This window comes from Streptomyces sp. NBC_00210 (assembly GCF_045160975.1).
GTDB lineage: Bacteria > Actinomycetota > Actinomycetes > Streptomycetales > Streptomycetaceae > Streptomyces.
This window is the reverse complement of the sequence record NZ_CP108120.1, coordinates 395,905-453,575: the sequence shown is the minus strand read 5'-3', so window position 1 is coordinate 453,575 and position 57,671 is coordinate 395,905. Positions and strand designations below refer to the sequence as shown.

Below are 57,671 nucleotides of genomic sequence, written 5' to 3'. Positions count from 1 at the left end.
GTACAAAGGCCGTGGGGGAATGAGTCTGCGGCAACTTGACGTTCGGCGGGAAGCTCGCGGTGGCGTCACACTTCCGGGACGACTTCTTCGACTGCCTGCCCGTGCGCGGGGACACGCTGTTCGAGCTGACCGACGCGTTGCTGTGCGCGGACGGCCCGGTGACCACGCCGGTGGACCTCACACTGACGGCCGAGCACCGGCGCGGGCACGGCGCGGTGTACGACGCGCTCAACTGCGGGAACGTGGATGTGCCGCAGTTGCGGCAGGTGCTGGCCGGGCTGCCGCAGCCCGAGGCCGCCGACGGGCGTCTGGTCCTGGCGGTGGACGTCACCCACTGGCTTCGGCCGGACGCACCGACCAGCCCGGACCGCTTGTTCTGCCACGTCTACGGCCGCAGCGGCCGGTCCTCGGACCAGTTCGTGCCCGGCTGGCCCTAATCGTTCGTCGCTGTGCTGGAGTCGGGCCGGACCTCGTGGTGCCAGGTCCTGGACGCGCTGCGGCTGGGGCCGGCCGACGACGTCGCCGAGGTCACCGCTGCCCAGGTCCGCCGGGTGGTCGAAGACCTCATCGACATAAGCCGTTGGCAAGCGGGTGATCGCGACATCCTGGTCGTCTTCGATGCCGCCTACGACGCTCCGCGCATGGCCCATCTACTGGAAGGACTGCCGGTGGAAGTCCTGGGGCGGATGCGCACGGACCGAGTGATGCACAAGCCCGTCCCGGTCCCCTGGATCTCGCCGCCGCAAGGCGGGCGCCCGCCGAAGCACGGCAAGGAATTCCGCTTCGCCAAGCCCGACACCTGGGGCGAGCCTGATGCCGCGACGGTGCAGCTCACCGACCGCTACGGCACCGCACGCGCGATGGCCTGGGACCGCATCCATCCTCGTCTGACTACCCGCTCCGCGTGGATCGACCACACCGGCGAACTCCCCGTCATCGAAGGCACGTTGATCCGTCTGGAGGTCGACCGCCTGCCCGGCGGCCACGATCCACTCCCCGTCTGGGCTGTGGTCGTTGGCAACCGGTCTGTCGGACGAGGGCGTCGACCTGCGCTGGCAGGCGTTCCTGCGCAGATTCGACCTGGAACACACTTTCCGGATGATCAAGCAGACGCTGGGCTGGACCCGCCCAAAGCTCCGAACCCCCGAGGCGGCGGACCGCTGGACCTGGCTGGTCATCGCGGCCCACACCCAACTTCGCCTCGCCCGGCCGCTGGCCGCTGACCTCCGCCGCCCCTGGGCGAAGCCGGCCGAGCCCGGCCGACTCACCCCGCCCGTGTCCGCCGGGGGTTCAGGAACCTCCGCCCGAACTTGCCCTGCCCGGCCCGTGCACCGAAACCCAACCGGCCCGGTCCCGGCAGACCGCTCGGCTCGAAGAACCGTCACCCCGCCACCCACTACGACGTGGGCAAAACGGTCAGGCGGCCCGAGACCATCGCCGAACGTGACCGGGTCAGACCATAAAGAACAAGCTCAGTAGGTGTTTCTCTTCCTGCTCGTAGTGGTGTGCCTGGGGCGAAGTGGGCATACTGTCGCGCCGGGGCGCGACTACGAGCGGCTGATCCAGCACAGCGAGGCGCACATCGCCTGGTCCACGATCACCCTCATGACCAGACGCCTGACCAAGCCCGTCAAACAACGCACTGCCCTTCCCCCCGCCTCCACGTGAACCCGCGCCCCGGCCGGTGCGCATCCGCACCCGATCCGACAGGATCCGGCTGGCACCAGAACCGCTTCGCTGACCGTCACCCCGACGGCAGCCGGAGCAATCGTGCCCTTCGGATGATCCAAGGGCGACAGAATGGTGCGATGGACCATCACTTCCTTGGCATCCCAGAGTTGACCGGCGTTCCCCGTGTTGCAGTCGTCATTGACGTCATGCGCGCCTTCACCGTGGCTGCCTGGGCCTTCTCGCGTGGCGTCGAGAGGATCGTCCTGGCCTCAACGGAGAGTGAGGCACTTGCCTTGAAGGAGAGCCGCTCGGGTTGGCTGGCTTTGAAGGACGGAGCTCCAGCAGCGGGCTTCGACGCGGTGAACTCACCTGGCTTGCTCAGGTCATGCGATTTCGCTGGCCGCACGCTGGTGCAGAAGACGACGGCAGGAACCGTGGGCGCGCTGGCCGTCGCGAACGCACCGCTGGTCTTGTGCGCGAGCTTCGTGGTGGCCGGCCCGACCGCGCGGTTCCTGCAGACCAAGGATTCCGGTCCGGTGACGTTCGTTGTCACCGGCGAGGGAGGCCAGGCCGACGAGGACCTGGCCTGCGCTGAATACATTGGTCAATGTATGGCCGGAGGCGATGTCGAGGCGGCCCCGTATCTCCACCGCGCGAGGACTTCTCGTGCTGCGGCCGATCTTGCCGGTGGGCTGCGGAGCGGATACCACCCAGACGATGTCGATCTCTGCTTGGAAATCGACAGGTTCCCCTTTGCGATGATGGTTCGCCAGGAAGAGTCCCTAACGGTGCTCCGTCCCGTTGCGGTGCCTGACATCCCGTCCAGCATCCGCTGACCTGCTGGAACTTAGGACTTTCAGGCGGCAGGGCTCACCCGAGGGCAGGCTCTGCCGCCCGCGCCCGCGCCCGCGCCCGCGCCCGCGCCCGCGCCAGTCGCTAGGAGCCGATGCCGGTGTCGGTGTCGGTGTCGATGATGCTGCCCTGGCAATTGACCCAGCACCTCCCAAACCCATCAACATCACCCGCCCGTGGATCGAGGTGACTCCTGAATCCATCGCCGCACTCGCAGTACAGTTCATTCACAGCTTCTGAGCTTGTCGTTTAACCTCGTCTTCGTTGGGGGTGGGGATGGAGCAGGCGGTTTTCGAATCCGTCAGGTACTCCACTGCGTGCCAGGACTGCGGTGCGGAGCTGGAGTGCTGGGGGGTTCAGGCCCTGGTGGACGGTCGGTTGCGGTGGGACGTTGAGTCAACCTGTTCCGCCTGTGGATTTGCGGTAGCCGTGTGCGGTGGCGACCTGCCTGCCGAACGGCGGGATCAGATGCTCTCCGAGCATGGATCCGCGAGGCTGCAGGTGACCAGTCCGTCGGCGAAGAGTGTCGCCATCATGCGAGTGCTGCGGGCTGAGCTAGGCATTGACCTGATCAACGCCAAGGCTGTGCTGCGCCGTGTCTTGAACGGTAACTACTCAGGAACGCTTCCCGAGATGGAAAACCTGGCCCGCACGCTTCGGGACTCCGGCATCGCTGCTGTAGCTACTCGCCCTTAGGTGTCTGATCTGGCCGCTCCGTGACGGTTCGCCTGGGCTTGGTGCCCTTCTTGTGGTGGGCGGGGCGGCTGTAGGCCTCGCCGGTGGCGAGGACTCTGCCCCACGTCATGACGGGTGGCCGGGCGACGGTTCTTCGGGCCTGCTGGCTCAGGAGCAGTTACGTCACGTGGCTACAAGGCGTTGGACCAGCCGTGGCGAAGGTGCATCTCTGAGCAAGTGCTCCCCGAGTTGAGTACATCCGGGATCATGAAGCATGCTCCCGGATGACTGGCAACTCACCGAAGACGTCGACGACTTCCTCTCCCGAGCCGGAGACTTCCTGCGCTCGCGCCCCGCCCTGCACAACACGCCGCTGACGGACATCGAGAAACTGCGAACACGCGGGGCGGACGCACACAGTGCGCCGGCGCGGGCGAACGCGTGCAACCGGGCCGCCGTAGCCACCGTCTTCGGCCGACTGGAGGCAGGAGGCAAGGTCCGCGCTATCTTTTATCGCACTCCGCGCGGCTACCTAAGCCTCACCCCCCTCTCTGCCGAGCAGGCCGGCACCCTCGCCGCTCACCTGGCTGGCCTCGGCCACTCCCCCTCCGGCGTCATCGCGGACCACGACACCGCCACCGCTTTCGCCGAGACATGGCAGCGGCACACGGGCGCAGCGCCGGTGCCCTTCTGGCGGACGCATCTTTACCGTCTTGGCACGCTCACCCCACCGCAGCCGCGCCCAGAGGGCCGGGGCCGCGTCGCGGGCGAGAAGGACCATGAGCAAGTCGTGCGCTGGTGCCGTGAGTTCTGCATCGATGTCGGAGAGAACGTCTCCATAGAGGCCATCGACGCTGGCTCCTGGGCCGACACACGTTTCGCGGACAAGCACTCCACGTTCTGGGAGACCCCGTACGGCAATCCCGTCTCCATGGCGGGCTCGACTTCGATGATCGGCGGCATGGTCCGGGTCGACCCCGTCTACACCCCGGCCCACCTCCGGGGCCGCGGCTACGCGGGCGCCGTGACGGTCGAGGTGAGCAGGGCCGCGCTGGCCGCGGGCGCGACGGACGTCGTACTGTTCGCGGACCCTGCCAACCCCACCAGCAACGCCCTCTACCAGCGCATCGGATACGTCCACGTCGCCGACTTCACCGGGTACAGGTTCTCCTACGGCGCACCAGAAGCCGGCTAGGAACATGACCGACGCAAGACGCACCTGCCACCAGGAAGCTGATCCACCGACACCGCCCTACTGGTTAGGGCAGGGAGGAAGAGACACCTTCTCAGGGTTTCGCCCGGTCAGGTTGGTGGTGATCGGTGCGCGCCCAGGCTTCGGTCTCGTAGGGGCGCGGGTCCTCGGTCAGCTCCCAGGCGGCGCCGATCCGCTGCACGCGGTAACGGCCGGGCTCGTAGCGGGGCCAGCCGGGATCGCCGTCGGCGGCGAAGCGGACCCATGCCCGGTGCGTCCGGGCGGCGAGGCCGGCGGGCGGCTCGCTGGTGCCGAGCAGTGCTTGGGGGCCGTGCAGCGACGGCAGGTCGAGGCAGTCGAAGACGAACGGCAGCTCCATGGTGTGGCTCGCGCCGAGCTGTCCGTCGAGCGCGTTGGACCGCCAGCTGAACTCGTAGACGAATGTCGGTGCGTCCCCCGCTGTCGCGTGCGCGTCGGCCATCCGCCGGGTGCCGGTGCCGAAGAGCCCGTCACCGAGCACGGCGGCGCGCAGTTCCGCGGCGAATGCGGTCGGCCGCTGGGTCCGATACGCATGGATCAACTCGTCGGGGCAGGGGTGGAATCTCGCCGCGGTTGTCCGGACTTCGGCGTCGGTGCTGCCGGGCAGCACGCCGTTCGGGGCGAGATAGAGGCTGCCCTCGTCGAGGTTGGCGCCGATGAGCAGATCGACATCCGTCCCGCAGCCGGTGGCTACGGCGGCGGCCGGCTGTTGTTCGAGAACGAGGCTGAACGCCGTTATGCCGCCCAGCGGGTCGTGGTGACTCGGCGTGTGCAGGTCCAGGCCGCTCAGGTGTGGCACGAGGCCGACGAGTCGCTCGTCGGGGACGTCGGCCAGGGTGTGGGCGGTGGGTTCGAGTCCGAGATGCCGCCCGACCGCCGCGGTGACGATCCGCGCCTGTTCGGGGGTGAATGCGCCGGTGCCGCTGCCGCTTTGCATGATCGCCCGGCGGATGAGGCCGTGAGAGGCTGCGTCGGCGAAGATGCCGCCGACGATGATGGCTCCGGCGGACTGGCCGAACAGGGTCACGTTGGCCGGATCGCCGCCGAAGCGGGCGATGTTGTCCTGCAGCCAGCGCAGTGCGGCGAGGACGTCGAGCATCCCCCTGTTGTCGGGGGCGTCCGGTAGGTGCAGGAAGCCGGGGATGCCCAGGCGGTAGTTCAGGGTGACGAGGACGACGCCGTCGCGGGCGAAGGCGGTCCCGTCGTACAGGGGGGCGCTGGTCGAGCCGGCGACGAAGCCGCCGCCGTGGACGAACACCATGACGGGTGCCGGCGGTCCCTGCCGGTCCGGGGCCCAGATGTCGGCGGTGAGGTAGTCGGCACCGTACCGCCAGCCCGGCCCGAAGTACGGCGACATGTCCAAGGTGCCGAACGCGTCCCGTGTGGGCTGCGGCGCTGTCGGGCCGCGCCGGGCTGCGTCACGGACCTGTGTCCACCGCTGGTGCGGGCGGGGCGGGGCGAACCGCAGGTCCCCAACGGGCGCAGCGGCGTACGGCACACCGAAGAAGGCCGTTCCGTGGGTGGTGCGGCGACCGCGGACCGAGCCGGTGGTCGTGGTGACGATGACGGGATCGGCGGGAGCCAATGCTGTGTCCCTTCGTGTTGCGCGTCGCCCGGCCGGTCACCCGCTGCCCTTGGGTGGGCGCGGCAGCGGGCGACCGGTGAGGTTCTGCGGGCTGTGCCGGGGCTCTCAGTACCGGGGGAGCGGGGCCCACTGCTTGATGGCGAAACTGTCCGCGTCACGTGTGACTTCGAGCGCGCTGTGGCCGCTGAAGTGTGCAGGTAGTACGAGCGCGTTGGTGTCGGCGGCCCAGCCGAGCAGCTTGCGACGGGTCGCGCGGGCACCGGCCGGGTCCTCGCAGAAGCAGCTGTTGTGGTCGGGTTCCATGACCTGCAGTGGGGTGTGCAGCAGGTCGCCGGCGAACAAGGCCTGGTCGGAGCCGGAGTTGAGTTTGAGCACGCTGGATCCCGGGGTGTGGCCGGGGGCCGCTTCCAGGCACAGGTTCGCGTCGATGGTGTGGCTGCCCTCCCACAGCCGGACCTGGCCTGCTGCGTGCACTGGGACGATGCTGTCTTCGAAGACGTTCTCGTTGACGCCACCGGTGATGTTCGGGTTGTTCGCGGGGTTCCAGAACTCGAAGTCGGCCTTGGGCATCAGGTAGGTGGCGTTGGGGAACGTCGGGACCCAAGTGCCGTCGTCCAGGCGGGTGTTCCAGCCGACATGGTCCACGTGCAGATGGGTGTTCACCACCAGGTCGACGTCCTCCGGCCGCACCCCGGCCCGCTGCAGGTTACCGAGGTAGTCGAGAAGCAAGTGGTCCCACGCCGGGACAGCCGGGCGGGCCTTGTCGTTGCCGATCCCGGTGTCGACGAGGATGGTCCGGCCCTCGCTGCGCAGCAGCCACGTCTGCATCGCGACCTGGACGATGCCGTCGTCGGAGTTGAGGTGGTCCGGGACGAGTATGTCCTCGTGCCGCCGCCATGCCTGCTCGGGCGAGCCCGGGAAGAACTGCTGCGGGGTCATGCCGACGGGGCCGTGCATCTCCTCGATCCGGGTGACGGTGACGTCACCCAGCTTGATCTCGTTCGCGGTCTCGTTCATCGTGCGCTCCGTGTGGTTCGTCGATCAGCGGTTGTGCGGGACAGGGGCCAGCAGCAGATTGGGATCGGTGGCCGTGGTGTAGGCGGCGCTGGGCACGTAGGCGGTGCCGCGGCGCAGTGCGACCGAGGTCGGGTTCTGCAGACCGTCGGCGGCGGTCAGGACGGTGGACACGGTGCCGTTGCCCCGGATGCGTACGACCGTGTTGGGGGCGTTGAGGGCCGCAAGGATCTCGTCGCCGTTGCCGGTGAAGGCGAAGTCGTCGATGCCGGCGAGGTTCGTGGCCCTCGTCCGGACCGGGCCGGGCCGGTTACCCGGCCCGAACGGGATGCGCAGCACGGTGCCCTTGTCGAGATTGGTCACCCACAGTGCACAGTCGTGGATCTTCAGGCCGTTGGCTCCGAGGAAGCCGGTGGGAGCGAGTTCTGCCGCTGAGGACCAAGTGGCCGGCTCACCACCGGCGGCAGGGACCGTGAAGATCGTGCCGAGCACGGAGTCGGCGATGTAGAGCAGGCCCCTGCGCTCGTCCAGCGCCAGTCCGTTGGGCAGGCCGCCTGCGGGCAGCGCGGCGATGCGGTGCGGGGTGCCGCCTTGACGCAGTCGCCACAGGCCGGTCAGGTCTTCGGTGCCGCTCGCATACAGGAAGTACAGCGTCCCGTCATGGGCCCGGGCGATGCCGGTGGTGAGCGCGAAGCCGAGGACCGGGGTGTGCACTCCGCCGTCGGCCGGGGCCGGCATGGTGGCCAGGACCCGCGTCTTCCCCGCGGGGGTGACAGCCGCCACCTGCCGACTGGCCGCGAAGGTGACATACGCGGTGCCGTCGGGCTCCAGCGCGATGTTCTCTGGCATCTGGCCCTGCGCCAGGTCGAAATGCGCGGCAAACCGGGTCTTTGTCACCGATGCGGTGCCGGCCGACGCCGGGCCCGCCGTGAAGACGGCCAGGGTGACCATAGCGATTGCCGTGGCCGCGCCGGTGATTGTTGCCAGTCTCTCTTTCATGTTTCCTTCACGGCTTTAGGGCGTGCGGTATCCACACGCGAAATACGGGTGATCACAGTGAATTGAGCGAATTGATTCGCACGGGCAGAACGGTTTATGTGTGCCCGCGGCGGACTACGCCGGACTGCTGGAGTGCGCCAGAACGCCGCCCTGGTCGGTCCGCACACTGTGCATCAGCAGCGTCATGGCAGCCTGGGAGGGCGAACCGGGCTCGGTGGTCGCGACGACGATGTGCTGCCCGAGCTCGGTGTGCAGGGACTGCTGAGTGACTTCCATACTGCCCACCAGCGGATGCAGCATTTCGTAGACTGCGGCGCCGCCTGCCTTGACCCGGTGATCGGCCCACAGGGATGCGAATTCGGCACTCTTGACCGTCAACTCGCCGATCAGCGCGGCGAGAGCGGGGTCATCCGGGTGCTGGCCACGTGCGAGGCGCAAAGTGCCCACAACGGCTTTGGCCTTGGCCGGCCAGTCCGTGTAGAGGGCGCGGGTGTGGCCGTCCAGGAAGACCAGGCGGGCCATGTTCGGGCGGTCAGCCGGCCGGTCCGGGCTGCCCGGGTCGACATGCCCCGCAAACAGGGCGTGACCGGCACGGTTCCAGGCCAGAACGTCACTGCGCCGACCGAGAACCACAGTCGGCACATCCGCCAACGCGGCCATGAGTTGCACCACCGCCGGCGTCACCCGTTCCGGCACCGATCGGCGCACTCCGGAACGGCGCCGGGTGCCGGCGGCCAGGTCGTGCAGGTGCCGGCGCTCGGCCTCGTCCAGTCGCAGCGCCTGGGCGAGCGCGTCGAGGACCTCCGGGGAGGCGTTGGACGATTGCCCCTGTTCCAGCCGCGCGTAGTACGAGGCGCTCATCCCGGCCAGCAGGGCCAGTTCCTCGCGCCGCAGACCCGGCACACGGCGCCGGTCACCGTACGCCACCAGCCCCACGTCCTCGGGCAGCAACTGCGCGCGGCGTGTCCGCAGGAACTCACCGAGCGGTTGTCTTCCTTCCATGTGCCCGAGTATTGGCTCTCCGGCCCGACGCAACCACACCCTGCCAGGGATACCGTCCTCCTCGAAGCCCCTTCCGCCGGGCGAGTCGTCGGCTCGGGCAGTGCTCTCGGTGCGGGCCACCGGGGCGGGGCGCACTGCGGGTCCTTGACGACGATCTTCTGCGCGTCGTCCCCGCTTCCGTATACGTGGCACGCCAGCGCAGGGACCTTCATCAGGCGGGATTGACAAACCAAGCACCCGAGCGACGCGGGAAGGCCGGCGGAGATGCCCTGTCCAAGGCCACTGGAGGCATGGCATTTCCCGAGTTGGTCAGTGACTCGATTTGCGATCTTCGGTGGACTGTCCTTCGCTGGAGGTGACCGTTGATGCCCTGGAGCGAATCATCTGATCCCCGTCGTCACGCAAGCCCGTGAGCGGGTGGGCGCTCAGGATGAGGACGGCCGGGTGGGAGCCGGTCGCAAAGATGAGTGGTGGCTGTGCCTGGCAGCGGGGCGGCGATGATCGTCACCCATGTCGCCATCTCCGCCCCGGTTCGCCACCTGGTCTCCCCGGTACTGGCGGTTTCGGTCACCGCCGCGGGGGTGTGCCGCGGTGGGTGGTGCGCGCTCCGTGACCGGACGCCTCCTGGATCACCAGTCGGCCGACCACGCAGCGAAGGAGCCGCCTGGCCCATCTGGTGGCCGTTCCGGCCCCGCACCTCGTGGTCGGCACATGACGTGTGGAGGCGGACGATGGAACCGGACCGGCCAACGCCAAAGCAGTATGCGGCAGAAGACGAGGAGCGGTTTCAGCTGCTCGTGAAGAACTCCGCCGACATGGTCTTCCGCCGCACCATCGAGGGCGTCTACCTGGAGGTGTCCGCAGCGGGGCAGGTGTTGCTCGGCAGCCCGGTCGAGGAGATCGTGGGGACGTCGGTGGGCTCCTGGCTACACCCGGGCGATATGGAGGACTTCGAGTCCGCAGAGCGGGATCTGCGCCGTCTGGGCCGGGTGGTGGTCTGTCTGCGCCTGCGGCACGCCAACGGGCTCTGGGTGTGGACGGAGTTGACGAACTGGGTGGTCCGGGACGCCGGGGGTGAACCGCTCGAGGTGCGCGGGTTCATCCGTGAGGCGGAGGGGCAGCGGCGCCGCGAGGAGGCGCTGCGGCTCCTGCAGGAGCAGGCCCGTTCGGTCATCGAGACGGCCCGGGACGCGTTCGTGTCCATCGATGACCAGGGCGTGGTCCTGGACTGGAATCAGCGTGCCGAGGAGCTGTTCGGCTGGACCCGCCGGGAGGTGATGGGACGGCTGCTGGCCGAGACGATCATTCCTGAGCGATACCGCGCTGCACACACGGCTGGTCTGCAGCGGGTGCTGGACGGCGGGGAGCCTCATATGACGGGCCGTGAGATCGAGATCAGTGCTCTGCACCGCGACGGGCACGAAATCCCGGTCGAACTGGCAATCTGGCGGCTGCAGTCGGGGCAGGCGCGCTGCTTCAACGCCTTCATCCGGGACATCTCCGAGCGCAAGCAGGCCGAGGAAGCCGTGGCGGCAGCCCGTGACCAAGCGGTGGAGGTATCCCGGGCGAAGTCGCAGTTCGTTGCCTCCATGAGCCATGAGATCCGCACCCCGATGAACGGCGTCATCGGGCTGAGCGACCTGCTGCTGGCCACCGAACTGGACGCCGAGCAGCGCCGCTACGCGCAGGGCATCGAGGCCGCCGGCACGTCACTGCTGTCGCTGATCAACGACATCCTGGACTTCCCCAAGCTGGAGGCGGGCCAGCTCGAGCTGGACGAGGTCGCCTTCAGTCCCCAGCTGCTCGTGGAGGAGGTCGTCTCGCTCGTGGCGCAGACCACCCAGGCCGAGGGCCTGGAACTGCTCAGCGACTGCGACCCCGACCTGCCCGTGATGTTGCACGGGGATGCCGGACGGCTGCGGCAGGTCCTGGTCAACCTGGCCTCCAACGCCGTGAAGTTCACCGAAAGTGGCGAGGTCCTTGTACGCGCCCGCCCGGCCCCCGCACGGCCACCTGCGGAGCAGTCGCCGTGGCTGCACTTCGAGGTGGTGGACACCGGGATCGGCATCGCACCGGCTGACCAGGAGCGGATGTTCGACGCCTTCTCCCAGGCCGACGCCTCTACCACCCGCCGCTACGGAGGCACCGGCCTCGGCCTGGCCATCTGCCGCAGGCTCACCGACGCCATGGGCGGCTCCATCGGCGTCACCAGCCGGCTCGGCGAAGGCAGCACCTTCTGGTTCACCGTACCGATGCGCGCACCCGACACCACCGAGCAACCCCCGGCACAATCCCACCCCGCCACCCTTCGAGGGCTGCGGGTCCTGGCCGTCGACGACAACGAGACGAACCGGCTGATCCTCGATACGCAATTGCGCAGATGGCACATGCAGCCGACCACGGTCGAGGGCGGCCCCCAGGCCCTGGTGACCCTGCACGAGGCAGCGGCCGCAGGCCGCCCCTTCGACCTCGCTCTCCTCGACATGCACATGCCCGACATGGATGGTCTGGAACTCGCCCGCCGGATCACCTCCGACCAGGTCCTCGCCCGGGTACCGCTGCTTATGCTCTCCTCCGGAGTACCGCTGGCCACCGTTGAACTCAGCGCGGCCGGGATCGCGCGCAGCCTGCCCAAACCCGTCCAGCAGTCCCAACTCATGGACGCCCTGGTCGAGCTCACCGCCCAGTCACCGCCCGTGGCAGCTGCAGCGGCAGCGACACCTGCCCCCACCGCCTCCCAGCCTGCCCACCGCGGCCATCTACTGCTGGTAGAGGACAACGAGATCAACCAGATGGTGTCACAGGGCATTCTCATCCGCCTCGGCTACAACGCCGATATCGCCGTCGACGGCATCCAGGCGCTGCACATGACCGAGGAACACACCTACCAAGCCGTGCTGATGGACTGCCGGATGCCCCGGATGGACGGCTATGCCGCCACCCGAGAGCTGCGCCGCCGGGAAGAGGGCAGCGGCAGCCGCCTTCCGGTCATCGCGATGACCGCCAGCACCCTGCCCGAAGACCGGGAACGCTGCTTGGCTGCGGGCATGGACGACTCCGTTTCCAAACCCGTCGCCGCCGCCGACCTGGAACGAGCCCTGACCCGCTGGGTCCGCCCTACCCACCTGCCGGCGGAGGACGACTGCCTGCGAGTCTCCATCGAGCAACGGCTGGACGAACTGCGAGGCGCCGACGCCCCGGCCGAGCGAGAACTGGTCGACCGGCTGGTGGACCACTTCCTGCGGCGGGCCCCCGACATGACAAGCGCGCTCTTTCACGCGATGGACCGCCACGACGCCCCGGAGATCGCAGAGCAGGCGCACAGCCTCAAAGGCGCTGCTGGCAACATGGGAGCCGAAAGCCTCGCGGCCTGCTGCGAGGAGCTCGAACAGCGTGCGAAGGCGGGAGAGCCGGCCCCGCTGGCCGAGGCCGCCCCCCGTCTCCAGCGCGAACTCGACGGGACTTGTCGCACCTTGGAGAACCTCCGATCCGGCCATCCCGGGCAGCGGCCGCAGTAGGTGCCGCGCGGCAGGTCGTTGGCGGCGCAGGCTCGAAGCCCGTCGCGGTCCAGCGAGAAGTAAGGCAACTGGAGGGGGCGTCTACAACCGGCTGCGGATGTGGGCCGCCGACGGCACGTGGGAGCGGGTGTTCACCGCGCTGATGGCCCAGGCCGAAGCGATACCGGTGGGAAGGAACGCTGCTCGCTCTTCGGTTCGGGCGCCTGTACCGCTATCCCGCCCTCGCGCGCCTGGTCACCTCGCCCTCCTTGAAGGTGAGTGTCTTCAGCTGTGCCATCGTCGGGGGTGTTGCGGCCACTTGGGTTGATGCGGTTGCCCGTGGGCTTCCCTCCGTTGGCCGCGCATCCTGTTTGGTGGAACACCCGGACGTGATGAGCGCCCCCGCAATCAGCGTGATGGTTGTCGGCCACGGCGCACAGACGTACATGTGTCGAGCGCTACCGGATGAACCGGGGGAGCCATTTCGCCTTGTAGCCGGGGTGCCAGGCGTACTCGGCGGCCAGCTGCCGCACCGCGAAGCCGAGTCCGACGGCACGGCCGGAGGCGAAATCGTCGTCCGGCCGGTCGCCGTCCCGGTCCGCCACCTCCACGTACTCGCCGAGCAGGACGCGATTGGTCTCGATGCGGGCCAGCGTACGAGCCGGATCCTGCAGCGCGATGTGCCGGTCGTAGCCGGCTCCTCGCACCGTGAACGCGACACCGGACGTCCTGTCGTGGACCTCTCCGGGCACATCCGCCGGGCACCTCCAGCTCGCGCCGCCGGCGTTCCATGCGACCTGCTCCTCCTCGGCAAGCCGCGCTTCGACGAAGGCCACCATGTCTGCGTTGCCGGCCATGCGAAGGCGCTTCCTCTCGTGACGTGCTGTGCGGTGACTGCGAAGTCATTCTGGAGCACCTCGGACCTCGTGATCCAGCCCGCAGCCGCTCCCCGCCGCCGACGCGCGGCCGACCACGAGGCCGACAGACCTGCGGCACTGCCCGCTGGGGGCTGGCGACCGGGGTGCGGCTCCTGCAGGAACTCATCGAGGCCGAGGCCACCGCCCGCATCGGCGCTGAGCGCGGCGAGCACACCGACACCCGCACCACCTTGCGCAACGGCCACCGCGACAAGACGCTCACCACAAGGCGCGCGTGAACCACCAGATCGTCTCCCGGGCCGTGGTCGTCGCCGCCGGGATCACCGAGGACGGCGGCCGCGAGGTGCAGGGGCTGGTCTTCATCGACATCCGCCTCGTTCTGAAGCCTGCGTTGTGCCGTGGGCCGAGGGGGTTCGGCTTGCGAGGTGGCGAGGGCGCGTTGGATGTCGCCGAAGTGCGCTCGTGGCACCACGAACCGTGGGTATGGGTGGATCTCACGAGCGACTGGACAGAGCTCCACGGGAGCTCATCGCTAGCGTCAGCCAATTCACGACCGTCACAGGTTCATGATGGGGATCTGCGCGTCCTTCGCCCCGAGCCGGGCGACGAGACGTTCCGGGTCCGGGAACACGCCCTCGTACGCGGCCAGGGCACCGGCCCGGTCGCCCTGCTGGATACGCAGCACGCCGAGGACCGTGCTGCCAAGGGAGCCGACCGCGTGAGGAGCCTGGGTCCCGGCCAGCTCGACGGCCTCGGCGTGGTGGCGCATAGCCTCGTCGTGCAGACCGGCGCAGCCCGCGGCGAGCGCGAGATTCGCCAGCAGCATCACGCGCAGTCCTCCGTCGGTCTCGGTCTGGAGCTGATGACGGATCAGTTCCATGCTGTCGGCATATCGCTTGGTGCGGAACGCCATGGCCCATCCGGTGCGGTCGCTGAGCTGGATCTGGTCGATCACCCGCTGGCCTTTGTTCCAGGTGCCGACATAGCCGAGCTTGAAGTCCCGCCACTTCGTGGCGTCCAGAGCCGGCAGCAGGGGATGGATGTCGGTGGCGCACTGCGCTGGTGAGGGCGTGCAGAACAGGAAGACGGCGTGGTTGTCTCCCACGACCACGGTGGCGTCGATCACGCCCCAGTTGTCCATATGGGCGTCGCCGTGAAGGATGTCCTTGGAATGCAGCTGGGCGAGACGTTCCCCCAGCTGCATGTAGAAGGCGACCACCCGCAGCCCGCCCTTGCCCTCGTAGAAGCTGATCTCCGGTTCCGGATCGGGGGCGCTGAGCCACAGCTCACGGAAAGCCCGGTAGTGCGTCCGCAGAGCTTCGGATTCGTAGGGGAAGGGCTCGGGCGGCAGTGGGTCGGCCGTGGCACTCAGGAAACGGATGCTCTCCTTAGGGCCGGCAACCAGCGGATACTGCTGGAATGCGGTGCCGTTGAGGCAGGAGAGCGGGACCACGGCGCATTCGCCGATCGACTCCGCGACATCGCGGGGCCATGACCAACGACTCGAGGTGCGTTCACCGCTGGGCGGATGCGTGATAAGCGCCATCTCGCCACGGGCGATCAGCTCTCGCGCCAGGTGTAATTCATTGCCGTCAAATTCGACCATGTCCACCATGTCCACCACGCAAGCATAGAATCACGCCGTGACCGACACACGGGAAAACCGCGGGCTGGTGACGCAGAGTCTGGTGCGCAACGCCGGTGCTGCGCTGAGGAGTTCGGGAACGCTGAGTCTCAGGTCCCTCATGGACCTCTGCACGCTGGGCGAGGCGCTGGTCCTGCTGGACCGGGTGGAGTCCCTGGACTCGGTGGACCGGCACAGCGGTCCGCTCACCGACCGCCTCGAACGGGAAGGACTGTACGGCACGTTACGCCCCACGCTCTCGGGCGGTGATCTGCGCAGACTGCTGCTGCGCATGCCCACCGAGCTGGCGTCCCGTACGATCCTGCCGGACGGGCATGACTCGGCCGCGCGTGTCGACGGGGATCCGCTCGCGGGCGGCGGCGACCCTCCCGCGAGCCTCGACGACCTGGTGGCGCAGGTCGACCGGCTCGTCGCGTTCCACAGCGCCGGTGAGGTCGGCAGCGAGCGCGCCTACCGCAGCAACGGATATCTGATCGTCGCCGCTGCCCACGGCCTGGACTACTTCCCCGACTTCGAACGCGGCACCTTCACCGCCGGCTGCCTCCAGAAGGTGTACCGCTCGCTTCCGATGCGGCTGTACGAGAAGGTCGCCGAATCCCTGGACGAGTCCCTGACCGGGGGTGACGTGGTCTCCGAGTGGGCCGCGATCTCCACGATCCCCATCCCCCCGGTGGGCGCACTGGTACTGGACCGCGCGGCTTCACCGGCCGAGGTGCCGGAGGCACTGCTGCGCGTGCGCGAGGACTTCGCCCGCTACCGTCGGTACTTTGCCGATTTCAAGGCCGAGTTGGCCGCGGCGGACACCATCAAAGAGCGCAACCGGCTCCGGACGACCTACCAGGTCCTCCTGGACGAGGCGAGCGGTCCGGGCGCCGAGGTCGTGTCCCTGGCCGGCATGCTCAATCTGACCCAGAGCGTGGTCACGGCGGCGGCGAGCCCGACATCGGTGACCAGTTACGGCGCCCTGCTGCTGACGCAGCCGATCGAGTGGATGCAGCGCTGGTGGCGCCGCAGACCGCTGTCCATCCTCTTCCGGATGGACGGCAAACTGCCGAGGCTCTCGGTCTACCGGGATCTGGTGGGCAAGTTGTGGGGCGAGCAGGCGGCGGAACTGGTGCTCGACGAGCTTGCGGAGCGGGCGCAGCGGCAGCGGTTGCTGCTGGCGGACGCCGGATGAGCGGATCGTGCGCGGCATCCCGCCCGTTCGCTCCCGGCGCGGACCGCGCCGCCGCCACTTCCGGAGGTTGCCGGTCCTCTCCTTCAGTTCGCGCTGCACCCGCGCTCCGTTGCAGGTGGCCGGCAGAGTGCTGATCCCGAAGGCGGCGCGGCTGCCCCGTTCTTGGACGGCGACCACGCCCGACTTCTCCGCTTCAGACGTGGCAGCGCACGTGGATCAGGAGGGTGTCGCCGGGGAGGCCCGCCAGATACCCGTCGATGCGCTCCTGGTCAGCCGGCAGTTCCGGCTCGTGCGGGCATTCGGCGGGGCTGTTGCAGGCGCCGTGGATTCCGGGGCCGCCGTCCTCGTACCACCAGCCGTCCAGGGTAAGGACATTGTGCTCAGGCAGGGCCGCGAACGTCCGTTGCTCCACGAACTCCTCCCGCGCGGCACACCCGACGTCGACGACAGGGTCGGTGAAGCCGAGAAACCAGTAGGAGTAGCGCTCGGTGGGAAGCGTCGCCAGATAGCTGTCGAAGGCCTGCACCAGAGGCTGGGCACGATAGTCGGCCGAGGCCTGGTCGATCGAGTACGTCCGGAAGTGGGCCACCTGGCGGTCGTAGTAGACCCGCCAGGGCTCGGCCGGCGGCAGTTCGGCCGCCAGCTCCTGCCACCGCTGCCACGCCGCCTCGGCCAGCTCCCGCGCCTCCTCACGCGAAGCGGAGAAGTCAAGGAGCTCGCGAGGCCCGCCCGCACACCAGCCGAAGTCATTGGGGACCGGCTCGTACGTCGCGTTCCACTGGGGCGGGACGTACTCGTGGAGCAGCCGCGGATCCTGCTCATGGCCGGGCACAACATTGAACCCGCCGCCGTTTACCTGGCCGCCGGTGATGTACCAGCTGTCCCAGATATCCAGCTCGTCGCCGCGCGTGTAGTCGATCTCGAAGGGCGCCATCGCCTCCGCGACCGCCGCTTCCAGCCTGTCGGCCGCCTGAGCCGGCAGACACACCGTGATCCTCATCCCCGCCATGGGGACATCAGATCATTCGTTGGCCGTCGCTGACGAGGGAGTTTCCCTGTTTCAGCCCTGACCCGAAACAAGTTGAGGATCCGGCGAGATCGCACCCCGACGATCTCGGCGTCGCCATTGTCAGGGCGACCGGTAGCGCGCCGACCTCCTCGAGCATCCTCGTGTTCGCGCCGGTTCCTGAGACCACGTCGCCGCCGGAACAGTCCCGGTCGGCAGGAGCGGTACCACATCGGCCGGATCGGCGGCCCAGTGCAGGAACGCCAGGTCCAGCCAGGACTGGGTCATCAGCGGGCCGACGCCGGGGTGGGGCGAGTCGGCGGTTATGGACTGCGGAACACAGGGTGTGTGTCTCACCTCGTCAGCATCGCAGAATCCGCCCGGCACCCCGGCGCCCCGGAGAGTCCGCCGTCGGCGTGGGAACGGCCTCCACCGTGCGGGGCGGGAGGGGGCCCGGTCGCATCTACTGCAGCGCGTGCACCGCCGCTCTGAAGAGCCCCGGCGCGCGGTGTGCCGCCGGAACGATCAGGCGGGCCGTCCCGGAGTGCCGGGCCGCTCGCACAAGGCCCGCGGTGAGCACCCGGTGACGTCTTGTCAGCCGGGCCCAGTGTGCGGGGTAGTCCTGCGGGCGGTCGGCCGCCAGGCATGTGATCGCCGCCGCGGCCGTCGCCATGGCCAGGGCGATGCCTTCGCCCGTCAGAGCGTCGACGTAGCCCGCCGCGTCACCGATCAGCAGGACTCGCCCGGCCCGTGGGCTCCGCACCCGTTGGCGCAGCGGCCCGGCACCGCGTACTGCACCCACCCCCCGGCCCCGGAGCAGCGCGGCGAGGGCGGGAAACGCCGTCAGGTGCTCGTCGTGCGAGCGCCTTTCGCCGCTGAGTACGGCGACCCCCACCAGGCAGTCCCCGACCGGCGTCACGTACGCCTCTCCGTGTCGCGACCAGTGGACTTCGACGAAGTCCGCCCATGGGGTGATTCGAAAGTGGCGGCGCACACCGTAGCGACGCAGCTCACCCCCGGGAAGGGCCAGGCCGAGCTCGCGGCGAAGCGGGGAGTGCAGGCCGTCGGCGGCAATGAGCCAACGCGCCGTCAGCCCCGCCGCGCTGACCCGCTCGTGGTCCTGGCGGATCTCCCGCACCTTGCCCGGCAGGAGCCGTACTCCGAGTTCCAGAGCCCGTTCGTGCAGGGCGGCATGCAGAGCGGTCCGCCGCACGCCGAGCCCCGCGCGGTCCCTGAATTCCGCCTCCGCAATACGCGTTCCCTCGATGTAGCGGATGCCGCGAAGGTCGTGGCCGGGCACCTCGACACCCAGCGAACGCAGCGCCGCCACACCGCTGGGCATGATGCCCTCACCGCAGGCCTTGTCCACGGGAGCGGCGCGGGGTTCGACGACGACGGCTTCCATTCCCGCCCGTGCGGCATGGATCGCCGCCGCCAGACCCGCCGGGCCGCCGCCCGCCACCAGGAGGTCGATCACGTGCGTGCCTCCGCTGCCGCCGCGGCGGTGAGCGCCTGGTCCTCGCACCGAATGCGTACAGCCATCAGCGTCGCGTTCAGCAGGGTGAAGAGGACGGCGGTCACCCACGCACCATGGCACAGTGGCAGCGCGAGGCCCTCCGCGGCGACCGCGACATAGTTGGGGTGGCGCAGCCACCTGTAGGGCCCGCCGGTGACCAGGGGCAGGCCCGGTAGGACGATGACGCGGGTGTTCCACCGGTGTCCGAGCGTACGGATGCACCACCAGCGCAGCGCCTGCGCGGCGGCGACGACGACCAGCATGGTCCATCCGAGCAGCGGCTGGAACGGGCGGCCGGCCAGCCAGACTTCGGCCAGGCAGCCCGCCAGCAGGGCGGTGTGCAGGGCGACCATCGCCGGGTAGTGTGCGCTGCCGCTCTCCCTGCCGCCGCGGGCCAGGCTCCAACGGGTGTTACGCAGCGCCACGGCGATTTCGGCGCAACGCTCACCCGCGACCGCCAGCACCAGCGTGGTGTACCAGATCACACGTCCTCCGATCTACCAGCGCAGCAGCACGAGTTCGCAGCAGAATCCGGGGCCCATGGCCATCAGCAGGCCGGGTGTTCCGGGTTCGGGCCGCCGCTGCTCCAGCGTGTCCCGAAGGACGTACAGGACGGAGGACGACGACAGGTTCCCCACCTCGGCGAGCGAGCGCCAGGTCACGTCGAGAGCGCCTTCGGGCAGCGAGAGGGCCTCGGCGACAGCCTCCAGCACCTTGGGGCCGCCGGGATGGCACACCCAGTGGGCCACATCCTTGGGCTTGAGGCCGTGCTCCTCCAGGAACCCGTGGACGTCGTCGGCGAGATACCGGCGGACGACGTCGGGGATGGCCGCGTCGAGCACCACCTTGAAGCCGGAGCTCCGGATGTCCCAGCCCATCACATGATCGGTGTCCGGGTACATACGGCTGCGGGTCGCCACCACTTCGGGTCCGGCCTTCGTCGCCCGTCGCTCGCCGACGGCGACCAGGGCGGCTGCGCCGTCGCCGAACAGCCCGGTCGCCACCAGGTTGGCGGGAGTCGCGTCATTGCGCTGGAAGGTGAGGGAGCAGAGTTCGACCGAGAGCAGTACGGCCACATGGTCGGGCCAGCCGAGCAGGTAGTCGTGCAGCCGAGCCAGGCCGGCGGCTCCCGCGACACAGCCGAGGCCGAATACGGGCAGTCGTTTCACGTCGGGTCTCAGGCCGAGCCGCCCGACGAGGCGGGCGTCGATGGAGGGGGCGGCCACTCCGGTGACGGAGGCGAACATCAGCAGATCCACATCGGCCGGCCGCAGCCCCGCGGTGCGTAGTGCACCGCGTACCGCCTCGGTGCCCAGATCGGTGGCCGCACGGATGAAGACGTCGTTGGCGGCGCCGAGGCCGTCGAGCTCGGGATACCGTTCCAGCGGCAGCACCGCGTGCCGTGTGCGCACCTGCGCGTTCTCGTGGATCCGGTCAAGGACACGGCGGTCGGCCCCCGGGGGCAGGCAGATGCGAGCCACCATGTCGGTGACCTCGCGTTGGGTGTGGCGATGCGCAGCGAGGGAGCCGTGAACAGCTGCGATCCGGGTCATCCCGGTGATCGCTTCGGAGGCGTCATGGCCCATCTGTGCCCGCGCGTAGGGACGAAACACCGCAAATAACCCGTGCGGCGGTCACACGCATCCGGTGCGGTCCGCCTACCCTCGCCCGGTGGGCACTACGGACCAGCACTTGTCCGCCGCGGCCGCCTGGTCGTTCCGCCGCGCGGTGGGGCTCGCTCTGTCGTGTCATCCGGGGCCGGTGATCGCCGTGACCGTCCTCGCTGTCGGACTGTCCGTCAGTGCAGGCCTCGGCAGCGCCCGTTGTGCGCTGCTGGGCTCGGCCGTGCTGGCCGGACAGCTCTCGGTGGGCTGGTGCAACGACGCCTTCGACGCCCGACGCGATGCCGCGGCCGGCCGCCGCGGCAAGCCGGTGGCCGACGGTGCGGTGAGCCGGAGCGCGGTGTGGGCGGCGGCGCACGCGGCACTCGCGCTGTGTGTGGCACTGTCGCTGGCCTGCGGTGTGCTCGCCGGCGTCGTGCACCTGGCTGCGGTGGCCTCGGCATGGCTGTACAACCTGAGGCTGAAGGCCACGGCGCTGTCCTGGCTTCCGTACGTGTTCGCATTCGGCAGCCTGCCCGCGGTCGTCGCCCTGAGTCTGCCGGGCCGTCCCTGGCCTGCGTGGTGGGCGATGACAGCCGGAGCACTGCTCGGCATCGCGGCCCACCTCGGCGACGTACTCCCGGACATCGGCGACGACCTGGAGAGCGGAGTACGGGGCCTGCCGCACCGGCTCGGCATCACTGGCACCCGGCTGCTGCTGCCGGTCCCGCTGGTGGCAGCATCGGCGGTACTGGTACTCGGACCTGCGTGGCCGGCCGGCACCTGGGGAGTGGCCACGCTCGCCGCGGCGCCCCTGGCAGGGATCGCCGGTCTCGCACTCGGCCGGTACTGGCGCAAGGCGGCGTTCGCCGGGACGGTCGCCGTCGCGACGTCGGATCTGGCACTGCTCCTGGTGCGTGGTACCGGCCTTGCGTGACCGGGCCCCTGCGCGGGCGACTCGCCGACCGTATCCACCCGCTCGACGGTGAGCGCGGTCGGGGCACGGGGGTGAGTACGCACCTGCGTGGACGCGCGCATTCAACGCCGGCGGCTCCGTACCGATCGCGATCAGCGGCCCCGAGCGCAGCCCTCGGGCTCACAGGAATGGTCCGGCATCAGAAGGGAAGAAGCTGCACAATTAGGGGCATACGGAGCGGCACGCCTCACCCGGGCCCTGTGCGCCTCCCGAAGGGCGGAACCCGGCCGTGCCAGCCAGAGGAGCTGCGTACGCATGAGCGACGGGCCGAGCGAATCGACAGTCCCATCGGGCGCCAACTGGCGCGACCTGCTGCGGACCACAAGGCGGGCCCGCAGGCTGGCACGGCATATGCGCAGGGAGGCGCGCCGTGCGATGCCTTGGTGGCGCCGGGCGCTCCCCACCTGGCGGATGATGCTCGGTGGTCTGCTCACCGTGCTCCTTGTGTGCATCACCGCCTTCACCGCCCTCTACGTGAGCGTCCAGGTCCCGGGCCCCAACGCCGCCGCCGTGAGCCAGAGCAACATCTACTACTACGCCGACGGCGCTGAATTGGGCCGTACCGGCGCGGTCAACCGCGCAGCGGTGCCCCTCTCCGAGATCTCGGTCGACGTGCAGCATGCTGTCGTCGCCGCCGAGGACCGGACCTTCTACTCCAACCAAGGGGTGGACGTCCGCGGCATCCTGCGCGGAGCCTGGCGCACCGTCACGGGCAAGGGCCTGCAGGGCGGCTCGACGATCACCCAGCAGTACGTGAGGAGCTACTACCTCACCCAAGAACAGACCCTCCGCCGGAAGGTGAGGGAGGCCGTGATCGCGATCAAGGTCAATGAGACGCAGAGCAAGGAAGCCATCATGGCCGGGTATCTGAACACCAGCTACTTCGGCCGCAATGCCTACGGCGTCCAGGCCGCCGCACAGGCGTACTACGGCGTCCGCGCCTCACAGTTGAACGTCCAGCAGAGCGCCTACCTCGCGGCCCTGCTCAAGGCTCCCAGCATTTACGACGTCTCCACAGCGACCGGGGCGAACAGCGCCGCGGCCGTCGCACGCTGGAACTACGTCCTGGACGGCATGGTCGAGCTCGGCTACCTCAGCAGCGGTGAGCGTGCCACGATGGCCTTCCCCACGCCCAGGGCACCCCGCCCCACCCCCGGGGTCAGCGGCCAAGCCGGGTACCTCATAGACATCGCCCGCCGCTACCTCGTCGACAGCAAGATCATGGATGACGCCACACTCGCCTCGGGTGGCTGGCACATAACGACCACTTTCGTAAAGAAGAATCAGGACGCCATGGTCGAGGCGGTGAAGAAGGGACTGCGGCAGCTGCCGGACACCGGCAAAGCCAAAGCCATCCGCGTCGGCGCCGCGTCCGTGGACCCTTCCACCGGAAAGATCCTCGCTGCCTACGGCGGGCCGGGCTACGCCACGCAGCCCTACAACGACGCCATCCGCCACGACCTCCAGGCGGGCTCCACGTTCAAGCCGTTCGCCCTCGCCGCCGTGTTGGAGCACCACGCCACCACCCAGGACGGCCGCACCATCACCCCCAACACCCGCTACGACGGCACCAGCCGCCGCTGCGTCCAGGGCCTGCCACGAGGTCTGCACTACTGCCCACCCAACGAGGACGATCGTGACTACGGCCGGATCAGCCTGCGCAGCGCGATGATGAAGTCCGTGAACGCGGTGTACGCGCAGGTGGGCGCCGACGCGGGTCTGGCCGGCGTCCGAAGGGCCGCCATCGCCGCGGGCCTCCCCTCCACCACCCCCGACATGAGCGCCAACCCCGCCCTGGCCCTCGGCGTGGCAGCCCCCAGCCCGCTCGACATGGCCGAGGCCTACGCGACCTTCGACAATCACGGCCGGCGCATCGCCACGTGGTCGGTGCAGAAGCTCATCCGGGACAATAAGTCGTACGACCTTCCAGGTCACAAGGACATCCGGGCATTCTCCCGGGCCACCGCCGACCAGGTGACTTCGGTCCTGAAGGGCGTCGTCAGTGCGGAGGGCACCGGCTACGTGGCCACCGGCCTGGGCCGACCCGCCGCAGGCAAGACCGGCACCACGGACAGCAACCGCTCCGCTTGGTTCGTCGGCTACACGCCCCAGCTGACCACCTCGGTGGCCATGTTCGCCGAGGATCCCAAGTCCCATGTCCGGCTCTCTCTCGGCACCGCCGCGGGCACCAGCCGCGTCAACGGCGGCTCGTACCCGACAAGGATCTGGACCGCCTACATGGCCGCGGCCTTGAAGAACCTGCCGGTGAAGGACTTCCAGCTGGTGGCACCGACCGAGACTGAGAGCCCCACCACCGAGCCCGGCACCACGCCCGCGCCGACCGGGACGCAGACTCCCAGGCCCACCCCGCCCGCGCCGACCGTGACGCAGACTCCCACGCCTTCGCCGGGTCCGAGTACGCCGACGGTGGTTCCGTCCACGCCGTCGCCGGGTCCCAGTACACCGACGGCGATTCCGTCCACGCCTCAACCCGGTCCGAGTGCTCCGACGGTGGTTCCGTCCACGCCTCCGCCGGGACCGACACAACAGCCCGACGAGACCAGCACCACTCCCTCGTCCCAGGAACCCTGACCAGATGCTCCAGGACCTCCCTGCCGCGCGGCAGATACCGTGCGTTCGTCGGCCACACGCCGGACCACTGCTGAGACGCCAGAGCCGACCTTCACTCCTGGGGCATGCGCAGCGCGTTCATCCAGAGCCGGGTGAGGGTCTCCACCAGTGCCTCAAAGGGCACAGGCTGGTCGGCGGCGAAGGTCACGTACGCCATGCGGCTCACCATGGCACTCAGAGCCCGGGCGGTGACCGCCGGGTCGAGCGCCGGATCGGCAACTCCGGCTTCCTGGAGGCGGGTGATCGCTGCGGCGCTGCGGTCGATGAACGCCTGCGACCGCTGCAACCGCAGCTGCAGGAATCGCCGGTCCACGGCGGCGGCCTGCTCCATGGCGGCCATCAGCGCCGCGTTGCGGCGGTACGACTCCAGGTAGGCGCGGTTGGCGTCCTCCACCCCGCGCCGCAGCTCCCTTCCGCTGCCGCTGCTGACTCCCGCGTGCAGCATCTCGTCCTGCAACTCCGCCAGGACGGCGGCGAAGACCTCGTCCTTGGAGGCGAAGTGCGTGTAGAAGCTCCCGGTGGCGACGCCGGCCTCGGCCGCGATGTCGACGATCCGGGCGTCCAGGTAGCCGTCGCGCTCGAAGATCCGCCGCGCCGCGGCGACCAGGGCATCCCTGGTGCGCATCCCGCGCCGGGTGCGCCGGGGGACTGAGGACTCGGACGATGCGTGATCAGGGGAGGGCATGAGGCGCATCCTAGCCGACTATTGAATCCGAATCCGGATTCAAGTACGTTCCGGACCCATGGACACCACTGCCACTTCCAAGGGCTGGAACCTGCTCGTCGCCCGCGATGACCTCTCGACCACAGAACTGACCGAGGCGCCCGTCCCGGAGGTCCGGGACGGCGAGGCGCTGCTGCGGGTCGACCGGGTCGGCCTCACCGCCAACAACGTCACCTACGCCGCGCTCGGCGACTCCTTCCGCTACTGGGAGTTCTTCCCGACCCGGCCGGGCTGGGGCATCGTCCCGCTCTGGGGCTTCGCAGAGGTCGTCGCATCGCGGGTCGACGGCGTCGAGCACGGCAGCCGCCTCTACGGCTATTTCCCGTCCGGCAGCCACCTGCTGGTGCGTCCCGGGCGGGTGAACGAGCGCGGCTTCCGGGAGGCGAGCCCCCACCGGGCGACGCTGCCCTCCCCGTACAACGCCTATGCCCTGACCTCGGGCGATCTCGCATACGAGGCGGACCGCGAGGACCTCCAGATCCTCTACCGCCCGCTGTTCTGGACCTCCTTCATGCTGGCCGACTGGCTCGTCGACAACGCCTGGCTGGGCGCCCGCACTGCCGTCCTGTCCTCCGCGTCGAGCAAGACCGCTTACGGCGCCGCTTACCTGCTCCAAGGGCGGGGCTGCGAGGTGGTGGGCCTGACGTCCCGGCGCAACCTCGCCTTCACCGAGAGCCTGGGCTGCTACGACCGGGTGCTGACGTACGAGGACGCCCCCCAACTCTCCCCGGCCGAACCCACCCTGTACGCCGACTTCGCCGGCGACGAGGCCCTGACCGCCACGCTGCGCGCCCACCTCGGCGACGCGCTGGTGCACCACGTGGTCGTCGGCGTCACCAACCAGCAGCCCGGGCCGGCCGGCACACTCGCCGAGACCGGACCGGCCATGTTCTTCGCACCCGACCAGATGCGCAAGCGCCTCGGCGAGTGGGGGCGCGAAGGGCTGAACCGGCGCTTCGCCGACGCATGGCAGCGGTTCGCCCCCGTGGTCGAGGGGTGGGTCGACGTCGTCCACGATCACGGCCCCGAGGCCCTGGAAAAGGTCTGGCACGAGGTCCAGTCGGGGCGGACCGCCCCGCGCACCGGCCATGTGCTTGTTCTCTGACCGGATCCGTCATTCGTTCCAGGACTCTCCGTGGTCCGGACAGTGTGACTATGACGGCTGGCGGCCTTACAGGAGCCTGCTGGGGGCTGTACTCGGTGCGGACGCGTAGCGAGAGTGCGATCCAACTGCGACAGCGCTTCCTGCGGTTGGCGAAATCCCCGCGTCGCCCGTCGCCCTTCATCCCTCATCCCTCATCCCTCACCCGTCACGCAGTCCGTGGACGGAGTCCGGCGAGGACCAGGTCCACGGCCTGCTCCGCCCATTCCGGCTGACCGCCACGGCCGGCCATGTAGTCGGCGTAGAACGGCCCGAGGAGCGCGGAGGTCGCCGCTTCAAGGTCGGCGTCGGCGCGGACCTGCCCGGCCTCCCGTGCCTGTTCGAGTGCCTCCCGCAGCAGGGCGCGGCGGGGGAGTACGGTGCGTTCGCGCAGCAGGGCGAGGAGTTCGGGGGTATGGGGCTCCTCGGCCAGGCACGTGCCGATGAGTGCCATACCGTTCACGCGCTCGACCGTGGTGGCGAAGTCCCTCAGGATGTCGACGAGGTCGGTGCGGATGTCGCCGGAGGCGGGCGGGGCGTCTGCCATGCGGAGGCCGGCGAGAGCCGCGGTCAGCAGGTCGGCCTTCGTCTTCCAGCGCAGGTGGATGGTGGACTTGCTGACACCGGCGGCGGTCGCCACCTGATCCAGCGTCATGCGGACGTATCCCTGGGCGGCCAGCAGTTCCAGGGCTGCCCGCAGGATCGCCTCGTCCTTCTCGGCCGACCGTGGCCTACCGGCTCCTTTGGTGGTCTTCGTGTCGCGCATGATCGAAGGGTAGGCGACCGGTACGGCACCGTTCCGTTCGCCCATACGCAGCTCTCGGCCGGCGGCCTGTGTCTTCATGGCGCTCGCCTGCTCAGCCCGGTCCCGTTCGTAGGACGTAGGACGTAGGGCGTTGGGCGGAGGCCGCGGCGGATACGGGGATGTGTGCCGCGGCGCCCGCTCCGTCTGCGGGGTCAGGCGCTTTTGTGAGCGCCCTGGATGTGGAAGTTGAATGCGGCGTTTCCGAGGGCGCCGTACAGCCGCAGCCAGATCGGCAGCAGCATTTCGGTGCCGCGGGCGGTCTCGATACCGCCGAGGTCGATGACGCTGCCGGCCGGCCAGCCGAAGGAGGCCAACAGCTCCGTTACGGCTTCCTTGGCGCCGGCATCTTCGCCTGAGACGAAGACGTTGTGCTCGCCGGGGACGGAGGCCGGGTTGACCATGATCGAGCAGTTCATGGTGTTGAGAGTCTTGACCACGCGGGCGTCGGGGAAGGCGCGCTGGACCTGCTCGCCGAGGCTGTCCGTGTTGACCGGGTTCAGGGTGGGCGGCATGCCCCGGGAGAAGTCCATCGGATTGGCGATGTCGACGACCACCTTGCCGGCCAGGTTCGCGGCGCCCGCGGCCCGCAGGGCGTCGAGCGCGCCGGCGCCTGATGTGGTGTTGAGGACCGTCTCGCCGAAAGCGGCGGCCTCGGCGAAGGTCTGAAGCCGCACGTCGCTGTGATCGGCGTGCCAGGCGGCGAACGGCGGGTTGCCCATACCGTCCGGTTCCGTGCGGGCGAGGGTCGCCTGCGGGTCGCGGGTCCCGATGACGACCTCATGGCCGAGGGAGACGAGCTTGGCGGTGAGAGTCCGGCCGACGATGCCGGTGCCGAGAACGGCGTAACGCATGACGTGAGGTCCCTTCCGGAAGGCTGGACGCAGAGCGTTCGTGCGGCCTGAGTAAAATCTAAACCGAGTCGTTCGGTATTTCAATCCGGTCCGTTGTCGAGCATGGATTGCAACGGCCTTGGTAACCGAGGGCTGCCGGGTGCAGCGCGTCGGCCCCGGTGCTCAGGCAAGCAGGCCGCGATCCTTTGGGCCGCGCTGCAGCTGCCGACCGAGCGGGGTTTCACCCGGATGCCGAGCTAGCCGAGGCAGACCCGGCCGGTCTGCGCTCCTGCGGGGACGACCCGCACCGGGGCCGGGGCCTTCATGCCCATCCGGCCCCACCCTCGGCACGACCTGCGCACGCCTGCCCGTGGCACGCTCGCAGACAGGCGGGCTGCGGTGGCACCGAACACAGAGCCGCTGCTCGGCCAGCGGCAGGACGAGCATCAACGCGCCGGGGGCGAAGGCTGCCAGTGGGACGGCCAGCACCCAGACCGGAGGCCTCGGAGGGTCGTCACTGTTGGGGACGGTCGCTGTCACTGTGGGCGCTGGTCGGCGGAGCCGAGCATGAACGCCGACGCCGGAGTGCCCAATTGGCGGCGGCGAAGACGAATGCGGCACCGAGTGCACCGAGAAACTCCGGCAGTGCGGCAGCGAGCACATGCATCACGTCACCGCCGTGGTGCGCCTGGCAGCGCCCGGGCGCTGCCAGCACAGCGAGATGTCTTGGTCGCTTGCCGCCGCCTGGCTGAGCACGGCAACCCAGAACAGCCGGGGCTCGATCCGAAGAACAGGTACGGCGGGCCGTCGGGCTCGCGGCCTGGTCTCGTCGGCGCAGGCTGTCGATCCCTCTGCTTGTCCCGGCGGCGTGTCACTGTCGCTTGCGGCCATGTTTCCTCCTGGAGTTCCCAGTCGCCCTGCCGGCCCGGTGAAGGCGTGCTGCTGCGAGTCGGCAGGGCGTTGCAATGTGGGTCTGGACGTACTTCAACTGTGGTTCTGCAAGTACGGCGGCCTCGTCCCTTTGTGCGGGACCGGGCTTGTGATGCCGTTGCCGCACTCAGGTCAGCCAGGCTCACCGCACTCGTACAACGGCAGCGATCCGAGGCCGGCCTTGGTGCGGTTCCCGTGTACGTCTTTCGCCATCGCGGACAGCTCCAGCTGCACTGTCTCCAAGGGTTTGGGGCCCGTCCGGTACGCCGGGACGTCGAATCGGACGCTGCCGCCGTCCAGGACCCCGTCGGTCGAGAAGTAGGTCCCGTCAGTGGGGTGCTTGATGGTCAGCGACACGTACGCGACCCCCGACGGATCCGACACGGCCACCCACACGCTGTAGGTCGCGGGCGTCCCCGGGCCGCAGGTTTGCATCAGCGAGCCGTGATTGTCCACGACCTGCTGCGCAACTGCGCTGGTGCTGATCTGAGCGAGGCTGACGCTGGGGCCGGTGCGGTCCTCTGGCGGGACGTCCGTGCCGCCGTTGTCTGTTCCGCCGTTGTCTGTTGCGCGGTTGTCGGTGCCGCCGTTGTCCGTGCCGCGGTTGTCGGTGCCGCGGTTGTCCGTGCCGCGGTTGGCGGTGCCGCCGTTGTCGGCGCTGTGGTTGTCCGTGCCAGCGTTGTCCGTCCCGCCGTTGTCCGTGCTGTGTTTGTCGGTGCTGTGGTTGTCCGTGCCGGCGTTGTCCGTGCCGCCGTTCCTCGTGCCGCCGCCCTCTTGCGGTTTCGGATCGTTGCCGGGCACCCCCTCGGTGCTGTCGCCCGGGTCGGTGGGGGTGCCTACGCCCGGCACCAGTCCCTGCCACGGCAGACCGATGTTCGGTTCGCCCTTGTCGACGACTACACCGATGAGGAGTCCGGCAACAACGCCCGCTCCGATCGTTTTGGCAACACGACGCGTCAGGCCAAGCGAAGTCCGCCCCGGACGCACGGGCGGGGAAACCGCGCCGAGCACGTCCTGGTGGACGGCCCGGGTCCGCACGCGGGCGCGGCCGGTCCCTGCATCGCCAGAGGTGTCCGGATTGTCGGCACCCCGGTCCTTCTGCCCTTCCGTCTTTGCCTGATTCTCCAGCCGCACCTCATCGCAGATGCTGCGCATCCGGTCGCGCAGCTCCGGAGACGGCAGCAGCGCCCCCAGCGCGGGCAGCTTCTGGCTCTTGCGCAGTTCTTCATGATGTTCTCTACACGCGTCCTCGCAGCCCCGGAGATGTAGCAGCACGTTCTCCACCACATCCGGCGTGACCGAGACCGCTGCCGCGTCCGGCTTTCCGGCGGGCTCGTCACCGCCGACACCTGCGCGCCTCCTGGGCTTGAAGATGGCCTGCAGCTCCGGGCACGTCTGGCGCTCCGGCTGCGACATGTGCAGCACTAGGACGTGTTTTAGAACTGGGCTCCTGGCCACGCCTCATGCCGTGATGCTCTCGGTGTGGGGCGTGGGGATCTCTCAGATGGCCAGTGGGCAGTGCTGGAACCGTTGTTGCCGGTCGCGGGGGTGGGCAGACCTTCAGCGTGTCGGCGGAGGTTGATCGACGGGATCCGGTGGCGGGTGCGGACCGGTGCCCCGTGGCGGGATCTGCCTGTGGAGTACGGGCCGTGGCAGACGGTCTATGGGCTCTTTCGCCGCTGGCAGCGCGATGGTGTCTGGTCGGTGGTACTGACCGGGTTGCAGGCTCGGGCCGATGCCGCCGGGCTGATCACGTGGGAAGTGAACGTCGACTCCACGATCTGCCGGGCTCATCAGCATGCGGCCGGTGCCCGCCGGGACGGGCAAGCCCAGAAGGAACCGCCGGGCGGGATGGGGGCCGAGCCCGACGACCACGGCCTGGGCCGGTCCCGGGGTGGCTGGACCACCAAGATTCATCTGGCCTGTGAACAGGGCCAGCGGCCGTTATCGCTTCTGGTCACCGCCGGGCAGCGCGGTGACAGCCCACAGTTCGTGGCTGTCCTGGAAGCCATCCGGGTACCTCGGCTGGGGCTCGGGCGTCCCCGCAGTCGGCCGCTGCGGGTGCGGGGCGACAAGGCCTATTCCTCGCGCACCAACCGTGCCTATCTCCGTCGGCGCGGGATCCGCTGCACCATCCCGGAACCGGCCGACCAGGCAGGCCACCGCAAGCGCCGTGGGACGAATGGCGGGCGTCCCCCGGTCTTCGATCACGAGGATTACAAGGCCCGGCACGCGGTCGAATGCGGTATCAACCGGCTCAAGCGCAATCGGGCGGTGGCCATGCGGTTCGACAAGCTCGCCGTTCGCTTCGAGGCCACCGTCCATGTCGCCGCCATCAACGAATGGCTGTGACCTGCCGACGGTGTCGGCCCCGCATGCCATGCTGAACGGCGGTCACAGCCCAGCATGTTGAGGGGAGACAGTCCGATGGGGGCTCGGTACTACTGCGGCGACAGCGAGAACGGCGACCACTTCGACGACCCGTCCGAAGACGCACTGTTCATGCTGATCGACGACCTCAACGACACGGACAACACCTTCGTCGTCATCCAGCCCGACGAGGACGACCCGGCCTGGTTCGCCTCGGTCGCCGTCCTGGACGAAGGCGGTTACGAGGTCGTCCGCCGTGACACCACCCACCGCGAGCACGAGGTCACCACCGAAACCAGCATCGGCCGGATCGCGAGCAACCTCACCATCTGGATGGCCGCCCGCGACCTCTCCGGACGGCCAAACAGGCAGATCAGCGAGTTCTAAAACACGCCCTAGTAGTGCGTCCTGTGCTCGCTGCCGCGCCCTCTGCTGTTTCTTGCGGTATGTGCTCGTGCTGATTCCCAGGGCCCGGGCTTGCTCCTCGGTGGATGCCCCCGTCCACACCCCGGTCAGCGTCTGCCACATGACGTCCTGGTCCGTCGGCTTCAGCGCTTCCAAGAGGTCGTCCCAGATCGTCACGGTGGCCAGATGCTCCTCGGCCTCCCGCGCTGACGCCAGCTCCCGGGGCCCTGGAAGCAGGCCGATCAGCTCTGGCTTCGACCCTGCTTCCAGCAGATTCCGGTGTTCCGTGGCTAAGCGGCGGTATTCCGACACGGCCCTGTTCTCGACGACCTTCTTCAGCCAGGGCTCCAGGCGCTCGATCGGCTTGTCGTACCGCGCCAGCGCGGAGAATGCCTGAGAGACGACATCCTCAGCCAGATCTGGCCATCGACGCAGCTTGCTGCGTGCCTGGGACAGCAGCCGGGGAGCGTACTGGTCCAGCAGGCTCTTCCCGGCCTCCCAGTCACCCATCCGAAAGCGCTCAATGACTTCGTGGTCGTTCTCCGCCACAGGTTCCCGCCTCTCCCGTCGCCGACGGTCCGTGCACGCCGCCCCTCGAGGCGTGCTCTCGGTGACTCCGTCGCGCGAGCCGCCCAAGTTGGGACACTTCGCACCTAGATTCTTTGCGGGAATCTCACCGTCCCGATCGCTGCCCCATCCCATCCTGTCGCTGCGACGCCTCGGCGACCCTCAATCCGCGGCGCGGACGAACTTCACTCATCGAGAAGCCCGGTCACGGTGTAGACGCATGGCATCAGCGACGGTCATCTCCGGCCTCGGGTTCGGGCTGGGTGGGCGTGATCTCCGGCTGAGCGGCTGCGGGAGGAGGCCGAGCGGGTGCAGGCCGCTCGCAGCGCCGGCCGGCTTAAGGCAGTTGGGCGGCGTCCGGCAAGGCGGCCGCTCAGGACCGTCAAGTCCGTCCCGTTCGACGTCGTTTGGGGGCACGCCCTGAAGGTCGCTCACCCGAAGAGGTGACCGAAACCTTATGGACCCAGCCCGAAAGGTTCACGGCCATCCCCTACTCCTCGGTAGACGGCGGGTTTGGCGCTCTGCTGGCATGGTCCTGCGCCTCAAGATCGCTGGAAATTGCTCCCCGCGTCACAGACCAGCCTTCGTGGCCGTGAACTCGTCCCCGGAACACCAGAAAAGAGAACCCGCCGTTGCCGCCGCTGCCGACCGTCGAAGAGCTGGTTGCCGAGTACGAGCAGGAGCGGCCGATGCGGCGGCTCTCGCCGATTGTCAGTGCCGTGGTGTCCGCGGTCTGCGCCGCGCTTTCGGTCTTCGCACTGTGCACGGTCTTCTTTCCGCTGGAAGAGGGTTCCCAGTACTACGTCACCGTCTTCCTCGCCGTGGCGCTGCCGCTCTGTTTCCTGACGCACCGCGCGGGCGTGCGCAGCGCGGCCTTCCGGCTGCCGTGGCGTCGCTCGACGGGGGCGGGTCCGGGCGACGGGCGGCACGGTACCGGTGTCGAAGAGCCCCGTGGCGACGATCCGGGGGTCGTCGACTGGGTGCTGGCCGCGGTCGCCGTGGTGGTCTGCGGGTATCCGCTCCTCGACTTCGACGGGTTCCTCGAGCGGCGGCAGCTTCCCACCGTTCTCGACACCGTCGTTGCACTGGTACTGCTCCTGCTGGTCCTCGAGGCGTGCCGGCGGACCACCGGGTGGGTGCTGCCGGCGTTCTGTGCGGGCTTCCTGCTCTACGCCTACTACGGGGGTCTGCTCCCGTACGAGTGGTCGCTGGCGCACGGGGGCCTCGACGTTGACGCGATCCTTGCCAACCTCTTCATGGGCGCCGACGGGTTCTACGGGATGCCGCTCAAGGTGGCGGCCGGTTACATCGTCTTGTTCACGCTCTACGGAACCGTGCTGGAGCTGTCGGGCGCCGGGAGGTTCTTCATCGACGTGTCCTTCGCCGCGTTCCGCGGGTCCCGCAGCGCACCTGGCCGGACCGTGACGGCCGCGGGCCTGCTGATGGGCACCGTCTCCGGTTCCGGCACCGCAACGGCGGTCAGCCTCGGCTCGGTGGCGTGGCCGTTGTTGCGCAGGGCCGGTTACTCGCCGGAGAAGGGCGGGGGAGTGCTCGCCGCCGCGGGGATCGGGGCGATCCTGTCGCCGCCCACCCTCGGGGCCGCCGCCTTCGTCATCGCCGAGTACCTACGGGAGAGCTACGTCACGGTGCTGATCTACGCCACCGTGCCGACGCTCCTGTACTACCTCGGCATTCTGCTGGCGATCGAGATCGACGCCCGCAAAAACCTCAACGAGACGGTGGAGGACGAGCGCCGATCGCCTTGGCGGCTGCTGGTGAGGTTCGGCTACCACTTCCTCTCGCTCTTTCTGATCGTCGGCTTCATGGCGGCGGACCTGCCACCCTTCAAGGCGGTGGTATACGCGACGGCGGTGCAGTTCGCGCTGTCGTTCCTCGACCCTGCCCACCGGTTGACCCCACGACGGCTGTACCAGGCGCTGGCGCAGGGCACGAGGTCGGTGCTGCCGGTGGTCGCCACGTGCGCTGCCGCGGGGATCATCGTCGCCGTCGTCACCGAGACCGGGCTCGGCCTGAACCTCGCGTCGATCATCGTGGACGCTGCGGGCGCCCTCGGCAGCGATCCGGTCGTGAAGCTCACGCTGACGGCGCTCTTTGCGGCTGTCTCGGTCTCGATCCTCGGACTTGCCGTGCCGGTGACCGCGTCGTTCATCATCTCCGCGGTGATCATCGCACCGGCGATGACCTCCCTCGGCGTCACTGCGCCAGAGGCGTACATGTTCATCTTCTACTACGCCGTGCTGTCCGAGGTGACCCCGCCCACGGCGTTGGCGGCCGCGGCGTCCGCGGCCGTCACCGGCGGCAGTCCGATGCGGACGATGAACGAGACCTGGAAGTATTCCCTGCCCGCGTTCTTGATCCCGTTCTCGTTCGTGCTCACCGACAATGGCGCGCATCTGCTGGGCCAGGGGTCTTTCGCGGACATCGCCTGGGTCACCTGCGTCTCCGCGCTCGCGGTCGCCGCGCTCGCGGCCGCCACCGGCGGCTGGATGCTCGGGCCGAGCACTCCGGTCGAACGTGGCCTCTGCGCCGTCGCGGCACTCCTTCTGCTGTACCTCGAGCCCGTCTCGCTGATCGCCGGCTCGGCGCTGTCGGCGGTCGCGCTCGGCACCCATGTGGTCCGCCGTCGCCTGGCAGCGCGAAGGCGCTGCGCCGCGGAGGCGGCCATTGCTGAAGTTCCTCTGATGAAAGGCAGCTCCACCCCATGAACATGCGTCCTCGTGCCCTGGGCCTTGCCGCCGCGGTTGCGGCCCTGGTCCTCACTGCCGCCGGTTGCGGCGGAAAGCAGCACGACCAGGCGGGCAAGGATGCCGGCGGCGGTCGGATCACGATCGCGACCGGCAATACCACCGGGGTCTACTACCAACTCGGGGGCGGTCTGGGCAAGTTGATCTCGGACAACATCGAGGGCTACCGTGCCACCGCAACCGCCACCGGCGGCTCCGTGCAGAACATCCAGGGCGTCGTCGCGGGCGACTACGACATCGGCTTCTCCCTCCTGGACACCGCCGGTGACGCGGTCCGCGGCGACGGTTCCTTCACCACGCGGCAGCCGGTGGAGGCGCTCGCCCGGCTCTACCCGAACTACACCCAGGTGGTCGTCCGGGCCGACTCCGGAATCAGGTCGCTGGCGGACATGAAGGGCAAGCGGATCTCCACCGGAGCGCCCGGCTCCGGCACCGAGGTCATTGCCAAGCGTCTCCTCGCCGCAGGCGGGCTCGACATGAACAAGGACGTACGGGCACAGCGCCTGCAACTGCCCGAGACCGTCGACGCCATGAAGGACGGCACGGTGGACGGCCTGTTCTGGTCGGGCGGCGTGCCCACCGCAGGAATCACTGACCTCACCACCACACTGGGCGACAAGGTGCGCTTCCTCGACATCACCCCGCAACTGCCGGCGCTGCGCAAGGAGTACGGCGACGTCTACCAGCGGGGCGCGATACCTGCCTCCGCCTACAAGCAGCCTGCCGACGTCCCGACCGTGGTCGTGCCCAACGTGCTGCTGGTGAAGAAGGGCTTCGACCCGGAACTGGCCAGGAAGATCATCAACGTGCTCCTCGACCACCAGCCGAATCTGGTGCAGGTGAACCCGGCCGCCAAGGAGATCAGCGCCGGCGACGCTCCCAAGACCACGCCGCTGCCCCTGAATCCGGGTGCCAAAGCCGCGCTGGCGAACCGCACCGTCAAGGCCTGAGCCCGGCGTCGGGTAAGTGCAGGGCGTCCGGCCGCCGACGCCCTGCACCACCGACATTGTGTCGTCTCTGCGGTGGAGGTGCCGGTTGCCGCCGGTGATGGGGTTGCTGGAGCAGCGGGAGTTGGCCGCCTGGCAGCGGGTGGAGTTGCTGCGGGATGAGGTGGCCCGGCTTCTTGCCGTGCTGGGGGTGCGGGGCTGTCTGGATCGCTCGCCGCTGCCCTGGCCGGTCTGGTGCGCCGCCCGGGCCGCCGCACAACAAGGCCTGACCCGGGGTCGGAATGCCTGCGCCGAGGACCGGATGCCCCGGCCCCCAGGGCACCCGAGTGGCCCGCGGCGCGTCGCGGTCCACCCGGGCCACCAGGCATAAAACGAGGGTGATCGTGTGCGCGTTGCCGGCCGTCGGGGGACGGGTGGAGTAGGCGAGGCGATGCGCCGTCGAAAGCGCGCCGCCCCGGTCCCGCCTGAGCCATCCGCCGGATTCAGTCGTCCTCCGGCATAGGTGCGGGCCGGCCCCCTTTCGTCCGTTCCGGTGTCCAGTAGTCCTGGACCTCTTGTGGACTCTGCCGCCCCTCGCTGCCGGTGGTTCTGGGGTCCGGCTGGTGCTCGCGGCCCCGGTCGGCCGTGGCGGTACGCCATGCGACTGTCGCCGCGACAGCGGCCAAAAGGACGCCCACGACTCCCCATCGGCGCGAGCTACTGTGACCCATGGGACCGCTCCTTGTCAGGAGGTCAGGTGACGCTGCCCTGGGCGTCGAACATGCCCTTGACCGCGTCGTCGAAGTAGGAACTCCGGTTCCAGCCGCCCGAGGAGATCGTACTCATCGCCCCGTTCACGTTCCCCAGGCCGTTGGCGTCGTTGAACTCCCGCAGCCACGGTCCGCCGCTGGATCCGGGGCCGAAGTCACACTGAAGTTCGATGCGCCCGTCGCTCACTCCGCGCGTGGTGCCCTGGCAGGCCCATTGGAGCTCGCCGTTGTCGCGGTTGCCCGGGTAGCCCATCACGGTCATCGCCTGGTTGCGCGAGTAGTTCCAGCTCAGGCCGTGACCGCCGGTGACGTTGACGATCTTGTTGCCGTTGAGGGGCCAGGTGGTCACCATGGCCACGTCCCGGCCGAGGTCGCTGCTGCTGATCCAGGAGTTGAAGGTGCGGAACTGTTTGGCGGCGTAGGTGCCGAACGGGCGGGCGCCCGAGCGGTAGCGCGGTACGTAGACCCAGTTGGTCATCCACGTGCCGCCGCTGCCGCCGTGGACGCAATGCCCTGCTGTGATGAGCATCTGTTTGGAGGCGCTGTTGAGAGCGCTGGCAGAACAGGCGTAGTTGAGTCCGTTGCTGGGATTGGTGAAGTACACCTTGCCCACCGCTGCGGATTCGTTGACCAGCGTCCGCTTGGCGTCCGACCGCGCTCGGGCCGGCGAGGTCGATCCCGGCCGGCCGGTGGGTCCGGCCTTGCCGCGGACTGCCTGCGGCGCATCCTTCACGTTGAGCGGGATGGCCTTGCTCATCCGCTCAGGCGTCCAGTAGCGGGACAGCGCGGCGGCTGCCGTCGAATCGACCGGCGTGCCGTTGGAGAGTCGTGCCGTGGGACTGGCGGTGGTCGCGGCCCCGGCGGGCACGGCGGCGGGTCCGGAACCGGAGTCGGCGGGTCCCGCCAAGGCGGGACCCGCCCCGGCCAACGCCAGTAACGCGGTGGTGGCCAGCGGCAGAAGCGCGTGTCTCAGGCTGCGCATAGGTGGTACCCCCAATGGTTGAATCGTGCGCACATTGCGGCAATTTCGCCCTCAATTGTGCGGAGCAGAGCGACCGTAGGTCCGGAAAGTGCCCGCGGGATAGTAAGAAATGAGCCCGTCCGCTCATTCGTATGGACAGCTGCGGATTTCGGACGGAGCGGATTCATCGGTTTCCCTTTGAATGCATGTGTGCTGGGCGTCGACGAGTGCACTTGCTACGGGCCCGGCCCCCTGTCTGCGCAATCACGCATAGCTTCCGGTTTTGCGGCAGCACACGGCGTACTTGGCCTGATCTGTTGCGTCAGCCTTTGGCAACCTGGGAAACGTCCACGAATGACCTGAAGAGTTAACAACCGCTGCCGCGGCGCTACTTGCCGTGCCCCTTGCCCTGCTAGTGCTGCGCCCCTGAAGGTTTACGGTGTCTGACGCACGGTAGCCGCGCCCGGCGCGACCGGTTCGGCGATCCCCTGGCCCCGCGAGCAGTCGGCCAGGGCGGTCTTTCCCGCGCCGCCGGGACCGTAGGCGGCTCGGCTACCTCCCGCTGCTGTGTTTCCTGGCGAATACCGGCGAGGGCATGTCCGGGCCGCGGATCATGCCGGACCGCGCGGCGGACCGAGGTGACCGAGGCGACAGAAGCGACGGGGGAGAGGCCGCGGCCGCCCCCGTTCAGCGCTCTGTCGTCCACCACCTGCTGGGCGGCACGACCTCGGATAGATTCCCTCGCGCGCTGCGGCGGTCGATGCCGCCTCCGCCGGATGGCGGTGTGGCCAGCGTGGTCCCGGCACGGTAGCCGGGCACCACGATCAGATCCTCGGGCCCGAGCTCTGGCCAGTCCCCACCCACTGGTCCGCTCGAGATGTGCGCGTTGCGTCCCTGCCACACGCTGTAAGCATGACCAACGATGCTCAAGAGGCGTTCCACTCCGCACCCATCGTCGTCCTCGGCGTCGTGCCGGGCGACCCTCCGTACCGCCTGGTGGAGATCAACGGGGAGGTTGCCGGGCCTGCCTACAACATGGTGGATGTGATCAGGCTTGCGCACCAGGCTGGGATGCCCCATCCCGACCTCGACGATCCCGCGGTCGTGAGATGGGTCGGCGGAGGCACGTACAAGTGGGTCCCCTGAGCGGCCGGGTTTCTGGCGTAACTGTGGGTGGAGTCGCAGGACGGCGTCCGGCACCGGCACACCTGAGATGGTTCTGTAGGTTCTCATCGCTCTCGCTGGGCTGCGAGCCAGGAGGAAGGCCACGAGAGGCGGCGGCTCAGTTCGGCCCGTGCGCACGGTGTGGGCATGCGGGCGCAGTTGGCCATGTCGCTCACGACTGGTTGCCAAGGTCTGTCCACGGATCTGTTGTTCATCGACAAGTCCGATTGAGTATCAAACGCCGTTGAGTATCAGCGGTACAGCGGTTAACGCCGAGAAGGATCTTGAGGACCTACCGTTGCCGTGCTCCGCAGCACCATGGGCACGGTGCCCGACCGGCCAGCGCGGGCTTCCGGAGACTGGCTGTTGTCGCCGCGGACCACCTGATGGACAGGAACGAGCCCGGAATGCGGGCGTCCGGCTCCCGGCCGGGATGGCCGTGGTTGCGGGGTGAGCGCTGCGGGGGATCATGCGGCGGGTACGGCCGGACATGATCTCCCGCAGCCCGTGCTCGTTCGGTGCGATGCTCGCCGGCCGGGGCGAGGAGTGACGGGCCGCGCCCCGGCCGGCGGGTTCCCGCGCTCTCGGCTACCAACTCACACCGGAAGCGCTGTCAGGGGCAGTTGACCATCGAGTCGCCGGCGTCGCGGTTGCAGCTGTCGAAGGCGAGACCGCCGTCGAGGCTGTCGTTGGCGTTGACCCCGTCGGTGGCGTTGAGGGTGTCGTTGCCTTCGTCGCCGCTCAGTGTGTCGTTGCCGCTTCCTCCGGCCAGGGTGTCGTTTCCGGTGTTCCCATTGAGCGTGTCGTTGCCCTCGTCCCCGTTGAGAGTGTCGTTTCCGGCGTTGCCGTTGATGGTGTCGTTTCCTCCCAGCCCGGAGATGGTGTCGTTCCCGGGCCCGCCGTTGATGGTGTCGTTGCCGGGAGTCGCTGTGGTGAGGCCGAAGGCGCCGGTCGGGTCGTCGCCGACGAGGTGATCTGCTCGGGGGCCACCGTTGAGCTGGTCCTTGCCGTCGCCTCCGTAGAGAGTGGCGGGAGCATCCAGATTCGGGGAGACCGTGATGTCGTCATCGGCGTCCCGGCCGTTGACCTGCACCGCTGTGGGGAGCGGGCACGCCGCGGTGTTCTGCGACCGTGTCTCGCAGGGGGCGAGGGCGCGCACCTCGTCCGCGTTGTCCGACACGAGGACGACGCTGCCCTGACGGCGGATGGTGATGTCATTGGCCACGCCCTGATCCGCTGTGACGAGCAGGGTGCCGCCGACCATCTCGACCACCGTGGCGCCCGCGGGGTGCCGGGGCTCGGCGGTGAGCGGGGCCGCCGAGGCCGAGGTGCCGGCCAGCGCAGCGCAGAGGAGCGCTCCGGCCGAAAGGATCACGCTGATACGTCGGGCTGTCATGGTTGTGCGTCTCCTTCGTCGTGTCGCTGGCACTGCCGGCCTGTTTCCGCGCCGTTCGCGCTCGCCGGTCACGGGCACTCTGTGACGCTGTCGCCGAGGTCGGCCGTGCAGCTGTCGACCTCTGTGCCCCCTTGGACGTAGTCGTTGCCGCTGACGTCGTCGATGGCGTTGATGCTGTCCCGGCCGGCGCCGCCCTCCACGAAGTCGTTGCCGGTGCCCGCGACCACCTGGTCGCCGCCGTTGCCGCCGCTCACCACGTCGTTCCCGGGGCCTGCGTTGATGACGTCGGAGCTGGCCCGGCCCTCGATCGAGTCGTTGCCGGCGCCGCCGAAGATCCGGTCCGGGCCGCTGGCGCCGTTGAGCGTGTCGTTGCCGCCTCCACCGGAGAGGAAGTCGGAGCCTTCATCGCCTTCCAGGGTGTCGTTGGCGCTGCCGCCCTGGAGGCTGTCGTCACCCGCGCCGCCGATGAGGGTTACCCCAGGACTTGCCAGGGACGAGGTGACGTTGTCGGCCTGATCACCGGCGTTGACGACGAGCTCGGTGAGGCTGCCGGCCCCCGGACAGACGGCCTCTGTGGCGCTGAGCGCCGTGCACCCGCCGAAAGCGACGATGGTGTCACCGGTGTCCCTTACCCGGATCGTGTCGCCGACCTGCCACACGGAGATGGTGTTGCCCAGGCCCACAGCGGCGGTGACGGTGACCGATGTGCCGTTCTTGCTCACCAGCGTGCCGGCCGCAGCGGAGCCGGTCGGCTGGGTAGCGGGGGTAGCACTCGCCGGGCCTGTGAGGCACAGCGTGAAGCCGAACACCGTTGTCAGGAGCGCAACGGTGCGATGAAGCGCCTTGTCCATGACCAGCCTCCTGTAAAGCGTGCGGGATCGTTACTCGGCTCGGAATTGCTTTCTTGGCCCGGTGGTGACATGGCGCAGCGGCACCACCCGCATTCATGGAACGGCGTTGTGCCGCATGGGTGCGTCGAGCCGTTCCACGGGCACGCGAATCGTTGCCTCGTCACCTTGGTACGGGACAGCGGAATTTTGCCCGCCGGAAACGGCCTCTTATGGTGTGCTCGCCTTCCCGGCGTTCATGACGGCAGTACGGCAATGCGTGGTGGCTCACAGCAGGACGGGGCGCGCATTGTCAAAACGTTGCCACACATCGGATGATGCGAGGCGCCCCTCGGCTGCCGGGCCTGAGTATGCCGTGTGGAGAACCTGTGGAGGAGAGTGTTTAGCGCCAATGAGTGGATAATTCCGCGAGTTTCTCACCTGCGGTGCAGGCCGTGCCGGCGGCACGAGTGCTGCGGAAAGGAACGCGTCCACGGTGGCGGAAACACCACTCATGGCTTCCGGAGTGCAGACATGAGCCACTTCCCAGCCGCGCACGAACGGCACGGGCTGCCGCAGAATCGTTCGCCGTCCTTGTGGTGCGGCCTTGTGACAGGCCGTGCCGACCTCGTTCGGCATGTTCCGTGTCACGGACGGGCCCCCTGCCGAGTCGACTGGCAGGGGGCGCTGTCCGGCCGACGTGCCTCCCGAGCTTGCCTACCGGAGTCGAGCGGGCCCGGCCCGGCGCTGTTGCCGGGCCCGGGGCGCCGGAACGGATGGTGTCGTGGGGGAGGGGGTCACGAGCCGGCGGAGTGTCCTTCGGTGGTGCCGGTCTGTCGGTAGCGGCAGGCGCCACGGTTGTTGGCTGCCCGGCATGCGTCGTCGATGGGCTCCTGCCTGCGCAGGTGGCGCTGGTACGCGGCGCGTGTTCCGCAGGGCGCCGGCTCCCTCGGGCGGCCGGGCCCGCGATCTGTTGTGTTGGGGTCGGGCGGGGGCAGCTGCTGCCTTTTCCGCTCGTGCTCGAGGGCGTGTCGCTGTGCGCCGGTGAGGGCGGCGATGATGCCCCGGCGGTCGCGCTTCGGCAGCCCTTCCTCGCGTCGCAGTACGGCGGCCCGGCAGTCGTCCAGCACCGGGCAGGCGGTGCAGATGGCCATGGCCATGACCAGGGTCCTGCGGGAGAACCAGAGCTCGCCGTCCTCGTCCCGGCAGGCGGCGCTCAGCTCCCATGTCCTGGTGGTCAGGTCCACTGCGTCGGATGAGGCGGGGCTTTTTGAGGGGCGCGCGTACCGCCGTGATCCGGGTGCGTTCGGCAGCCTCATCGGGCCCGGCCGATCCGGGCGTTTGTCGATGCGGGAGGATCCGCGGACGGCGCCGCGTTGCGGACTGGAGTCAGGGGGCCCACGAGCGTCGCGACGTTCGCGAGCGAGCACCGTTCGGGTCGGGCGCCCAGCGACATCAACGGCATCCCGTCGTGCGCACGGTATCCCTGGAAGTGCCAGATGTCGCCGTGGGCGTCGCGCTGGGGCAGTGCCAGGTCGAACACGTTCCGGCCGAGCCGAAACGGGCGCGTCACGGATGCGGTCGCCGCCTTGTGTCCCGCGATGGGAACCTCGTAGGCCACCACCGACAGCCGGGCCCCGCCCTGGTTGCCCTCCGCGGTGACGGCATACGGCATTGTGTGCCGGCCGTCGTCCGTGATCTGGAAGTACGCGCGCCATCGCGCCCACTGGGCCGGATCCGTGACGTGCAGCACGATGCGCACGCTGTCCCCCTCGGCGTGGACGCCCTGGAAGTCCGGGTGACGTCCGATCCGCCGCTCGATGGCCAAGGCGACATGCCCGGCCCGCCGGCACACGGCGTCCCAGGCAAGCGCTTGACGCTCCAGCTCCGTCGCTGCCACGACGTGGGCCGGGTTCCCGGTCACGCGGCCACCGTCACAACCGTCAAGCGCAGCCTCTGCATGGCCCGGAACGTGAGTGTCTTGACCGCCGCGACGGTCCGGCCCAGCTCATGGGCCGTTTCCTCGGTCGACAGTCCGTAGATGAAACGCAGCTCCACACAGTGCCGCTGATAGGGGTTGAGTGTGCGCAGGGCGGTGGTGACCGCCTCGTGGGCCTCGATCGCCTCCAGCTCCCGCAGGGTGGTGGATTCGACGCTCCGGTCGCCTTCCCCCGCGTCCCGGAATTCGGCGACCAACGTCTCCAGCCGGGTACGACTGTGTCGTGCGTCGTCGAGGTGCAGGTTCCTGGCGATGGTGAGCAGCCAGGCGGCGAACTCCGAGCCCTGCCATGCGAAGCTGTCGATGCGGCGCAGCGCACGGATGAAGACTTCCTGGGCGAGGTCCTCGGCCAGGTGCCGATTCTGTGTGCGGAAGAAGAGATAGCGGTACACGAGCCGGTGGTGTTCGCGGTACAGGGCGGCGAACGCCTCGCGATCACCGGCGCGGGCCCGCGTGACTAACGCGGGTTCCGGGCCTCCCGGCGGACCGATCGGGCAGTTGTCCTGTTCGAGCATGGCATGAACTCCTTTGGCCTCATGGAGTGGTGACGGTGGATGAGGGCTCGTCCGGTCGCCGCCCTCATATTCAATATTCATGTAGATGTAGATTTCGCAGCTGCAGGACATCGGCTGTCTGTGGTTCGCGGCGCCATCTGCATTCTTCATGTAGATGTAGATTGCGTCAAGGGGGGTCTGCGGGCGGGCGCGTGGGGATTCGCGGCGCGCGCCGGGATGCTCTCTGCCCCGCAACGGGAGACAGGGCCACTCGATCTGCAATCTACTTGCGCATGTAGATGCTGATGGCCGATCCTCTGACGTGTGACCAGCCACCAGAACCACCCCGCTGAACCCAGGCCCGGCGATGACGGCGTCCGTGAGGGGGAGGACCTGGCGGCTCTGCTCGAACGCCTGCTGGCGAAGGCCTCGGGGAAGACCCAGAAGGACTTGGCCTCGGAAGCCGGCATCTCGTACCCGACACTCAACGCGTGGATGAACCGCACCCGCGGAACCTCCCGTGTCGAGCCGGACAAGCTTCGGGCCATGGTCGACGTGTTCCGTCGCTGGGGTCTGAAGACCACGCCACGGGAGTTCTTCCAGGCTGTCGGCCGACCCGTGCCCGGTCCCAGCAGGGACGAGCGGGAGGCCAAGCTGCTGATGCTCTACCGGCAGCTTCCGGAGGCCCGTCAGCGCGCGCTGATCCAGGACGCCGAAGCGATGCTCCAGGTCAGCCGGATGACCTGACGCTGACGGGGGTTTCCCGGAAAACGAGGTGTCCCCACCCTTGAAGCAGGGGTCGTCAAGCGCCACTCAATATGCCAAACACCCCTACGGTATAAGTAGGCTGTACCATCAGTCACCCGCTGACCTCCCGGAGCGGATCACTTCATGACGTCGTGCATCCCTGGGGAGATACCTGTGTGCATCCGCATTGCTGTCGCCGACGATCTGCCCGAGATCTCCGTCTGGGATCCGGACGAAGTCACTATTCTCGTCGCCAGGGGCACCCAAGTGCACGCAGTGATCAGAGAGTTGCACGCCATCCTGACGATCGACCTGGGCGCCCCGGAGGCACCGGGCGGCGCCCTGCTCTGCTTCTGTGGTACACCCGTGCAACTACCGTACGAACTCGCCCCCTTGGCCGTCGACGCCGCTGAGGCGGGCTGACGCCGCCGCGGACAGGGAAGCGCTCGCGCGGAGTAGCAGGCCGACTGAGTCCTCATCGAGGCCGACAACGACGCCGGCTCCCCTCCCGCTCTCTTGGCAGAGGTCGATCGCGCAGTGCCGCGCCGTCGCCTGTCCAACCGAGCACCTGGCGCGTAACGGCTCGCGCTCCATCGAGGACGCGACTGTCCGATGCTCGACAGGCGACTCAGGGGCTTGTCGCTCCAAGCCCTTCTGCGGTTCCCGGAGCTCCACGAGCCCCGGGCGAATCTCTCGCAGCCGACCGAGCTCTTTCGCGATGGAGATGCAGCCCCTCCTGCCTCCGCTTCCGGCGTCGGCAGGTCCAGCCTGGGCCGGCGGGGCCCGCCAACCCGCTCGGCGGGTCCGGCAGGCCCCCAGGGCTCAACCCGCGTACGTGAATTCGTCGGCCGGGCCGGTAGGCGATGTGGTCACGCCGACCGTCACGGTGACGTCCACCGTCTTCGCCGGGTCGAGTGGCCGGGACGGCACCGTCGCCGTGATCACCGTCGAGGACGCGACGGTGACCGAGCTCGCGGCGGTGTCCTTGAACCGCACGGCCGCACCCTGGGCGAAGCCCGAGCCGTTGATGGTGACCTGAGTGCCGGCCTTCCCGCTGCGCGGGGATACTGCGCTGACCACCACGGGCGCGGGTCCATTGTCATAGGCGAACTGCCCCAGCGGAACGGCGGGCGACGTGCCGAGGCTGGTGGTGACACGGACGTCTACGATGCCGGTCCCGTCGGGCGCGATCGCGGTGATCCGCGTACCGGACGGGTCGACTTTGACGTCGGCGTCGGCGCACGGGATCGGGCCGAAGTCGACGACGCTGTCCGCGCCGAATCCGCTGCCGGTGAGGATGACCTGCGTACTGCCCTCGCCGGCCGTGGGTTTCACCGCGGTTACCACCGGCCCGGCAGGGACGACGGGTGCGCCCAGCAGGGTCAGGTACGTGGAGTTGGCGTGCTGGAACGCGACCTGGCCCAGGAAGTCGCCGGTGGTCTTGTTGACGAGCTCCTTGTCGTACGCCGAGTAGTCCGCGTTCACCGTCTTGGGGCTTGTGGCGCTGGGTTGGACGTAGACGTTGCCCTTCCGGAGCAGGTCGATCTCCGTCAGCAGAACCTTCACCTCTTCGCTGGCCGCCGGGCCCGGGCCCGGGTACCAGTTCTTGGCCACGGGCAGGTCGGACCAGGCCCGCGGGACCAGGTCGTACGCGTTGACGTGGCGCTCGTTCAGACTCCACGGCCGGGAGTCGACGTAATCGGCGAAGCTCTTCAGGCCGGCGGTGGGGGCGGCGAAGGTGAGGAGTGCGAACTGCGGCTTGTTCGCCGCCCAGGTCTGGGCCTGGAGGTACGTGGCCAGCATGGTGGCGATGCAGCCGCCGAGGCTGTGTCCGGTCACGTAGACCGTCGGCTGGGGCTTGGACGGTGCGGACGCGAGGAGGCCGGCGAGTGCTTGCGTGAGGGTCGCGCCCGAAGGGACGACGGCGTCCGGCCATCCGGGCTGGCCCTCCGGTGCCTGCTCGACGGGCATCCCTGTGATGCTGCGCGCGGTGGCGATCTGCGTGAACGCGGCCATGGCGCCGGCCGAGACGGCGACGTTCGCCATTCCGCCGGCGGTGAATGGCACCACCGTGCCGACGTCGAGGTCCTCCATGATGTCGGTCGGATTGTCGATCGTGCCGCGGATGGCCACGGCGAACTGGTTCGAGCCGTCGGAGTTCTTGGCGATGTACGCGAGGTTCGCGTTGTCCGGGCTGAGCGCCAGCCACATCAACTGCCACGTGCCGCGCGTGGCGAGCGCGGAGTTGTTCAGTTGGGCGGTGACGCCGCGCATGGCGCGCTGGGTCTGCTCTTGCAGGGTTTCACCCGATGGGCGCGGGGTCGCCGCCGTGGCGGCGATTGCGGCCAGGGTCATGGTGACCTGGGCGGGGGTGGGGTCCGACTGGGTCGCCGTCGTCATACGTGCTCCTTGCATGTCACCGGGGCGAAGTGGGTCGCGGCGGCCGCCGTACGGGCTTCCCGGGGCCCCGGCCTCCGGACCCGCGTCCCGGCGGGCGTGCGCCACTCAGACTGTCGCGTTGATCGTATTCATCCCGTTTCGCGGTGCTCGGCCGCCCGAGGCTTTGCGGCCATGCGGAGCCGCGGATTTCAGGCTCCTGGCCGAGTCCCGGGCCGGGCAGCGCCCCCGCCGACGGAGACCGGTCACCCTCCGGGCGGGGTGGTGACGGCCGGCGACGGCGTCCCCCTTCGTGGTGTAGCCGATCAAGCCGCGGGGTCGCGCGCTTGTGCCCGGAGCGCACAACGGTTGCTTGTAGCTGCTCCCTGAGCTGAGCAAGAGGCAGGCCACCGCGCCACTCCCTCTGGTGAACGGGCAGGACAACCCCGACGCACTCCCGCCCAGTGAGGGTGTGATGCTGCACTGGTGGCCGCCAGAGATCATGACGTGGCTGCAGATGCGTGGCTCCGTCCGCGGCGTAGGCAGTTCCTGTCGATTCGATCCGGCGGTCAGCAAGGACGCCCTGAGGAAGACGGGGCGGGAGGCGCCCTCCTGGCATGAAGATCAGAGCGACAAGAACCGTGTAACGGGCGACTGTTATGCACGGCTCGGTGAGGGCCGGAGAGTGAAACTCCCTCCGGCTGCTCGGCACACCCTTCTTACCGGCACGCCGCGACCCTGTGGGGTTCAGGGAAACCGAAGGTCTTTCAGCGCGAACCCGCGGGTCCACCGGTGTGCGTAAGGCCGATGCATCCATGGGTTCGGGTGAGACACTGGGATGCTGAGCGATCCGAAGGGCTTCGGTGGTGACGCCGGCCGGACGTCCTCGGTCCTCACCGTCGGCCGCCGAACTGCCAGTTGTGCACCTCAATGTCGGCGTACCGGTCCGGGGTCAGGATGGTGCGCGCCGTCTTCGAGTCCGGCGCCCGGACCAACGCCGCCGTGCCCAGCCAGGTGGCGGCGTTGTCGGACAGCAGCGGCCCGTAGGCGATCAGCTCGTCCCGGTCGGGCGGCACCGCGAGGTCGGCCGCCTGCCCCGTGCCGAGGCCGAGCACCAGGTACCGGTTGCCGCCGGTCCGGCCGCCGGGGAAGTCCCACATGGTGCGTCCCAGCGTGTTGCGCCACCGTCGCAGCAGCACGTCCCGGTAGACGCCGGCCTGGTAGTTCGGCTCGTCGAAGGCGAACGCGCGGGCGGCGGCAGGGTCGGGCAGATCGACGATGTGCACGCTTCCGGTGGGCGTGTCGCCGTCGCTGGCGAGCGTCGGGCCCCGGGCGATCATCTCCTTTGCATACCGGTCCATATAGGACCAATGCTCTTCCAGTATCTCGTCGCGCAGCGCTGCGGAGCCGGTCCGGTCGCGGTGGTAGCACAGGAACTCCATGCCCAAAGGATCTCTTCAAAGAGGTAACCAGGTCGAGCGGGTTTCACTGCGATGGCTGCTCGGCAGCCTGATGCAGAAGCACGCGTGCCGACTCCGCGTAGCGGATGGCCGTCTTCTCGTCGATGCCAACGTCCTCGTCGAGATGGTCTGTCGCGGCGCGCAGGTCATCGGCGAGGAGAGCGGGACCAGCCCGCCGACTGGCGGTTGTGTGAGTGCCTGTGCCGGCGGTGCCGCACGCTTGGCCTGCCGGTCGGCGACCACGACAGCGCGGGAACCGAGCTCGTCCAGTACGTCGGCCACCAGTTGGACGGGATCGGCGACGCCTTGCCGCCCCGGACCCGCAGGACACAGCGGACGAGGGCGATCGCGGGTGGCGCCCGGGACCTGTTGGCGGCTGGTTTCGTGACCCACCCCCTCCCCTCCTCACCGCTGGCCAGTGAGGGTCGTCGTCACAGTAGGTGCTGGTCGACCAACACAAAATTATGTGTCATGTGATATTGCACACTCAACTTCGTTGCCTCCATGCTGTGTCAACCTCCTGGCCGACCCAGCCGGGAGCCCCCCTCGCAGCGGAGGTTCGTAATGATCCCCAGGTTCAGACCCAGACGATGGGCCGTCGCGATTGGCGCGGCGGCCGCCCTCATATCGAGTGGGCTCGCGTCGACGGCGACAGCTGTCCCACAGTCCGCGGGCCCGAAATGTACGCTCAACGTCCCGGCCAGCCCCAGGTCGGAGACCCCGTCCAGTTGTGTCGCGGTCGATGTGAAGCTGGACAAGCTCCCGGCCAAGGGTGAGACGGCCGCCCTGCGGGTCAGCCTGCGTTCCCAGGTCGCAATTGCCCACGCCCGACTGGCAGTCCGTGTGCCCGACACCCTCCAGCTCATCACCGAGGGTTCCCCACTGAGCGCGCCCAAGCAGGTCGGCCCCTGGCTGGACGCCAAGGGCGTGGTGGCCCTCGACACGAACAAGCGGACCCTCACCCTGCACGTTCGCGCCACGGCGGAGGGGCCAGCCCAGATCGAGGCCAACCTCACCGACGTCGACTCGGCGTCGCCGGAACGGGAAGCCCACGGTTCGGTGCTGCTCACCGTCGGCACGAACAAACCGGGTGAAAGCGTCTCGCGGTCGGGGGTGGACATCACCTCGCTCCCGGGACGTTCGGGCGAGCGGCGCTCGACGTCGGCCTCGGTAAGCAAGAAGTTCGCGAAGGTTTCGCAGACCGGCGGAGGCACCGGCGTCGTTGCCCAGGTCGCCGGCCAGCAGGTCTGCATCAGCGGCGGCTTCAACTTCACCAACCAGGCGGGGACGTGGCTGGGCGGCCGCAACCTCACCGTGAAGCTGTGGGGGCGGACCACCGCGAATGCCGCGCAGCAGGTCTACGCCAGCGGCCTGACCGACAACTCCGGCGCCTACAACCTCTGCTTCACCCTGCCGGTCGACTCGATGTACCTGCTCTTCGTGGAGTTCCGGTCGGAGAGTGCGGCCTGGCAGGTGACCAACGGCAGCGGGTCGGTGTACTCGACGACCACGCCCGCGACCTACAACGTCTCCACCAACCAGAATTTCGGCTGGACGGCGCCGGCGGCAGCCCAGATGCGCGCCTGGCACACCTTCGACACCCTCAACCTGACCTGGTGGTGGCGCGGCTCCAACACGGGTTGCTGGACCTCCCACGAGACCAGCAACTGCAGCAAGATCACAGCCCAATGGTGGGCCGGCAACGCTGACGGCGGCTACTACGTCCCCGGGGCCAACGCAGCCGCCAGTTACATCAGACTGCGGGACAATGACCCCGACTCCGAGCACCTCGTGGTCCACGAATCCGGTCACGCGCTGATGCACCAGCTGTACAACTGGTGGTGGTCCAACGCGAACTGCGCCGGGCACCAGATCTGGACGGCTCTGTCCACCCAGTGCGCCTGGACCGAGGGGTTCGCCAACGCTGTCGCCGGCAGCGTCAAGGGCGACAACCAGTTCATCTGGCCCAACGGCTCCTCGGTCAGCATGATGAACTCCACCTGGTTCAACTCCGGCCAGCCGAACTCCAGCACCAACTGGCACAACGGTGACGCGGTGGAAGGCCGCGTGGCCGGCTCCCTGCTCGACCTGTGGAACAACGTCGACGGTGGAAAGGCGGCCACGATCAATCTGCTGCTGAATCACAGGGAGTCGAGCTTCGGCGAGTACTTCAAGAACGACCGCCCAAGCGCCGGGCTGGACACGTCGGACAATACCCGCAACTGGGTCTACTGGCACACCGTCGACTACCGGGCCAGCCTGCTGAACTCCAGCTTCGAGGCCAACACGTCAGGAGGCCAGACAGGCACGGCCGGTTGGAACTGGACGGCCACGATGGGTGGGTCGTTCGTCGGCAACTGGTCGACGTATCCGGCCAACACCGGCTCCAACTACGCCTGGTTCGGCGGCTATGCAGCGACCGAAACGCAGACGATGTCCCAGCAGGTCACCATCCCCAGCAACGTGAACCAGGCGTGGTTGGGGTACTACAGCCGCATCGGCACCTTCGAGACCGACCAGGTGGCGTATGACACGCTCAAGGTGCAGGTCGTCGACGGCGCCACCACCACCACGCTGGGAACCCTGTCCAACGTGAACGCCAACAGCAGCTACGTCTACCGCTCCTACGACCTCTCCGCCTACCGGGGACACACAGTGACGATCAAGCTGGTCAGCAACGAGGACGCCTCCCTCCGAACCGACTTCATCGTCGACGACGTCACGGTCAACACCGCCTGACAGGCAACGTCGGCGCCCGTGCGGAAAGGGGGAGGCAACCGAAGACGTGGGGCTCCGGGCGTGCAGCTCGGAGCCCCCACGGTGGCGGGAACGCTCAGTCGGGCACCCGCGGCGGGAACGGTTGGCGGTCTCATCGTTGCTGGCGCCCAAGATCGCGGCCTACCTGCCCGAACCTTCGGGAAGCAAGCCCGTTCGCTTCCTCCGAATGCCGACGACCGATCGACGGCGGGCATGCCAAGGGGATCGAGCTGCCGGGAGTGTTTCAGTTCCAGTCGAACAACTCGATGCACCCGCCCGTGTACCGGGCGGACAAGCGCGGCTCACGCAGGGCGGTGCACGGAACCAGGAAATTGCTTATTCATATTTATCGTGTCATAACGTGCTTATCGATGGTATATACGTTTTCCTCGTTACCGATCCCTTGATGTTGGACGCACGACGGAAGGCATGGTGGTTGGTGATGGGAAGGATTGCGGTCGCACCACTGGTCCTGGCAGCGATGAGCCTGGGCCTGGCATGCGAGCTGTCGGTCCCCGCAGAGGCAGCCCAGAGGCCAACGAGCGCCGCACCATCATGGGCTGCTGCCGCGCACACACGGCCGAACGTGCCCCGGACGACCGTCCGAGGGGCCGTCACGGCCAAGAATGGCCTGAGCATCCGTGCCCTGCCCACGACCCACTCCACCAAACTGGGCAGGTACTCCGCAGGCGCCGGGATCAGCATCTTGTGCAAGGCGTACGGCCAGGACGTGGGCGGAAACACCACCTGGTACAGACTCGCCAAGCGCTCCGGCTGGGTCGCCGCCCGCTATATCCACGTCACACGCCCCGTACCGCCATGCGACGAACCGGGGCCCACCGGCCCTACGGGTCCCACCGGGCACGGGCCCACCGGTCCTACGGGTCCCACCGGCCCTACGGGACCCACTGGCCCTACGGGACCCACCGGACCCTCCAACACCGCCAACATCACCGCGGTATACGGAGACCCCAGCACACTGGGGCCGGGAGAGACTACTGCTTTGGTCGCTGTCTGCCCGCCCGGTCAAAAAGCCATCGCCGGCGGCTGGCTAGCAGGCGACGAGATCATCCCCGTGAACAGTTACCGAAGCACAAGCTCCAACCCCGACGACAGTTGGACCGTCAACTTCCACAACGTCTCCAGCACGCAGGAATACTCCATCACCGCCATCGCCTACTGCACGCCTTGACCGCACAGGGGGACTGTAATTTGATCCGGCGGGGCCAGATCCGGGTGCGCCGCCGCGTGGGCCCGAGCGCCCACGGGTGGAGCACCGCCGCGTGGATCCTGCGGGGTGGACAGGCGCCGTGTCCGCATACCGCGCTCAAGGGCCAGGCTCGCTGGACCAGCCGCTGGAAGACCGCGCTGAACGCCTTCGACAGCATCTTCGACGGCCGCCTTTCAGCAGCCCGCCAGTAACCCGACCAACCTGGTTGCACCGTTCAATGGACAGATCCCACAGGGGACTACCAACTGGGGACCGTCAATGTGTCGGTGCAACTGAGGCTGGTTGTCGGGTCAGATGGCGGGGCTTGCGATGCGGGTGTAGGTCAGCCCGTTGCTGACACCGGCGGGAGTGGTGACCGTTACGGTGACGGCTCCCGCGGCGCCTGCAGGGGGGAGGGCAGTGACTTGGGTGGGGGAGAGCACGGTGAACGCTGCGGGGGTGCCGTCGAATTGGACGCTGCTGGTGGTGGTGAGGTTGGTTCCGGTCAGTGTGATCGCGCTGCCGCCACCGGTGGGTCCCTGGCTGGGAGTCAGGCTGGTGATGGTGGGGGCTTGGAGGTAGACGTAAGTGAGGGCGTTGCTTGTCCCGCCGGGGGTGGTGACCGTGACGGCTGCGGCACCGGCTGTGTGGGCGGGGGTCACGGCGGTGATCTGCGTAGGAGAGTTGACGGTGAACGATGTGGCCGCCGTCGCATCGAAACGCACGGCTGTCGCGTTGATGAATCCGCTGCCGGTCAGGATCACCGTGGTACCGCCGACTACCGTTCCGGAAGAGGGCGCGATGTCTGTCGCCGATGGCGGTGTGGTGTAGAAGAAGTAGGCGAGGGGATTGTCGGGGTTGCTGGTGCCGCCGGGGGCGGTGACCGTGACGGCTGCGGCACCGGCTGTGTGGGCGGGGGTCACGGCGGTGATCTGGGTGGGAGAGTTGACGGTGAATGATGTGGCCGCCGTCGCATCGAAACGCACCGCTGTTGCCCCCGACAGGCTGGTGCCGGTCAGGGACACCGTGGTACCGCCGGCGGTGGGGCCCTGACTGGGGGCCAGGCCGGTGACGGAAGGCGCCGCCACGTAGGAGAAGCTCAGGGCGTTGCTGGTGCCGCCGGGGGCGGTGACCGTTACGGCTGCGGCACCGGCGCTGTGGGCGGGGGTCACGGCGGTGATCTGCGTGGGAGAGTTGACGGTGAACGATGTGGCGGCCGTCGCATCGAAACGCACCGCTGTCGCGTTGCTGAATCCGCTGCCGGTGAGGATCACCGTGGTACCGCCGGCGGTGGAGCCCTGACTGGGGGCCAGGCCTGAGAGCACGGGGGCGGTCAGGTAGGTGTAGGTGACGGTCTGGGTGCTCGTGCCCTGGCTGGTGGTGACGGTGACATTGACTGCGCCGGTGCCGGGGGGAGTCACCGCGATGATCTGTGTGCTGCCGGTGACGGTGAAGGAGACGGCGGCGTTGGTGCCGAACCGGACGGCTGTCGCACCGCTGAAACCGGTACCGGACAGAGTGACGGTGGCCCCCCCCGGAAGAGGGTCCCTGGCTGGGACTGACAGAGGACAAGGTGGGGGCAGCCATGGTTGTACTCCTTCACGCATCACTGGGGGCAAAGCCGCACGGAGGCATAGATGGGCTGGGCGAGTTGGACGGTGCTTGAAGACAAGTTGGAGCTCGCGGCGGGCAAACCCAGTACGACGGGGTTGGGCATTCCGGCCGCTGCCATCAAGGGCGGAAGTGGATCGACACATGCCCGGCACGTCCTCCCTGCCGTGGCCGACGTTTGAGTCAGGCTGTCTGCGGAGTATGGGTCAGCGTCGAGCACGACCACCCCGCTCACCGAGCCCGCCGGCAGGTAGCGACTATTCAGATGCCGGTGAACGAGACTCGGGTGAAGACGGCTGCTGTGCGCCGAAGTTCACCGCTCTTGTTCCGCTCAAGTTGGTGCCGGTCAGTGTCACTGTCGTGCCGCCGTAATCGGTTCTTGGTTGGCGTCCCATAAGAGCCGGAGGCGACGCGGCTGCCGTGTTGGAGTTCTGGGCGGTGTTCATGACGCCTCTCTGCAAGAAGGGACGAACACAGTCGACAACTGCTGCGGCGGGCGGGGAGCGCCCGGGCGCGAGTGGATGCCTACGCCCGGGCTCTTTCAATGTCCGGCCCGTTGGTCAATCGGGTGCCGGGAGTGCCGACTCAGATGCCCGGAAGGGCTACGTAGGTGTAGCCACCGACCTCCGTCGCGCTGCCGCCGGTGGTGGTGACGACGACGTCGACTGCGCCTGCCGTGCCGGGCGGGGTGACTGCGGACACGGTGGTGCTGTTGACCACGGTGAACGGCGCAGTTTCGCCGTCGAAGGTGATCGACTCGGTGGTGGACAGGTTGGTGCCGGTGATTGTCACTGCGGTGCCGCCGGAGGTCGATCCGGAGTTTGGCGACAGCGTGGTGACCGTGGGTGGGTCCACGTAGGTGTAGGACAGGCCGTTGTTGGTGCCGCCGGCCGTGGTGACGCTCACGCCGACCGTTCCGGGCCCGGCCCCGGCCGGGACGGCAACGCTGAGCTGGCTGTCGGAGAGCACGGTCGGGGTCGCGGCGTTGGCCCCGAAGTTGACGGCAGTGGCGGTGGACAGCCCGGTACCGTTGATGGTGACTGTGTTCCCGCCCGCGGTGGCCCCGGAGGTGGCGCTCAGCGCGCTCTTGAACGGGGCGCCGATGTAGAAGAACGACAGCGGGTTGCTGGTGCCGCCCGATGTGGTCACGGTGACGTCGACCACGCCGGACCCGGACGGGGAGCCGACCGTGACCGACGTGGGCGTGTTGGCGGTGATGGTGGCCTGCTTGCTGCCGAATTTCACGGCACTGGCGTTGGCGAGGTTGGTGCCGGTGATGGTGACGGTGGTGCCGCCACCGGTGGATCCCTGGTTCGGGCTGATAGGCATGGGTGTACCTCCAGGAGAGGGCAACGCGTGCGATGGTGGGAGGAGTGTCCTGTCTCAGCGGCAGGGCATCGCCACTCCTCAGCAAGCGATGCACCCGCCGTGGACCTGGCACAGCACGGGGTGGGAAGCACAGTGGCGCGCATGCGCCCGGATCCTACGCAGCCGATCGACCACATCGACACGGTCAGGACATGCGCCCGGGCTTGGTCGCCCGCGACTGGGGCGCCCCTGGCTCAGGCCATCGGGATAGGGGTGAGGGGGGCAGGGAGACCGCTCGAGCGACGGCCAACTCCTGACCACGCTCCAGCGTGCCGCACCGGTGACTGGTCCTGTCATGTGTGATTGCCGCTCGCTCCAATCGCACTACGCGGCTTGGGCGAACGACGGACTGGCCATCGCCCGACCTCGAAGAGGAAGGACGAACCTGCGGCTCCGGTACACCTATTACCCCAGGTGAGTCACCTGCCACAACCCCCCTGACGCCGCATCACCCGAAGGGAGTACCTGCACATTCTTTCATTCCCGCCAGAGGTTTTCACGGCTCGATGGCGCAGTTCTGCGACTAGTCCCGACACGTCCTCTGAGTGAACTCCACCAACGCAGCGCCGCTTACATCCGTTTCGGGCTCGACCACCCTCTGCGCTACCGCTTGGTCGCGACCGGACCCGCGACCGCTGCAACTCAGCGCAGCACACCGTCGCCTGGTGTCCTCATGAATTCGTTTTCCGATCAAGTCGCATCAGCAGCCACAAAGGATTCTCTGACCCAAGGTGTGGCGAACGCCCGTCCAGGCGGGCGTGCATGGGCGAATCGGATACCGGATTGAGCTGGTTGGTGGGCGCGGGACAGGCTGGTTTTGGAGGCTCGGGGTGACGAACCTCAGGGCTTTTCAGGTCCTCCGCTCCGCTTGACGCCCTCCTGTTCGTTGGAGGAGGAAGACTGGTGCGGGGATTCGAAGAACGCGGCCTGGTTCTTGCCTGCGGTTTTGGCTCTGTAAAGGGCGGCGTCAGCGTCCCGCAGCGCTTCTGAAGGCGCGGTCGGCTCGGTGATGCGCCGTACTCCGATGCTTGTTGTCACGTTGACTGAATGGCTACGGGCGAGGGTGAATGGGTCTTTGAAGGAGTCGAGGATCCGCGTGGCGTAGTCGTGCAGTGTGCTCGCATCGACGTCTTCCACGAGGAGGGCGAATTCGTCTCCGCCGAGCCTGGCCACCATGTCCTGTTTGCGGACCCTGGCCGTCAGCCGCCGTGCGACGCCAACCAGCAGTTCGTCGCCGACCGGGTGCCCCAGCGTGTCGTTGACCTCCTTGAAGCCGTCGACATCGAGCATCAGCAGTCCGGTGGCGGAGATGGCGGAGCACCGGCCGAGAGTGAACTCCAGGCGATCGTTCAGCAGTGCTCGATTGGCCAGACCCGTCAGCGGGTCGTGGGTAGCCTGATAGCTCAGCTGTTCTTGGAGCTCTGCCTGCTCTTGCAGTGATGCTGCGAGGGCGTGGGCCTGCGTCCGTGCTTCGGTGGCCCTGCCTTGGGCGTACCGGGCCAGGAACGCGATGCGCAGCACCAGCAGCAGCGACAGGCTCGCCATCATGCCGACGATCACCGTGATGTTCACGGGCTGGTCCCGGATGCCACCGACATTGGCCAGCACGATCAATGGCCCCAGCAGGATGAGCGCGATCAGGATCGACATTCGCCGCCGGGACAGTCTTTCCTGGTCTTCCGCCAACTGTGTCGGCCGGGCAACGGACGAGTGTAGCGCCGCCACCCCCAGCAGGAGGGATGAGACCATCCACCCCACTTCGGACAGGTCCTCCGCGATCGCGGTCCCGGTCGTGGCCAGCGTTCCGTAGTAGAGGCCGTCGGCAGCGAGCAGGACCAGCAGCCAACCGATGACCAGAACAAACGACGGTGTGCGCGTGCCAGTGGTGAGCATCAGCCGCGCGGCAATGGACAACAGCACCAGGTCGGTGACGGGATAGGCGATGGTCACCGCGAGCGGCCATGCGGACAGCTCGCTGCGCAGGTAGGGCGCGATGATGAACGCCCATGACAGCGTGCCGGCCCCCAACGTGACGATTCCCGCGTCCAGCAGCCCTGCCCAGTGCAGGCGGCCTGTCTGCTGCCTGGCCAGCGTCACCAGGCCGGCCGTGAAGAACAGGTAGGTGCCCAGGTAGAGCATGTCGGCCACGCCTGGGAACGGAACCTCGACGCCGCGGACCTGGTAGAGACCCCAGATCGTGTCCGCCGCCGCGAACGGTGCCATGCCCGCGGCCAGTAGGTACCAGGGAAGGACCGATGGAGGCTTGTTCCTGGTCACTCCCACAGCGATCGCGAAGACGACCGAGGCAGAGATCATCGCGCCCAGCATGTATCGCCATGAGGAGGAGGTGACCAGATAGGTGACGATCACCGCGGTCCCTACTGCCGCATACGCCCAGGCCGCCGCGTCGTGGCGAGAGGGCAGCCGGACCTGACCCTTGCCCACAGGCCCTCCTTCCCTGCCCGCACGCACGCGCCCGGGCGGGCAGCGGGCCCCACCAGCTCGCCCGTTCCAGGGAGTGGTCCTGGCGACTATGAGCGGAGCCAGATCACCAGCGCTGCGACGGCGACCGTGCCGACACAGCGGGTCGAGATGCCTTGTCGGCGGACTTGGCGATGGTCCTGAGCAGAGCCTCCCGTGCTCCGCAGAAGTCCGTGTGCGCGGTCGAAGGTGGCTTCCCGCCGGCAGCTACTCGCTTGCTCGCCGGTGCGGTCATCCCCGCCTCCTCCTTGGGGCCAGTCATCGGCCCGCGGCGCCGCACAGCGCCCCTTTGACCACGCGAAGGCGACCGGCGATCGCTAACTCGGAGACCTGAGCCAGGGTTCCGAAAGGTCGAAGTAGGTGACGTCCTGCATGAGGGACATCATTTGCTCGAACTCTTCCTTCATCTCGGCCGGTGGTTCCTTCTGCTCGCCCTCACGGGCGGCCTTCTCCGAGGTGAAGTAGACCGCTTCGGTGAACCCACCGTCGCCGTGCAGCCCCACGGTGCCGCCGATCAGGTCCGGCCGGAACGCGGCAAGACGTTCGTCGTCGGTCGCGTCGTACATCTCACGGAAGCGAGCGGGGTCGGAGATCCGCCCCTGCATGATCTGGACGAAGCCCGCGTCGTCCG

At 68.5% G+C, this 57,671-nt stretch carries 45 protein-coding genes and 3 pseudogenes (1 of these 48 running past the window's edge); 18 read left to right on the top strand and 30 right to left on the bottom strand.

The genetic code is table 11. From position 1 onward, the window contains the following. Window positions 1-19 precede the first annotated feature (19 nt). The 4 genes and pseudogenes from OG729_RS02325 (at window position 20) to OG729_RS02310 (ending at window position 4,393) form a co-directional block, all read left to right on the top strand. Window positions 20-1,463: pseudogene (locus OG729_RS02325) on the top strand (NF041680 family putative transposase). Window positions 1,464-1,479: 16 nt separating this feature from the next. Next, window positions 1,480-1,668 (top strand): hypothetical protein, encoded by a 189-nt coding sequence (locus OG729_RS02320; RefSeq protein WP_405811460.1) that lies wholly within the window; start codon window positions 1,480-1,482, stop codon window positions 1,666-1,668. 140 nt (window positions 1,669-1,808) lie between these two features. After that, entirely contained in the window at window positions 1,809-2,507 is a 699-nt protein-coding gene (locus tag OG729_RS02315) for a 2-phosphosulfolactate phosphatase (RefSeq protein ID WP_405803936.1), read from the top strand. Window positions 2,508-3,472: 965 nt separating this feature from the next. Beyond that, a complete protein-coding gene (locus OG729_RS02310; protein WP_360882975.1) occupies window positions 3,473-4,393 on the top strand; it encodes a GNAT family N-acetyltransferase in 921 nt (306 codons plus the stop codon). 91 nt (window positions 4,394-4,484) lie between these two features. Here OG729_RS02310 and OG729_RS02305 read toward each other — a convergent pair whose 3' ends face one another. From OG729_RS02305 to OG729_RS02290, 4 genes are all read right to left on the bottom strand, one after another. Then, window positions 4,485-6,014: a carboxylesterase/lipase family protein gene (locus OG729_RS02305; RefSeq protein ID WP_405803934.1), complete on the bottom strand. Its 1,530-nt coding sequence runs from the start codon at window positions 6,012-6,014 to the stop codon at window positions 4,485-4,487. A 105-nt stretch (window positions 6,015-6,119) separates the two neighbouring features. Then, window positions 6,120-7,031: an MBL fold metallo-hydrolase gene (locus tag OG729_RS02300; protein WP_405803932.1), complete on the bottom strand. Its 912-nt coding sequence runs from the start codon at window positions 7,029-7,031 to the stop codon at window positions 6,120-6,122. A gap of 24 nt (window positions 7,032-7,055) precedes the next feature. Beyond that, complete coding sequence (locus OG729_RS02295; RefSeq protein ID WP_405803931.1) at window positions 7,056-8,027, bottom strand: hypothetical protein; 972 nt, start codon at window positions 8,025-8,027, stop codon at window positions 7,056-7,058. A 114-nt stretch (window positions 8,028-8,141) separates the two neighbouring features. Continuing rightward, on the bottom strand, window positions 8,142-9,029 hold the full coding sequence (locus OG729_RS02290) for a helix-turn-helix transcriptional regulator (protein ID WP_405803930.1): 888 nt from the start codon (window positions 9,027-9,029) through the stop codon (window positions 8,142-8,144). 731 nt (window positions 9,030-9,760) lie between these two features. On the opposite strand from OG729_RS02290, the gene OG729_RS02285 reads away from it, so the two are divergent. After that, on the top strand, window positions 9,761-12,547 hold the full coding sequence (locus OG729_RS02285) for a response regulator (RefSeq protein WP_405803928.1): 2,787 nt from the start codon (window positions 9,761-9,763) through the stop codon (window positions 12,545-12,547). Window positions 12,548-12,984: 437 nt separating this feature from the next. Here the strand turns inward: OG729_RS02285 and OG729_RS02280 are convergent, their stop codons facing one another. Continuing rightward, the gene (locus OG729_RS02280) at window positions 12,985-13,383 is read right to left on the bottom strand and encodes a DUF6221 family protein (protein WP_405803926.1); all 399 of its coding nucleotides are present in this window, start codon (window positions 13,381-13,383) and stop codon (window positions 12,985-12,987) included. Window positions 13,384-13,547: 164 nt separating this feature from the next. Here OG729_RS02280 and OG729_RS02275 point away from each other — a divergent pair, with 164 nt between their 5' ends. After that, window positions 13,548-13,682: a transposase gene (locus tag OG729_RS02275; RefSeq protein ID WP_405803925.1), complete on the top strand. Its 135-nt coding sequence runs from the start codon at window positions 13,548-13,550 to the stop codon at window positions 13,680-13,682. Between the two features lie 278 nt (window positions 13,683-13,960). On the opposite strand, the gene OG729_RS02270 is transcribed toward OG729_RS02275, so the two are convergent. Further along, window positions 13,961-15,025 (bottom strand): hypothetical protein, encoded by a 1,065-nt coding sequence (locus tag OG729_RS02270; RefSeq protein WP_405803924.1) that lies wholly within the window; start codon window positions 15,023-15,025, stop codon window positions 13,961-13,963. A 22-nt stretch (window positions 15,026-15,047) separates the two neighbouring features. On the opposite strand from OG729_RS02270, the gene OG729_RS02265 reads away from it, so the two are divergent. After that, entirely contained in the window at window positions 15,048-16,226 is a 1,179-nt protein-coding gene (locus OG729_RS02265; protein ID WP_360882946.1) for a hypothetical protein, read from the top strand. A gap of 193 nt (window positions 16,227-16,419) precedes the next feature. Here OG729_RS02265 and OG729_RS02260 read toward each other — a convergent pair whose 3' ends face one another. The 5 genes and pseudogenes from OG729_RS02260 to OG729_RS02240 form a co-directional block, all read right to left on the bottom strand. Further along, window positions 16,420-17,226 (bottom strand): hypothetical protein, encoded by an 807-nt coding sequence (locus OG729_RS02260; protein ID WP_405803922.1) that lies wholly within the window; start codon window positions 17,224-17,226, stop codon window positions 16,420-16,422. 204 nt (window positions 17,227-17,430) lie between these two features. Beyond that, a pseudogene (locus tag OG729_RS02255) lies at window positions 17,431-17,559 on the bottom strand (DUF2071 domain-containing protein); the annotation flags it as partial. Between the two features lie 136 nt (window positions 17,560-17,695). Next, window positions 17,696-18,709: an NAD(P)/FAD-dependent oxidoreductase gene (locus tag OG729_RS02250; protein WP_405803920.1), complete on the bottom strand. Its 1,014-nt coding sequence runs from the start codon at window positions 18,707-18,709 to the stop codon at window positions 17,696-17,698. Further along, on the bottom strand, window positions 18,706-19,233 hold the full coding sequence (locus OG729_RS02245; protein WP_405803919.1) for an isoprenylcysteine carboxyl methyltransferase family protein: 528 nt from the start codon (window positions 19,231-19,233) through the stop codon (window positions 18,706-18,708). The genes OG729_RS02250 and OG729_RS02245 overlap by 4 nt, the downstream gene beginning before the upstream one ends. A gap of 12 nt (window positions 19,234-19,245) precedes the next feature. After that, entirely contained in the window at window positions 19,246-20,301 is a 1,056-nt protein-coding gene (locus OG729_RS02240; protein WP_405811012.1) for a type III polyketide synthase, read from the bottom strand. A gap of 118 nt (window positions 20,302-20,419) precedes the next feature. On the opposite strand from OG729_RS02240, the gene OG729_RS02235 reads away from it, so the two are divergent. Together OG729_RS02235 and OG729_RS02230 are read left to right on the top strand one after the other, a co-directional pair. Further along, window positions 20,420-21,286 carry a UbiA family prenyltransferase gene (locus OG729_RS02235; RefSeq protein ID WP_360882935.1) on the top strand — a complete coding sequence of 289 codons (867 nt, stop codon included), beginning with the start codon at window positions 20,420-20,422 and terminating at the stop codon, window positions 21,284-21,286. A 294-nt stretch (window positions 21,287-21,580) separates the two neighbouring features. After that, complete coding sequence (locus OG729_RS02230; RefSeq protein ID WP_405803918.1) at window positions 21,581-23,917, top strand: transglycosylase domain-containing protein; 2,337 nt, start codon at window positions 21,581-21,583, stop codon at window positions 23,915-23,917. Between the two features lie 91 nt (window positions 23,918-24,008). Here OG729_RS02230 and OG729_RS02225 read toward each other — a convergent pair whose 3' ends face one another. After that, window positions 24,009-24,641: a TetR/AcrR family transcriptional regulator gene (locus OG729_RS02225; protein WP_405803916.1), complete on the bottom strand. Its 633-nt coding sequence runs from the start codon at window positions 24,639-24,641 to the stop codon at window positions 24,009-24,011. Between the two features lie 58 nt (window positions 24,642-24,699). On the opposite strand from OG729_RS02225, the gene OG729_RS02220 reads away from it, so the two are divergent. Beyond that, entirely contained in the window at window positions 24,700-25,785 is a 1,086-nt protein-coding gene (locus OG729_RS02220) for a DUF2855 family protein (RefSeq protein ID WP_405803914.1), read from the top strand. 205 nt (window positions 25,786-25,990) lie between these two features. On the opposite strand, the gene OG729_RS02215 is transcribed toward OG729_RS02220, so the two are convergent. The 4 genes from OG729_RS02215 to OG729_RS02200 all read right to left on the bottom strand — a co-directional run bounded on the left by OG729_RS02215 (window position 25,991) and on the right by OG729_RS02200 (window position 29,802). Then, window positions 25,991-26,587: a TetR/AcrR family transcriptional regulator gene (locus OG729_RS02215; protein ID WP_360882923.1), complete on the bottom strand. Its 597-nt coding sequence runs from the start codon at window positions 26,585-26,587 to the stop codon at window positions 25,991-25,993. Window positions 26,588-26,778: 191 nt separating this feature from the next. Next, window positions 26,779-27,477: an NAD(P)-binding domain-containing protein gene (locus OG729_RS02210; RefSeq protein WP_360883970.1), complete on the bottom strand. Its 699-nt coding sequence runs from the start codon at window positions 27,475-27,477 to the stop codon at window positions 26,779-26,781. A 645-nt stretch (window positions 27,478-28,122) separates the two neighbouring features. Beyond that, window positions 28,123-28,347 (bottom strand): hypothetical protein, encoded by a 225-nt coding sequence (locus tag OG729_RS02205; RefSeq protein WP_405803912.1) that lies wholly within the window; start codon window positions 28,345-28,347, stop codon window positions 28,123-28,125. 171 nt (window positions 28,348-28,518) lie between these two features. Beyond that, the gene (locus OG729_RS02200) at window positions 28,519-29,802 is read right to left on the bottom strand and encodes a hypothetical protein (protein ID WP_405803910.1); all 1,284 of its coding nucleotides are present in this window, start codon (window positions 29,800-29,802) and stop codon (window positions 28,519-28,521) included. Window positions 29,803-29,868: 66 nt separating this feature from the next. Here OG729_RS02200 and OG729_RS02195 point away from each other — a divergent pair, with 66 nt between their 5' ends. Both OG729_RS02195 and OG729_RS02190 read left to right on the top strand, forming a co-directional pair. Then, a complete protein-coding gene (locus OG729_RS02195; RefSeq protein ID WP_405803909.1) occupies window positions 29,869-30,738 on the top strand; it encodes an IS5 family transposase in 870 nt (289 codons plus the stop codon). A 75-nt stretch (window positions 30,739-30,813) separates the two neighbouring features. Beyond that, window positions 30,814-31,143, top strand: coding sequence for a hypothetical protein (locus tag OG729_RS02190; RefSeq protein WP_405803908.1), 330 nt, complete (start codon window positions 30,814-30,816; stop codon window positions 31,141-31,143). A 24-nt stretch (window positions 31,144-31,167) separates the two neighbouring features. On the opposite strand, the pseudogene OG729_RS02185 reads toward OG729_RS02190, so the two are convergent. Next, window positions 31,168-31,671: pseudogene (locus tag OG729_RS02185) on the bottom strand (RNA polymerase sigma factor); the annotation flags it as partial. 689 nt (window positions 31,672-32,360) lie between these two features. Here OG729_RS02185 and OG729_RS02180 point away from each other — a divergent pair. Continuing rightward, on the top strand, window positions 32,361-34,454 hold the full coding sequence (locus OG729_RS02180) for a TRAP transporter permease (RefSeq protein ID WP_405803907.1): 2,094 nt from the start codon (window positions 32,361-32,363) through the stop codon (window positions 34,452-34,454). Next, window positions 34,451-35,443 carry a TAXI family TRAP transporter solute-binding subunit gene (locus OG729_RS02175; RefSeq protein WP_405803905.1) on the top strand — a complete coding sequence of 331 codons (993 nt, stop codon included), beginning with the start codon at window positions 34,451-34,453 and terminating at the stop codon, window positions 35,441-35,443. Before OG729_RS02180 ends, OG729_RS02175 begins: the two co-directional genes overlap by 4 nt. A gap of 479 nt (window positions 35,444-35,922) precedes the next feature. On the opposite strand, the gene OG729_RS02170 is transcribed toward OG729_RS02175, so the two are convergent. Further along, entirely contained in the window at window positions 35,923-36,150 is a 228-nt protein-coding gene (locus OG729_RS02170) for a hypothetical protein (protein ID WP_360883954.1), read from the bottom strand. 22 nt (window positions 36,151-36,172) lie between these two features. Continuing rightward, window positions 36,173-37,171, bottom strand: a complete 999-nt coding sequence (locus OG729_RS02165; RefSeq protein ID WP_405803903.1) for a trypsin-like serine peptidase — start codon at window positions 37,169-37,171, stop codon at window positions 36,173-36,175. A gap of 891 nt (window positions 37,172-38,062) precedes the next feature. Here OG729_RS02165 and OG729_RS02160 point away from each other — a divergent pair. Further along, window positions 38,063-38,296 carry a hypothetical protein gene (locus tag OG729_RS02160; RefSeq protein ID WP_360883949.1) on the top strand — a complete coding sequence of 78 codons (234 nt, stop codon included), beginning with the start codon at window positions 38,063-38,065 and terminating at the stop codon, window positions 38,294-38,296. 631 nt (window positions 38,297-38,927) lie between these two features. Here the strand turns inward: OG729_RS02160 and OG729_RS02155 are convergent. From OG729_RS02155 to OG729_RS02135, 5 genes are all read right to left on the bottom strand, one after another. Further along, window positions 38,928-39,710 carry a calcium-binding protein gene (locus tag OG729_RS02155; RefSeq protein WP_405803902.1) on the bottom strand — a complete coding sequence of 261 codons (783 nt, stop codon included), beginning with the start codon at window positions 39,708-39,710 and terminating at the stop codon, window positions 38,928-38,930. A 68-nt stretch (window positions 39,711-39,778) separates the two neighbouring features. Then, window positions 39,779-40,561: a calcium-binding protein gene (locus OG729_RS02150; protein ID WP_360883943.1), complete on the bottom strand. Its 783-nt coding sequence runs from the start codon at window positions 40,559-40,561 to the stop codon at window positions 39,779-39,781. A gap of 773 nt (window positions 40,562-41,334) precedes the next feature. Continuing rightward, window positions 41,335-41,784, bottom strand: coding sequence for a WhiB family transcriptional regulator (locus tag OG729_RS02145; protein ID WP_360883941.1), 450 nt, complete (start codon window positions 41,782-41,784; stop codon window positions 41,335-41,337). 68 nt (window positions 41,785-41,852) lie between these two features. After that, window positions 41,853-42,461: a BN159_2729 family protein gene (locus tag OG729_RS02140; protein WP_405803900.1), complete on the bottom strand. Its 609-nt coding sequence runs from the start codon at window positions 42,459-42,461 to the stop codon at window positions 41,853-41,855. Beyond that, entirely contained in the window at window positions 42,458-43,051 is a 594-nt protein-coding gene (locus tag OG729_RS02135; protein ID WP_405803898.1) for a sigma-70 family RNA polymerase sigma factor, read from the bottom strand. The genes OG729_RS02140 and OG729_RS02135 overlap by 4 nt, the downstream gene beginning before the upstream one ends. A 303-nt stretch (window positions 43,052-43,354) precedes the next feature. Here OG729_RS02135 and OG729_RS02130 point away from each other — a divergent pair, with 303 nt between their 5' ends. Continuing rightward, the gene (locus tag OG729_RS02130) at window positions 43,355-43,777 is read left to right on the top strand and encodes a transcriptional regulator (protein ID WP_360883933.1); all 423 of its coding nucleotides are present in this window, start codon (window positions 43,355-43,357) and stop codon (window positions 43,775-43,777) included. 174 nt (window positions 43,778-43,951) lie between these two features. Beyond that, entirely contained in the window at window positions 43,952-44,200 is a 249-nt protein-coding gene (locus OG729_RS02125) for a hypothetical protein (RefSeq protein WP_360883930.1), read from the top strand. 399 nt (window positions 44,201-44,599) lie between these two features. Here OG729_RS02125 and OG729_RS02120 read toward each other — a convergent pair whose 3' ends face one another. Next, entirely contained in the window at window positions 44,600-46,177 is a 1,578-nt protein-coding gene (locus OG729_RS02120) for a lipase family protein (RefSeq protein ID WP_405803897.1), read from the bottom strand. A gap of 869 nt (window positions 46,178-47,046) precedes the next feature. After that, entirely contained in the window at window positions 47,047-47,595 is a 549-nt protein-coding gene (locus tag OG729_RS02115) for a YciI family protein (protein ID WP_405803896.1), read from the bottom strand. A 762-nt stretch (window positions 47,596-48,357) separates the two neighbouring features. Between OG729_RS02115 and OG729_RS02110 the strand changes: the two genes are divergently transcribed. Continuing rightward, entirely contained in the window at window positions 48,358-50,352 is a 1,995-nt protein-coding gene (locus OG729_RS02110; RefSeq protein WP_405803895.1) for a hypothetical protein, read from the top strand. Between the two features lie 1,539 nt (window positions 50,353-51,891). Here the strand turns inward: OG729_RS02110 and OG729_RS02105 are convergent. The 4 genes from OG729_RS02105 to OG729_RS02090 form a co-directional block, all read right to left on the bottom strand. Further along, window positions 51,892-53,097, bottom strand: a complete 1,206-nt coding sequence (locus OG729_RS02105; RefSeq protein ID WP_405811010.1) for an IPT/TIG domain-containing protein — start codon at window positions 53,095-53,097, stop codon at window positions 51,892-51,894. A 679-nt stretch (window positions 53,098-53,776) separates the two neighbouring features. Next, the gene (locus OG729_RS02100) at window positions 53,777-54,520 is read right to left on the bottom strand and encodes an IPT/TIG domain-containing protein (RefSeq protein ID WP_405803893.1); all 744 of its coding nucleotides are present in this window, start codon (window positions 54,518-54,520) and stop codon (window positions 53,777-53,779) included. 879 nt (window positions 54,521-55,399) lie between these two features. Continuing rightward, window positions 55,400-57,004 (bottom strand): diguanylate cyclase domain-containing protein, encoded by a 1,605-nt coding sequence (locus tag OG729_RS02095; protein WP_405803891.1) that lies wholly within the window; start codon window positions 57,002-57,004, stop codon window positions 55,400-55,402. Window positions 57,005-57,357: 353 nt separating this feature from the next. Further along, window positions 57,358-57,671 carry the 3' portion of a hypothetical protein gene (locus OG729_RS02090; RefSeq protein ID WP_405803889.1) on the bottom strand. Its footprint extends 295 nt past the window's final position, so only the last 314 of its 609 coding nucleotides appear in the window; its start codon lies beyond the right edge, outside the window — the gene reads right to left on this strand; it ends in the stop codon at window positions 57,358-57,360.

What these genes read in the sequence shown, in the direction of transcription:
- OG729_RS02315 (WP_405803936.1), top strand. Translation starts at nt 1,809, where the DNA reads ATGGACCATCACTTCCTTGGCATCCCAGAGTTGACCGGCGTTCCCCGT.
- OG729_RS02310 (WP_360882975.1), top strand. Translation starts at nt 3,473, where the DNA reads ATGCTCCCGGATGACTGGCAACTCACCGAAGACGTCGACGACTTCCTC.
- OG729_RS02300 (WP_405803932.1), bottom strand. Translation starts at nt 7,031, where the DNA reads ATGAACGAGACCGCGAACGAGATCAAGCTGGGTGACGTCACCGTCACC.
- OG729_RS02295 (WP_405803931.1), bottom strand. Translation starts at nt 8,027, where the DNA reads ATGAAAGAGAGACTGGCAACAATCACCGGCGCGGCCACGGCAATCGCT.
- OG729_RS02290 (WP_405803930.1), bottom strand. Translation starts at nt 9,029, where the DNA reads ATGGAAGGAAGACAACCGCTCGGTGAGTTCCTGCGGACACGCCGCGCG.
- OG729_RS02285 (WP_405803928.1), top strand. Translation starts at nt 9,761, where the DNA reads ATGGAACCGGACCGGCCAACGCCAAAGCAGTATGCGGCAGAAGACGAG.
- OG729_RS02280 (WP_405803926.1), bottom strand. Translation starts at nt 13,383, where the DNA reads ATGGCCGGCAACGCAGACATGGTGGCCTTCGTCGAAGCGCGGCTTGCC.
- OG729_RS02260 (WP_405803922.1), bottom strand. Translation starts at nt 17,226, where the DNA reads ATGAGGATCACGGTGTGTCTGCCGGCTCAGGCGGCCGACAGGCTGGAA.
- OG729_RS02240 (WP_405811012.1), bottom strand. Translation starts at nt 20,301, where the DNA reads ATGACCCGGATCGCAGCTGTTCACGGCTCCCTCGCTGCGCATCGCCAC.
- OG729_RS02230 (WP_405803918.1), top strand. Translation starts at nt 21,581, where the DNA reads ATGAGCGACGGGCCGAGCGAATCGACAGTCCCATCGGGCGCCAACTGG.
- OG729_RS02225 (WP_405803916.1), bottom strand. Translation starts at nt 24,641, where the DNA reads ATGCCCTCCCCTGATCACGCATCGTCCGAGTCCTCAGTCCCCCGGCGC.
- OG729_RS02220 (WP_405803914.1), top strand. Translation starts at nt 24,700, where the DNA reads ATGGACACCACTGCCACTTCCAAGGGCTGGAACCTGCTCGTCGCCCGC.
- OG729_RS02215 (WP_360882923.1), bottom strand. Translation starts at nt 26,587, where the DNA reads ATGCGCGACACGAAGACCACCAAAGGAGCCGGTAGGCCACGGTCGGCC.
- OG729_RS02210 (WP_360883970.1), bottom strand. Translation starts at nt 27,477, where the DNA reads ATGCGTTACGCCGTTCTCGGCACCGGCATCGTCGGCCGGACTCTCACC.
- OG729_RS02205 (WP_405803912.1), bottom strand. Translation starts at nt 28,347, where the DNA reads ATGGCCGCAAGCGACAGTGACACGCCGCCGGGACAAGCAGAGGGATCG.
- OG729_RS02200 (WP_405803910.1), bottom strand. Translation starts at nt 29,802, where the DNA reads ATGTCGCAGCCGGAGCGCCAGACGTGCCCGGAGCTGCAGGCCATCTTC.
- OG729_RS02190 (WP_405803908.1), top strand. Translation starts at nt 30,814, where the DNA reads ATGGGGGCTCGGTACTACTGCGGCGACAGCGAGAACGGCGACCACTTC.
- OG729_RS02175 (WP_405803905.1), top strand. Translation starts at nt 34,451, where the DNA reads ATGAACATGCGTCCTCGTGCCCTGGGCCTTGCCGCCGCGGTTGCGGCC.
- OG729_RS02170 (WP_360883954.1), bottom strand. Translation starts at nt 36,150, where the DNA reads ATGGGTCACAGTAGCTCGCGCCGATGGGGAGTCGTGGGCGTCCTTTTG.
- OG729_RS02165 (WP_405803903.1), bottom strand. Translation starts at nt 37,171, where the DNA reads ATGCGCAGCCTGAGACACGCGCTTCTGCCGCTGGCCACCACCGCGTTA.
- OG729_RS02160 (WP_360883949.1), top strand. Translation starts at nt 38,063, where the DNA reads ATGACCAACGATGCTCAAGAGGCGTTCCACTCCGCACCCATCGTCGTC.
- OG729_RS02155 (WP_405803902.1), bottom strand. Translation starts at nt 39,710, where the DNA reads ATGACAGCCCGACGTATCAGCGTGATCCTTTCGGCCGGAGCGCTCCTC.
- OG729_RS02150 (WP_360883943.1), bottom strand. Translation starts at nt 40,561, where the DNA reads ATGGACAAGGCGCTTCATCGCACCGTTGCGCTCCTGACAACGGTGTTC.
- OG729_RS02135 (WP_405803898.1), bottom strand. Translation starts at nt 43,051, where the DNA reads ATGCTCGAACAGGACAACTGCCCGATCGGTCCGCCGGGAGGCCCGGAA.
- OG729_RS02120 (WP_405803897.1), bottom strand. Translation starts at nt 46,177, where the DNA reads ATGACGACGGCGACCCAGTCGGACCCCACCCCCGCCCAGGTCACCATG.
- OG729_RS02115 (WP_405803896.1), bottom strand. Translation starts at nt 47,595, where the DNA reads ATGGAGTTCCTGTGCTACCACCGCGACCGGACCGGCTCCGCAGCGCTG.
- OG729_RS02100 (WP_405803893.1), bottom strand. Translation starts at nt 54,520, where the DNA reads ATGCCTATCAGCCCGAACCAGGGATCCACCGGTGGCGGCACCACCGTC.